General features: G+C 44.9%; 42 protein-coding genes, 10 tRNA genes, 3 rRNA genes and 1 riboswitch (1 of these 56 running past the window's edge). Of the genes, 19 read left to right on the top strand and 36 right to left on the bottom strand.

Annotated features, from left to right (window positions below):
- The 3 genes from AC3CIA_RS00275 to AC3CIA_RS00265 all read right to left on the bottom strand — a co-directional run.
- Positions 1–305, bottom strand: the start of a protein-coding gene (locus AC3CIA_RS00275; protein ID WP_488518314.1) for a S8 family peptidase. It extends 1,885 nt beyond the left edge of the window; the window shows 305 of its 2,190 coding nt (coding positions 1–305); it begins with the start codon at positions 303–305; its stop codon lies off the left edge, out of view.
- Between the two features lie 5 nt (positions 306–310).
- Entirely contained in the window at positions 311–1,384 is a 1,074-nt protein-coding gene (locus AC3CIA_RS00270) for an AAA family ATPase (protein ID WP_371712989.1), read from the bottom strand.
- A 246-nt stretch (positions 1,385–1,630) separates the two neighbouring features.
- On the bottom strand, positions 1,631–2,161 hold the full coding sequence (locus tag AC3CIA_RS00265) for a hypothetical protein (protein ID WP_371712988.1): 531 nt from the start codon (positions 2,159–2,161) through the stop codon (positions 1,631–1,633).
- 103 nt (positions 2,162–2,264) lie between these two features.
- On the opposite strand from AC3CIA_RS00265, the gene AC3CIA_RS00260 reads away from it, so the two are divergent.
- From AC3CIA_RS00260 to AC3CIA_RS00245, 4 genes are all read left to right on the top strand, one after another.
- A complete protein-coding gene (locus tag AC3CIA_RS00260; RefSeq protein WP_371712987.1) occupies positions 2,265–2,582 on the top strand; it encodes a helix-turn-helix domain-containing protein in 318 nt (105 codons plus the stop codon).
- Positions 2,583–2,584: 2 nt separating this feature from the next.
- Complete coding sequence (gene dgt / locus AC3CIA_RS00255) at positions 2,585–4,114, top strand: dGTPase (protein WP_488518313.1); 1,530 nt, start codon at positions 2,585–2,587, stop codon at positions 4,112–4,114.
- On the top strand, positions 4,104–4,790 hold the full coding sequence (locus AC3CIA_RS00250) for a primase 1D-like protein (RefSeq protein WP_371712985.1): 687 nt from the start codon (positions 4,104–4,106) through the stop codon (positions 4,788–4,790). Before dgt ends, AC3CIA_RS00250 begins: the two co-directional genes overlap by 11 nt.
- Before the next feature lie 292 nt (positions 4,791–5,082).
- Entirely contained in the window at positions 5,083–5,334 is a 252-nt protein-coding gene (locus tag AC3CIA_RS00245) for a DUF6482 family protein (protein ID WP_108195543.1), read from the top strand.
- Positions 5,335–5,426: 92 nt separating this feature from the next.
- Here the strand turns inward: AC3CIA_RS00245 and AC3CIA_RS00240 are convergent, their stop codons facing one another.
- The 11 genes from AC3CIA_RS00240 to AC3CIA_RS00190 all read right to left on the bottom strand — a co-directional run bounded on the left by AC3CIA_RS00240 (position 5,427) and on the right by AC3CIA_RS00190 (position 15,436).
- Positions 5,427–6,668, bottom strand: a complete 1,242-nt coding sequence (locus tag AC3CIA_RS00240; RefSeq protein WP_488518312.1) for an NADH:ubiquinone reductase (Na(+)-transporting) subunit B — start codon at positions 6,666–6,668, stop codon at positions 5,427–5,429.
- A 198-nt stretch (positions 6,669–6,866) separates the two neighbouring features.
- On the bottom strand, positions 6,867–7,823 hold the full coding sequence (locus AC3CIA_RS00235; RefSeq protein WP_488518311.1) for an SPOR domain-containing protein: 957 nt from the start codon (positions 7,821–7,823) through the stop codon (positions 6,867–6,869).
- A gap of 187 nt (positions 7,824–8,010) precedes the next feature.
- A complete protein-coding gene (locus AC3CIA_RS00230) occupies positions 8,011–8,949 on the bottom strand; it encodes an ABC transporter permease (RefSeq protein WP_004735541.1) in 939 nt (312 codons plus the stop codon).
- 2 nt (positions 8,950–8,951) lie between these two features.
- On the bottom strand, positions 8,952–9,929 hold the full coding sequence (locus AC3CIA_RS00225) for an ABC transporter permease (RefSeq protein WP_004735540.1): 978 nt from the start codon (positions 9,927–9,929) through the stop codon (positions 8,952–8,954).
- Positions 9,930–10,109: 180 nt separating this feature from the next.
- Positions 10,110–11,663, bottom strand: a complete 1,554-nt coding sequence (locus tag AC3CIA_RS00220; protein WP_054548018.1) for an ABC transporter substrate-binding protein — start codon at positions 11,661–11,663, stop codon at positions 10,110–10,112.
- Between the two features lie 94 nt (positions 11,664–11,757).
- The gene (locus AC3CIA_RS00215) at positions 11,758–13,485 is read right to left on the bottom strand and encodes a dipeptide ABC transporter ATP-binding protein (protein ID WP_004735537.1); all 1,728 of its coding nucleotides are present in this window, start codon (positions 13,483–13,485) and stop codon (positions 11,758–11,760) included.
- A 1,343-nt stretch (positions 13,486–14,828) separates the two neighbouring features.
- Positions 14,829–14,905 (bottom strand) — tRNA-Pro (locus AC3CIA_RS00210).
- Between the two features lie 55 nt (positions 14,906–14,960).
- Positions 14,961–15,036 (bottom strand) — tRNA-His (locus AC3CIA_RS00205).
- Positions 15,037–15,080: 44 nt separating this feature from the next.
- A tRNA-Pro gene (locus AC3CIA_RS00200) sits at positions 15,081–15,157 on the bottom strand.
- A 77-nt stretch (positions 15,158–15,234) separates the two neighbouring features.
- Positions 15,235–15,310: transfer RNA gene (locus AC3CIA_RS00195), tRNA-His, on the bottom strand.
- Between the two features lie 49 nt (positions 15,311–15,359).
- Positions 15,360–15,436 (bottom strand) — tRNA-Arg (locus tag AC3CIA_RS00190).
- Between the two features lie 296 nt (positions 15,437–15,732).
- Here AC3CIA_RS00190 and AC3CIA_RS00185 point away from each other — a divergent pair.
- Positions 15,733–16,146 (top strand): c-type cytochrome, encoded by a 414-nt coding sequence (locus AC3CIA_RS00185; protein ID WP_054548019.1) that lies wholly within the window; start codon positions 15,733–15,735, stop codon positions 16,144–16,146.
- A 95-nt stretch (positions 16,147–16,241) separates the two neighbouring features.
- Here AC3CIA_RS00185 and rep read toward each other — a convergent pair whose 3' ends face one another.
- Complete coding sequence (rep, locus tag AC3CIA_RS00180) at positions 16,242–18,260, bottom strand: DNA helicase Rep (protein ID WP_488518310.1); 2,019 nt, start codon at positions 18,258–18,260, stop codon at positions 16,242–16,244.
- A gap of 180 nt (positions 18,261–18,440) precedes the next feature.
- Between rep and AC3CIA_RS00175 the strand changes: the two genes are divergently transcribed.
- From AC3CIA_RS00175 to ubiK, 4 genes are all read left to right on the top strand, one after another.
- Positions 18,441–19,022, top strand: a complete 582-nt coding sequence (locus AC3CIA_RS00175; RefSeq protein WP_488518863.1) for a TetR/AcrR family transcriptional regulator — start codon at positions 18,441–18,443, stop codon at positions 19,020–19,022.
- Between the two features lie 18 nt (positions 19,023–19,040).
- A complete protein-coding gene (locus tag AC3CIA_RS00170) occupies positions 19,041–20,147 on the top strand; it encodes an efflux RND transporter periplasmic adaptor subunit (RefSeq protein WP_065207387.1) in 1,107 nt (368 codons plus the stop codon).
- Positions 20,148–20,158: 11 nt separating this feature from the next.
- Positions 20,159–23,281, top strand: coding sequence for a multidrug efflux RND transporter permease subunit (locus AC3CIA_RS00165; protein WP_488518309.1), 3,123 nt, complete (start codon positions 20,159–20,161; stop codon positions 23,279–23,281).
- A gap of 119 nt (positions 23,282–23,400) precedes the next feature.
- Entirely contained in the window at positions 23,401–23,652 is a 252-nt protein-coding gene (ubiK, locus tag AC3CIA_RS00160; protein ID WP_102454224.1) for a ubiquinone biosynthesis accessory factor UbiK, read from the top strand.
- A 274-nt stretch (positions 23,653–23,926) separates the two neighbouring features.
- On the opposite strand, the gene ilvC is transcribed toward ubiK, so the two are convergent.
- Positions 23,927–25,411, bottom strand: a complete 1,485-nt coding sequence (gene ilvC / locus AC3CIA_RS00155) for a ketol-acid reductoisomerase (protein WP_054548023.1) — start codon at positions 25,409–25,411, stop codon at positions 23,927–23,929.
- Positions 25,412–25,557: 146 nt separating this feature from the next.
- Between ilvC and ilvY the strand changes: the two genes are divergently transcribed.
- Entirely contained in the window at positions 25,558–26,448 is an 891-nt protein-coding gene (ilvY, locus tag AC3CIA_RS00150) for an HTH-type transcriptional activator IlvY (protein ID WP_488518308.1), read from the top strand.
- 125 nt (positions 26,449–26,573) lie between these two features.
- On the opposite strand, the gene AC3CIA_RS00145 is transcribed toward ilvY, so the two are convergent.
- The 11 genes from AC3CIA_RS00145 to AC3CIA_RS00095 all read right to left on the bottom strand — a co-directional run bounded on the left by AC3CIA_RS00145 (position 26,574) and on the right by AC3CIA_RS00095 (position 35,378).
- Positions 26,574–26,664: transfer RNA gene (locus tag AC3CIA_RS00145), tRNA-Ser, on the bottom strand.
- Positions 26,665–26,735: 71 nt separating this feature from the next.
- A 5S ribosomal RNA gene (gene rrf / locus AC3CIA_RS00140) occupies positions 26,736–26,851 on the bottom strand.
- Positions 26,852–26,948: 97 nt separating this feature from the next.
- Positions 26,949–29,842 (bottom strand): 23S ribosomal RNA (locus AC3CIA_RS00135).
- Positions 29,843–30,156: 314 nt separating this feature from the next.
- Positions 30,157–30,232: transfer RNA gene (locus AC3CIA_RS00130), tRNA-Val, on the bottom strand.
- 32 nt (positions 30,233–30,264) lie between these two features.
- Positions 30,265–30,340 (bottom strand) — tRNA-Ala (locus AC3CIA_RS00125).
- 25 nt (positions 30,341–30,365) lie between these two features.
- Positions 30,366–30,441, bottom strand: a tRNA-Lys gene (locus AC3CIA_RS00120).
- A 2-nt stretch (positions 30,442–30,443) separates the two neighbouring features.
- Positions 30,444–30,519, bottom strand: a tRNA-Glu gene (locus tag AC3CIA_RS00115).
- 123 nt (positions 30,520–30,642) lie between these two features.
- Positions 30,643–32,197: ribosomal RNA gene (locus AC3CIA_RS00110) — 16S ribosomal RNA — on the bottom strand.
- The 16S, 23S and 5S rRNA genes sit together here with 5 tRNA genes alongside, the layout of an rRNA operon.
- A 527-nt stretch (positions 32,198–32,724) precedes the next feature.
- On the bottom strand, positions 32,725–33,252 hold the full coding sequence (gene hemG / locus AC3CIA_RS00105; protein WP_054548333.1) for a menaquinone-dependent protoporphyrinogen IX dehydrogenase: 528 nt from the start codon (positions 33,250–33,252) through the stop codon (positions 32,725–32,727).
- 10 nt (positions 33,253–33,262) lie between these two features.
- The gene (locus AC3CIA_RS00100; protein WP_017077285.1) at positions 33,263–34,720 is read right to left on the bottom strand and encodes a TrkH family potassium uptake protein; all 1,458 of its coding nucleotides are present in this window, start codon (positions 34,718–34,720) and stop codon (positions 33,263–33,265) included.
- A 34-nt stretch (positions 34,721–34,754) separates the two neighbouring features.
- Complete coding sequence (locus AC3CIA_RS00095; RefSeq protein WP_004736669.1) at positions 34,755–35,378, bottom strand: YigZ family protein; 624 nt, start codon at positions 35,376–35,378, stop codon at positions 34,755–34,757.
- Positions 35,379–35,605: 227 nt separating this feature from the next.
- Between AC3CIA_RS00095 and fadB the strand changes: the two genes are divergently transcribed.
- From fadB to acuI, 3 genes are all read left to right on the top strand, one after another.
- A complete protein-coding gene (gene fadB / locus AC3CIA_RS00090) occupies positions 35,606–37,777 on the top strand; it encodes a fatty acid oxidation complex subunit alpha FadB (RefSeq protein WP_488518307.1) in 2,172 nt (723 codons plus the stop codon).
- Positions 37,778–37,803: 26 nt separating this feature from the next.
- The gene (fadA, locus tag AC3CIA_RS00085) at positions 37,804–38,967 is read left to right on the top strand and encodes an acetyl-CoA C-acyltransferase FadA (RefSeq protein WP_016784138.1); all 1,164 of its coding nucleotides are present in this window, start codon (positions 37,804–37,806) and stop codon (positions 38,965–38,967) included.
- A gap of 242 nt (positions 38,968–39,209) precedes the next feature.
- Positions 39,210–40,190 carry an acrylyl-CoA reductase (NADPH) gene (gene acuI / locus AC3CIA_RS00080; RefSeq protein WP_488518306.1) on the top strand — a complete coding sequence of 327 codons (981 nt, stop codon included), beginning with the start codon at positions 39,210–39,212 and terminating at the stop codon, positions 40,188–40,190.
- Positions 40,191–40,325: 135 nt separating this feature from the next.
- On the opposite strand, the gene AC3CIA_RS00075 is transcribed toward acuI, so the two are convergent.
- Both AC3CIA_RS00075 and AC3CIA_RS00070 read right to left on the bottom strand, forming a co-directional pair.
- On the bottom strand, positions 40,326–41,267 hold the full coding sequence (locus AC3CIA_RS00075; protein WP_102552460.1) for a LysR family transcriptional regulator: 942 nt from the start codon (positions 41,265–41,267) through the stop codon (positions 40,326–40,328).
- 155 nt (positions 41,268–41,422) lie between these two features.
- Positions 41,423–41,608, bottom strand: a complete 186-nt coding sequence (locus AC3CIA_RS00070; protein ID WP_017073805.1) for a hypothetical protein — start codon at positions 41,606–41,608, stop codon at positions 41,423–41,425.
- A 149-nt stretch (positions 41,609–41,757) separates the two neighbouring features.
- Here AC3CIA_RS00070 and tusA point away from each other — a divergent pair, with 149 nt between their 5' ends.
- Positions 41,758–42,009, top strand: coding sequence for a sulfurtransferase TusA (gene tusA, locus AC3CIA_RS00065; protein WP_017055492.1), 252 nt, complete (start codon positions 41,758–41,760; stop codon positions 42,007–42,009).
- 84 nt (positions 42,010–42,093) lie between these two features.
- On the opposite strand, the gene AC3CIA_RS00060 is transcribed toward tusA, so the two are convergent.
- Positions 42,094–42,348: a hypothetical protein gene (locus AC3CIA_RS00060; protein ID WP_004736676.1), complete on the bottom strand. Its 255-nt coding sequence runs from the start codon at positions 42,346–42,348 to the stop codon at positions 42,094–42,096.
- A 151-nt stretch (positions 42,349–42,499) separates the two neighbouring features.
- Positions 42,500–43,054, bottom strand: coding sequence for a TMEM165/GDT1 family protein (locus AC3CIA_RS00055; RefSeq protein WP_017073807.1), 555 nt, complete (start codon positions 43,052–43,054; stop codon positions 42,500–42,502).
- 34 nt (positions 43,055–43,088) lie between these two features.
- A riboswitch (yybP-ykoY riboswitch) is annotated at positions 43,089–43,265 on the bottom strand.
- Positions 43,266–43,475: 210 nt separating this feature from the next.
- Between AC3CIA_RS00055 and glyQ the strand changes: the two genes are divergently transcribed.
- The 4 genes from glyQ (at position 43,476) to AC3CIA_RS00035 (ending at position 50,269) form a co-directional block, all read left to right on the top strand.
- Positions 43,476–44,405 (top strand): glycine--tRNA ligase subunit alpha, encoded by a 930-nt coding sequence (gene glyQ / locus AC3CIA_RS00050; protein WP_017073808.1) that lies wholly within the window; start codon positions 43,476–43,478, stop codon positions 44,403–44,405.
- A 2-nt stretch (positions 44,406–44,407) separates the two neighbouring features.
- On the top strand, positions 44,408–46,474 hold the full coding sequence (glyS, locus tag AC3CIA_RS00045) for a glycine--tRNA ligase subunit beta (protein ID WP_488518305.1): 2,067 nt from the start codon (positions 44,408–44,410) through the stop codon (positions 46,472–46,474).
- A gap of 201 nt (positions 46,475–46,675) precedes the next feature.
- Positions 46,676–48,763, top strand: coding sequence for an alpha-amylase (locus AC3CIA_RS00040; protein ID WP_488518304.1), 2,088 nt, complete (start codon positions 46,676–46,678; stop codon positions 48,761–48,763).
- A gap of 255 nt (positions 48,764–49,018) precedes the next feature.
- On the top strand, positions 49,019–50,269 hold the full coding sequence (locus AC3CIA_RS00035) for a valine--pyruvate transaminase (protein WP_017077292.1): 1,251 nt from the start codon (positions 49,019–49,021) through the stop codon (positions 50,267–50,269).
- A gap of 231 nt (positions 50,270–50,500) precedes the next feature.
- On the opposite strand, the gene AC3CIA_RS00030 is transcribed toward AC3CIA_RS00035, so the two are convergent.
- Entirely contained in the window at positions 50,501–50,935 is a 435-nt protein-coding gene (locus AC3CIA_RS00030; protein ID WP_488518303.1) for an Hsp20 family protein, read from the bottom strand.
- A gap of 142 nt (positions 50,936–51,077) precedes the next feature.
- Here AC3CIA_RS00030 and AC3CIA_RS00025 point away from each other — a divergent pair, with 142 nt between their 5' ends.
- On the top strand, positions 51,078–51,200 hold the full coding sequence (locus tag AC3CIA_RS00025; RefSeq protein WP_301339450.1) for a hypothetical protein: 123 nt from the start codon (positions 51,078–51,080) through the stop codon (positions 51,198–51,200).
- A 271-nt stretch (positions 51,201–51,471) separates the two neighbouring features.
- Here AC3CIA_RS00025 and gyrB read toward each other — a convergent pair whose 3' ends face one another.
- The 4 genes from gyrB to dnaA all read right to left on the bottom strand — a co-directional run bounded on the left by gyrB (position 51,472) and on the right by dnaA (position 57,671).
- Positions 51,472–53,889: a DNA topoisomerase (ATP-hydrolyzing) subunit B gene (gene gyrB / locus AC3CIA_RS00020; protein WP_004736684.1), complete on the bottom strand. Its 2,418-nt coding sequence runs from the start codon at positions 53,887–53,889 to the stop codon at positions 51,472–51,474.
- A 17-nt stretch (positions 53,890–53,906) separates the two neighbouring features.
- Entirely contained in the window at positions 53,907–54,986 is a 1,080-nt protein-coding gene (recF, locus tag AC3CIA_RS00015) for a DNA replication/repair protein RecF (protein WP_017080844.1), read from the bottom strand.
- A gap of 81 nt (positions 54,987–55,067) precedes the next feature.
- Complete coding sequence (dnaN, locus tag AC3CIA_RS00010) at positions 55,068–56,168, bottom strand: DNA polymerase III subunit beta (RefSeq protein WP_017073815.1); 1,101 nt, start codon at positions 56,166–56,168, stop codon at positions 55,068–55,070.
- 81 nt (positions 56,169–56,249) lie between these two features.
- Positions 56,250–57,671, bottom strand: coding sequence for a chromosomal replication initiator protein DnaA (gene dnaA, locus AC3CIA_RS00005; RefSeq protein WP_017081729.1), 1,422 nt, complete (start codon positions 57,669–57,671; stop codon positions 56,250–56,252).

Here is a 57,671-nt window from a genome sequence, read left to right as displayed (position 1 = left end):
TTTTTAGGTTTTATACGTAATGATTTTGAACCTACATCCTTGATATCATATCGGTTAAATAACTTTGTCGGATAGTAAGACTTAGCTAAATAAGAAGGGTGCTGAACGAACTTTATTACTACCTCACCATTTGCACACTGTACATCAGGCTTTGAATCAATATCTTCGATTACGCTGGACAGGTCTTTAGCTAACCTATCTCTTGCTTCAGAGAAAGAATATGGGTGTTTTTTATCACCTCCACCAGATCTTACTTCTACTGAGTTAGTAAGAGATTCACCATAGCCAATAATAAAGTTCTTCATTGTTTTTACCCTTCCTCTGAGTCTTCAATCGACTTCTTAACTGTTGGTCTGCTTATGCCGAGCTTGTTTGCGATAGCTCTTTGAGAAAACCCCTGATTGTGAAGCTTTACAGCCATTGACTTCTTCTCTTCAATATTCAGTTCTTCGTAATAAGCTATATTTTCTTCCCCTGCCAAATTCCTCAGTGTCAGAGCAGAAATCACACTTGCCCTTTTTTCCTGAGTTAATTCCCTGTCTATATTACTAAAAGACATTCCTTCAAATTTATCGACATATTCCTGCTTTTTATCTGCAATATCAGGCCAGTACTCTATTAAGTAATCACCAATCATATCTTTAGAAGGCATTGTAAACAATATTTCCATATCAAACCGCCTCCATATTGCTGGATCTAACAATTCACCATGATTAGTAGCAGCAATAAGTAAAGACGTTGAAGGCCATTCATCAATAGTTTGAAGTAGTACTGTTACAAGTCTTTTTAATTCACCCAACTCACGGTCATCATCTCGACGCTTAGCTATGGCGTCAAACTCATCAAGCAACAACACACATGGAAAAGACATTGCGTGCTCCAATACAGCCCTAACATTACTTCCGGTCTTTCCTAAAAAACTACTCATTACAGTAGCTAAATCCAAGATCAACAATGGGAGGCCGAGTTGGTTTGCTAGCCATCTCGCAGACATAGTTTTACCCACACCAGGGGGGCCCTGAAATATCAGAGACTTGGTTGGCTGTAATCCTTCAGATAACAGGGCATCTACATACTTTCTTTCCAGCAATACCTGCTCAAACACATCAGAAACACTATCAGAATATATAGGAGATCTTGATAATGACGCGGGTTCTTCCACCTTGATTAGACTCTGCCTACTATCTGAATCTACCGGTGAAGGCATACGCCGAATGTTTTTGCTACGCAAAGTATCAGAAGCCAACCTCTGGGTTATTTGCTCATAGAGAGAAGCGTTTTCTAAGCGAACCTTTGAAGCCAGCTTCCTAACAATCATTTGCGCTGTGGATTTATCTCCCTTAAGGGCGACATCTACCAAATTTAATATGAACTTATCTTCCATTTTGGCCTACGCTTTTATATTTCATTTCCACAATGGTAAATCAAAACCCAAAAACTTACCACTCAAGATGAAAGAATAACCAATAAAAACGGGGTAATTACCAAGAAAAATAGGCAAGTGGTAATTCAATTAAGCAGGTAGCACCCTAAAGGTCGAGATGCCTCACCTCTTGATAAAAAAGAAGAACTGTCGGTTTTTCCTAGACTTTTACAACGCTTTTTCCAAAAAATTCAACCTACCAAAGCCTTAACATAGTTGACCGTCCTCAGAGAGGGTTTTAAGAACATTCGTTAATCCATTCATCTTTCCAAGCAAGTGTGCTGAACGTTCTTTTGCTTGCTGTAGCAATGGGGATAATCGGCTCTCAAGTTCAGGAAAGCGGCATCTTAATGATTGGTATTCATTAATTTCGCCAAGCACGATCTCCAATTCACCTTTGTATTCGTTGCTCTCTCGAAATAGCACTGAGTAATCCGATGTAACCTCTGTTATCGAAGATTCGCGTTTAGCTTTTCTTCGGGGCAACACTTCAAGATATTTAAATTGTTCGGTTTGAAAGTACCTTTTGTTTCTTCCTTCACCTTCAGTTCGAAGCCACCCCCTTTGTTGATATTGCCATATTTGGCGATAAACCTTCTTCCTAGCCTCATCAAGATTTTTTATGCCATCTGCAATGTTTAATGAAGCGTCCCTAGCTTCTATTACAGAAAAACCATCCATTCTTTTTTCAATCAACAAGTTGTGCATTACTGCACTGATTTTTATAGAACGTTTCATGTACTACTTATACCAACCAAAATACTAAGGATTGCTTAGTATACAGAAATCAGTAAAACTAAGAAAATCTTAGTTAAGTTGAGCTTTAAGATATGAGCCATAAGTGTCATTCCAAAACCCAATCCCATTGCGTCTCAAAGAAGCGCGGAAAAAAGCAAAAATCTCCCAGAAAGCCTTGGGAGTGAGAATCGGTATGGATGAGAGCTCTGCAAGTCCGAGAATGAACCAGTACGAAAAAGGGAAACATACTCCAGATGTTCAAACGCTAAAGTTGATTGCGGATGAGCTTGGTGTGCCATTAAGTTATTTTTTTTGTGAGGATGATGATTCAGCAAAGCTAACAACTTACATAGCTCAACTAACGAAACAACAAAAAGAAGATCTCACAAACCACATCAAAAATAATTACCTAAGAGAATGAGCGTGAAAAATATTGTAAATACTGAAAGACATCGTGAGTCCACCGCTGAGCACGGAACTCTCCTAGCAGCTACTCAAAGTGATCGTGCACGACTAATGTACTCAGCATCATTTCGAAGACTGCAGCAAAAAGCCCAAGTTTTCTCGTTAGAAAGTAACTCCGCGGTACGTTCACGCTTAACTCACTCCCTCGAGGTTTCTCATATAGGCCGTTACATCGTTGCCTGTATCTCAGAAAAAATTGCAGGTGCTAGTAACATTGACCAAGAACAGAAAGATTATTGGAAAGATAATGGTATAGCTCTATCTAACATTGTAGAAACCGCATGTTTAATGCACGACATTGGTAACCCACCGTTTGGACACTTTGGCGAAGCCGCAATCTCAAAATGGGCAGGTTCTAAAGAGGCTGTTGATACGTTATCTGCTTCTTTAGGCACAACATCTCAAGAGAATCAAAGAGCCCTCAATGATTTTAAGTTTTTTGATGGAAATCCACAGGGATTCAGGATCATCACTAAACTTCAAGGTGATGATGGCTTTTATGGTTTAAACCTAACTTACGCTCAACTTGCAGCATTCTTAAAATACACATATAGCCCTGCAACGGTTAACGAGCATAAAGAGAAACCTTTCACTAAAAAAGTGGGGTACTTCGACACTGAAATTGATGTAATAAAAAGTGCTTGGTCTACTCTTGGCATGACACCTAATACAAGGCACCCTCTAGGCTTCTTAATGGAGGCTTCTGATGATATTTCATACTGTATTAGTGATATTGAAGATGGGATAGAAAAAAGTATTATTTCCATAGACCATTTCAAAACCAATGTAATCCAAGGGCTAGAGAAGGTCAGCTTAAAACACGATGAACCTAAGATATGTTCAGACTTGAGCAACATTCTGAGATCCGATAAACAGGCTCCTGTTGGACAGTTTTTAAGTTTCAAAACAAAGCTGTCAAACTACTTAGTAGATAGTGTTGCCCAAAATTTTGTTGATCAATATAACGATCTAATCAATATGGACGTACACAAAGAAATCATATCTAAAGGCACACTAGCATATGACCTGTTAAAAATATTAAAGGTTTATACTGGTGACTACCTGTTTACATCTTCGGAAGCCGAGCGCATGGAGCTATCTGGGTACTCCATAATTTCGGGAATTATTTCTGACTACCAAAAGCTACTGGAGCTTCCCTTAGCGCAATTTAAGTCATTAATTATAAATGACTTCGATGCAATTAAAGAAAATGACCTCCACATCCATAGAAGGCTCTTTAATCGACTCCCAGAAAAACACCTAAACGCATACAAAGCGGCTATTTTTCAGAACTCATTACCAAATATTCTGAAAAATCTTGGTGATGATACAACTCTTAACGACTCTCTAGTTGAGCATTTGGCTCAGTTTGATAAAGTGAAAGAGTGGAATTTACGAACCCACCTAATCATTGATTTTGTCTCAGGAATGACAGACCAGTTTTCAATGGAGTTTTTCCATATGTTGAAGGGGATTAATGTTAAATAATCATGCAGGTAGCAACTTCCACGGAATGAAGCTTAATCGTCACCCTGTAGCTTGGGTATCACAAGTATTAGCTCCTTGGATTAATAGCAATGCTCAGTTGGAAATGAGTAGGTATCAGTATGTCCCTCAGTCGTTTAATGACTATAGATCGACATATAGAGTGCCAGTAGCTCAAATCAATGAAAGATCGCTTCTTGAAATGCTGATGTCTTTAGAACCAGAGACTGAACTCGCTGTGCATTCAAAAGTAATAGTGAACAATGAGCACTACCACATTCCAATGATAGATTTTGGCTCAAAAGGCTCTACGCCATCTGCTTCAGAAGCAATCAAAGAGCTATGTCGATATTGGAATATGGGGTTTAGCCTATACGAAAGTGGCCGCTCATTTCATGGTTATGGAAATCGCCTTCTGACAAATGAACAATGGCTTCAATTCATGGGAAGCCTTTTACTATTAAACAAGCCAAGTGGCTACAAACTCATAGATGAAAGATGGGTTGGTCACCGGATTATGGGAGGCTACTCAGCGTTAAGATGGAGTAAGAACACCTCTCACTACAAACGCTTTCCAGTTCATTGTGGTTTCGTCAATGCCGATAGCTTCCAAATACAGGAAACGGATATCAACTCTATGATCACCCCTCCGCCAAAGCCTATAGGCCCTACCTTTTAGTAGAAATAAGTCTGGAAAATCAGTTTTCCAGACTTCTATTTTCTTCAGAAAAAAAAATAATTCACGTATTTCTGGAAAATGCCTATCACATAGATCATTAAAGGGTTTCCAGATAATTTCCAGAACAGAATATAAACGGTATCGTGGAACGATGAGATAATCAACGCCTTTTGTTGATAACTCTTAAAAAGCAGGCCTTGTGCCTGCTTTTTTTATGCCCCCTCTTGAACCTTACTTCCCAACTCCACGTAACACAGGTACTGACCTATCTAGAACAGCAATGGAGTTTGTGATGAATCTACTAATTGAATCATTTGAAGGCGGGATCTACTTGGCTTACCAAATCGTTGGCGAGCAAAAGCAATTAATTAAAGACGACCACCAGCACCCAATGAAGTTTTTGAGTGTTAACCAAGCACGCGACCACTTTAGCGACCAAGACGTGGCGTCGGCAATGCTGGTTCACAACAGTGCCTACGACGAGATGTGTGGTGAGCATTGTGGCCACACCCAACCGTTCGAGATTGATTTGAAGTGGAGTTAAATCAACTTCAAATCAATCGCGATAAAAATTAAAAGGCTTACATCAATGTAAGCCTTTCTTATGGGAATCACTTTCCCTCTTATTCATTTAAATCAACGCAATGTCCGCTTCTGTCTGCGTTTGATGTTTTGCTCTTTCACAATAAAATCGAACAGTGGGGCGAAGAGGTTGGCGAACAAGATAGCCAGCATGATGCCCTCTGGATAAGCAGGGTTGAGCACGCGAATACCAACCGTCATCACACCGATAAGAATCCCGTAAGCCCATTTACTCTGATTGGTAAAAGCGGCAGAAACTGGGTCGGTCGCCATAAAGAAAGTACCAAAGGCAACGCCACCCAACACAAAGTGCCAGTAGAACGGCATAGAAAACATCGAGTTGGTTTCGGATCCGATCCAATTCATCAAACTAGAGGTCGCCACAAGGCCAATAATCACACCCGCAACAATGCGCCAAGAGGCTATCTTCATGGCAATCAGAATCAGACCCGTCAACATGATAAGCAGTGACGACACCTCACCCATCGAGCCCGGTATATTACCGATAAACGCATCCATCCAGGTGATCGCCTCGCCAGTCATATTATTGATAAGCGAAGTACTACCACCCTCATACCATTGACTCAGTGGTGTCGCGCCTGAATAGCCGTCAGCGGCAACCCACACAAGTCCACCCGACATGTTGGCTGGATAAGCGAAGTAGAGGAAAGCCCGTCCAGCTAACGCAGGATTAAGGAAATTTCGTCCTGTACCACCGAACAGCTCTTTGGCGACAACGATACCAAAAGTGATACCTAATGCGGCTTGCCAGAGCGGAATGGTTGGCGGGAGGATTAGTGCAAACAGCACCGAGCTGACAAAGAAGCCTTCATTAACTTCGTGCTTGCGAACGACTGCAAACAAGACCTCCCAGAAGCCACCCACAACAAACACTGTGGCATAAACAGGTAGAAAATAGAGTGCACCAAGCAACATCTGACTTGCCCAGCCACTTGCTATCAATGACTGTGCATCACCAAATGCCCATGACAAGCGCCAGCTGCTTTCAATAACAGAGGTAAGTTCATTCAATTGATAACTGGATGTTAGCGCCGAAACACTCTGATGCCCGACGTTGTACATTCCCCAGAACATGGCTGGGAAGGTCGCTAACCACACTAGAATCATAATACGCTTGAGATCGATGCTGTCTCGAACATGGGTCAAGCCTTGGTTTACGTTGCCGGGCGTATAAAATATGGTCGCAAAAGCCTCATACACAGGGTAAAGCTTTTCGTACTTCCCTCCAGCTTCAAAGCGTGGAGCCACGTCTTCTAATCGTTTTTTTAAACTCATAATCTCAATCACCTTATTGCTTGAGTTATGGTTTTCTACGCATCAATTGCTCTATTTGAACAGTTTCTAGCGATTTTTAGTCAAATTCGTATAAAGAAAGAGTGCCCAGAAGTCGAACCGATGTTGAAAAAGGAAGGTGTATAAACAACAAAGCCCCAGCAATGGCTGAGGCTTATTTGGTATTACAACGGGTCTTCGCTACTTCACACACATCACATTAAGCAGTGAAGAACCTTTCAATTGATTTACGTTACCATTGGTAAACAGACCTTTCTTATCTGCGCCCCAATAAGGTAAATGCATTGGCCAGTTCTGTTTTTCCATAACCTTTGAGCTCAAGATGCTCTGCCACTGCTTTTCACTCATCAGCTTCATGTTGACCTGACTACACACCAATTCAGCGCTATCGAAATCTAGGCGGCTCCAAGGCTTACCTTGCTCCATATAGAACTGTTGTTGATGGTCTAGAAGGTAAGGAATCGCATATTGGCTACCCGCAACATTGGCTGTCACACGAATTTCGATTTCCAAATCGTTATCTGAATTCGCGTTACCGCTTGGTAGCGCCTGAATAGCTGCAGCACTCGTTACCGCTGCCGCTTGCTTAGCTGCCACAGGTTTCGGAGCAGGTTTTGGTTTTACAGGAGCCTTAGGCTTAACCATTTTTGGCTCTGCCGCTTTTGCAACGATAGGCTGTGATGAGGTTTTCGACTTATCGACCATGCGAATAAAGGCTTCACCATAGCCGGGAACCTTGCGCACCTGAGCTAAGTCTTTTCTCGCATCAGAGAAGGTAGAATAAGGTCCGATTAAGCAACGATAGTCTCCGCCTTCAGGCTTCATCCAAACGTTAGTTGAGATCTTCTCATATAGGGGCTTTGCTCGGTTCAGTGACAAAGGCTTATTCAGCAGGCCACATTGAACCCAAAACAGCTCGTTATCAGAATGACGTTTAGGCGCCTTACTCCCCCAAACACCCTTGCCGATCGGACATGATTGCTCTAGCTGTGGTAATTGGTTAGTGCTTGCCTGAGTTGCATCACATAGAACCGACTCTGCACTCACTTGGCTCGAGACCAAAAGGGATGCAGCGATAAGCCCCATACGATAATTTCTCATCACAGCACGACATACAGCATTCATTGTCAATTTCATAACCACCACTTAAACCCTTACGGGTTAATTATTACCGAATCAATGTCGATAAAACATGAATTCCATTTTAAGTATTATTGACACTATCAATGATACTAAGTTCCAGATCCATTAAGCAAAAAAAGAGCCGTAATTGCTTACGGCTCTTAATTTAGTGACTTTTTTATCTAAAAATCAATCAGAGCTATCACCCTTTATAAATTTTAGGGTTAAACACGTCACGTAACCAGTCGCCTAATAGGTTAATAACTAGAACCAATGTTACCAAAAGCACACCTGGGAATGCTGTGATCCACCATGCTCCTGAGAAAATGTAGTTAAAACCTGTACTGATCAGAGCACCCAGTGACGGTTGGTCTACCGGAAGACCTAAACCTAGGAAAGAAAGTGCCGCTTCTGACATGATGGCATTTGCCACCTGTACCGTAGAGATAACCAAAATTGGAGATAAACAGTTAGGCAGAATATGACGGAACATGATGCGAGGCGCTCTAAAGCCCATCACACGTGCCGCTTCTACGTATTCTTTCTTCTTCTCAGCCAATACCGATGCGCGAATTGTACGAGCATACTGCGGCCATTCAGCAATACCGATGATCACCACCAGCATAACAACGGCATATTGCGCATAGAAGTCACTGCCGAAGCTAGCCTTAAAGATAGCCGAGACAATGATCGCAACCATCATGGTTGAGAACGAAAGCTGAACATCAGCGAAACGCATCAAGAAGCTATCAATACGGCCACCGAAATAACCCGCAGACAAGCCAATGATGATACCAAGCGTCAGTTGTAGGCCTACCGCTAAGAAACCAATGGTCAGTGATAAGCGCGAACCGTAAAGCATGGTAGATAAAATATCGCGGCCTTGCTCATCCGTTCCGAGCAAGAAACGTTCTTCACCGTCTTCCATCCATGATGGTGGCAGCTCTGAATCCATGATATCAATCGATGTCACGTCGTACGGGTCTGTTGGCGCTAGAATAGGTGCTGCTAGTGCCATCACTAAGAAGATTGAGAAAATGGCGAAACTCACCATGGCCACTTTGTCGCGTAAGAAGTAATACACAATGTCTGATTGCTTAAAACGTTCCCAGCGAGACGGCACTGTCGATGTCTGTTCCATGATTATGCTCCTTTCCCTGTGATGTTAACGGTTGGGTTGATAACACCGTAAAGCAAATCAACAATCGTGTTAGTCACTACGAAAATAAGACCAACAAAAATAACGTATGCGGTAATCAGCGGTGTATCTACACGGTTGATCGCTTCTAAAAATAAGAAACCTGTGCCGGGCCACTGGAAAACCGTTTCAGTAAGAATAGTGTATGCCACCATAGTACCAATCTGAACACCACCAACAGTAAGAACCGGTAGCATGGTGTTTTTCAATGCGTGTTGGTAATAGATTTTGTTTAGCGCTAGGCCTTTCGCTTTACCAAACTTAATGTATTCAGAACTTAGAACTTCTAGCATTTCAGAACGAACTAGACGAATAAACAGAGGCAGCATGATAGATGCCAGTGCAATGCTCGGCAATACCAAGTGTGCAAGGCCATCAAGCGTTAAGAAGCCAGACTCCCAACCAAACCAGTTTGCAGTATCACCACGTCCAAATGACGGTAGCCAACCTAGCTCAATAGAGAACACATACATCAGCATGATTGCAGTTAAGAAAACAGGTACCGAGATGCCGATACTACTACCCGCCATGACCAATTTAGTGAAGAAACTTTTTGGGTGTATTGCAGAATAAACGCCTAATGGAATCGACAGACAAACAATAATCAGAGAAGCACCGAACACAAGTTCAAGCGTCGCGACCAATTTGTCTAAAATTACGTCCACAGCAGGGCGTTTAAAGAAATATGAAGTACCAAGATCACCTTGTAGGGCTGCGCCTATAAAGCGAGTATATTTTGTAACGAAGGGATCATTTAAGCCGAGTTCATCGCGTAGCGCTTGACGCTCCGCCTCTGAAACAGATTGACCGACTAACTCACGTAACGGGTCGCCCAGGTTATCCTGAATGGCAAACGCCACCAAACTGATCACAAACATCACTATCAGTGCCTGAAACAGGCGCTTGACCAGAAACGTAACCATTCCTTGCCCCTTATCTATCCATGACTGTCTAATCGAAATCCGCGACTAGACAACAAAAAATTCAGTCTTAAAAAAGGTATTTAGCCAGACTGAAGGAAGACCAAATACCGAAACTTAAATCTATATCTTAATAATATTGAGAGCCTGAAAGCTTCAGGCTCTCGATTCTAGCAAGCTAGATTATTTTACAACTAGGTCGCCGAAGTAAGGCATAACCATTGGGTTTACTACGTCTGCTGCACCTACGTTAGATTTCGCGCCCCACGCTTCACTTTGCCAGTGTAGAGGTACGAATACTGCGTCGTTGTAAAGTGTTGCTTCAACGCCTTTCAGCATCTTAGAACGCTTAACAGGGTCAGTTTCAGTGTTAGAAGCTTCTACAATCGCATCCATTTCTGGGTTTGAGTAACCAGAACAGTTGTATTGACCACGGCCAGTCTCTTCGTTACGAGTCATCGTTAGGAACTCGTTGAAGTTAGCTGAATCTTCTGTATCTGAGTGCCAGCCGATCATCATCATGTCTGCTGAACATAGGTCAAACTCAGGCCAGTACTGTGCTTTAGGCATCGTCTTAAGATCAACTTTGATACCAATCTTAGACAGCATTGCCGCAGACGCTTGCGCTACTTTCGCATCGTTCACGTAACGGTTGTTAGGCGCTGCCATAGTTAGTGTAAAGCCATCTTCGTAGCCCGCTTCTTTCATCAGCTCTTTCGCTTTTTTCAGATCGTAACGAGGAACTAGATCTTCGTTGTGACCCGCGTAGCCTGTTGGGCTTTGCTGACCAGCAGCTGTCGCGAAACCTTTCATGATTTTCTTAACAATACCTTCATTGTTAATCGCATGAACGATTGCTTGACGAACGCGCACATCTTTCAGTGCTTCGTTGCTGTTTTGGTTCATTTGGAACGTAATGATACGAGTACCAGGTAGCGTTACTAGATCGATGTTCTTAGCGTTTTTAACACGCTTGTGATCATTTGGTGCTACTGGGTGAATCATATCCACGTCACCAGAAAGAAGTGCTGCTACACGCGTTGCATCTTCTTTGATTGGCACAAGTGTTAGCTTGTCTACGTTACCTTCAGTTTCTGTGTCCCAGTAATCGTTGAAACGCTCGAACGTTACTTTAACGCCTTGCTCACGTTGAGTTACGATGAATGGGCCAGTACCTGAAACGTTAGTCGAAGCGAACGAGTTACCGTGCTTAACTAGCTCAGATTTATCATTACCTTCCGCTGTTTGACCAGAGTAAAACTTGCTGTCCATTGGGAAGATGTAAGTTGCTGTTTGTAGTACTAGTGGGTAAGCCGCTTTTGATACTAGCTCAACTGTGTAGTCATCCACTTTTACCATTTTTTCGTATGGCGTGAAGATAGACTTAAAGTCTGGAGAAGCTTGTAGACGTTCAAAAGTCCACACAACATCATCAGCAGTCAGTTCGTTACCAGAGTGGAATTTCACACCTTTACGTAGGTTAAAACGGAAAGTCGTATCATCAACACGCTCCCAGCTAGATGCTAGGCGGCCTTCAAAATCCATCTCTTGAGTGAAACGTACTAGAGGGTCAAACACCATGTGAGACATTTGCAGTGTGCCACCAGACAGCTGCTCGTGCGGGTCAAGTGATACCGGGTCAGCTGCGTAGCCAACGGTAATATCTGCTGCTGCTGCACTAAAGCTTAGGCCAGCTGCCATTAAAGCTACTGCTAATTTGCTTTTCATGGTTTTCATTGCATAACTCCTTCATGCGGGAATCCAGATCCCTAGTTGTTGTATTTGCGTCTGTTTATTGTTTTTAGCAAGCCAAATTCCAGCCTGCTGATTTTTATATCGCGGCTTTTGCCACTGCTTTTTCTTCTCTTAAACCCGTAAATTCAGGCATTAAAGAAATTAGGTGTTTGCTGTATTCATGCTGAGGCGATTGGAACAACTGCTCTGTTGGCGCTACTTCCAATAGCTCTCCCATTTGCATCACACCAACACGATCACACATTTGACGAATAACTGGTAAATCGTGACTGATGAACAGCATGGTTAGGTTGAGCTCGTCTTGTAAGTCTTTTAATAGGTTAAGAATCTGAGCCTGTACCGACACATCCAACGCCGACGTAGGTTCATCACAAATCAGAAGACGTGGGCGAGTTGCCAAGGCGCGAGCGATAGAAATACGCTGACGTTGGCCACCTGAGAATTCGTGTGGGTATTTAACTCCAGCCATCTTGCCTAAACCAACGTGCTCTAGCAGGTCGTGAACGATCTGACGAGTTTCATTCTCGTTGCGCGTAAGCTTATGGAATCGGATCGGTTCAGCAATGATGTCGAAGATCTTCATTCGAGGGTTCATTGATGTGTATGGGTTTTGGAACACCATCTGCATTTGGCGACGCATTGGGCGACGCTCTTTCTCAGACTTAAGCCCAGTAAGGTCAATACCTTCAAAGGTCACTTTGCCTGAGTTGGGTGCGTACAAGCCAGCAATCACACGAGCAATCGTTGATTTACCCGAACCAGATTCACCCACAAGACCAAAAGTTTCACCTTCGTGTACTTCAAAACTCACGTTGTTTGACGCCTGAACGTACTCACGACGACTCTCAAAGAAAGAATCCTTGGTGGTAAAGCGTAAGTTGACGTTTTCAACATTCAACAACGGGCCAGTGTAATCACGGTGATCTTGGCTTTGACCTAACCAGTGGTTTTTCACATCAAGTGGTTCCATCTCGTGCGCTTCTTCGATGTAGCTCACAAGAGGGAAACGATCGAGTTTACGATCTGAACGCGGAACCGCTGAGATAAGACTGTGCGTGTAAGGGTGTTCAGGAGTACCAAGGACTTTCGCCGTCGGGCCAAACTCAACTAAATCACCACGATACATAACCGCTACGCGATCGGTAACGTTAGATACGACACCCATGTCGTGCGTAACCAACATACAACCTACGTTCTTCTTAATACATAGGTCGCGAATTAAACCCAAAATCTGGTCTTGGATAGACACATCCAGTGCGGTTGTTGGTTCATCTGCGATGATTAAGTCAGGTTCACCTGCCAATGCGATCGCGATAACAACACGCTGACGCATACCGCCAGAGAATTGGTGTGGGTACTGCTTTAAACGGTTTTCTGGTTGCGGAATACCAACTTGGTTCATCAAGTCTAATGAGCGTTGGTAAGCTTCTTGATCCGAAACCTTCATGTTGGCATGAATCGTTTCTTTTAACTGCTGCTCTACTGTGAATAGAGGGTTAAGAGAAGTCATTGGGTCTTGGAAGATAAAACCAATCTTTGAGCCGCGAACAGAACGCATCTGTTCAGGAGATAGGCCAGAGACTTTTTCGCCATCCAAAAATACCTCGCCGCTAGCAATGCGACCAGGAGGGCTCAGTAGATCGATCACAGCATTGCCTACTGTTGATTTACCGGCACCAGACTCCCCTACAACGCCAACAATCTCACCACGTTCAATGTTGAACGAAAGCGATTTTACTGCTGCGTGAACTCCATGACGAGATGGGTATTCGATACGAAGATTTTTTACTTCTAAAAGTGACATTACCAGACCTCTACTGCTTTGGCAGCTCTCTGCCCTGTCTGCAAAATTGAATCCATTCTTACCAGAATATTGTTCTGATATTTTATACGGTTGACAATTTGGCAAATAATTCACAGAAAAGCAACAAAAATAGGATAAAAAGTCGACATTAAACGCTTAACAAGCAAAAGCACCACATAACTATTCACCCAGAGAGCATATAGTAATAAAAATCAACATTCTATTGTCGATAATAAATACTCACAAATCCCTTACTACCACTTACTTGTAGAGTTAAACCTATGGTTAAAAGCAGATCTCACTACCAGTCACTAAAAACAAATAATTATTCCAAAAAACAATTAACACTATAGAAACAAACGCTAATTTTTATCATTTAAGCAAACAAAACAACCAGATGAAGGCATATTGGCCATATATATTACCCCTCACATCATTTCAGCGAATACCAACCAGTGAAACGAAAGACTTACTAAAATGGAGACGATTTTGAGCGACTTGATGTAAAGAAAACTGTCAAATACAGACCTTAGGGAACATATTTAGCGTCAAATTTCACTTTTCATAGAAATCTTTAGACCAAACCTATTAATTTGTCGAATGATTGGCGGTGAATTTTATATAAAATTAGATATCGATCAGCTCATTTAATAAAGCAGACACCTCTAGAAAGGCGCGATAATCTAGAAAAAAGGCAAGAGATCGCCTTATATAGAATATGGATTTTACCAAGGCTACATCAAGCAAGGCGTTGAAATATTTAGGCTCTCAGTATTCAAAATCAAGAATAACTGAAACGACAGATGTCAAAAATCCCAACCTTTCGACTGAAATCTCTATTGTGGTAAATAAAGAGAGATTCGGCGCGGAAGCGCTTCCTGCGGCCTGACGAACCACCGAGCTGGCGATCTATCAGCTTGGCGGCAAGTCCACGGCCTTCTGGTCCCAAATTAAATAAATCCCAGATGCAAAAAAGCCCCAGTATTTCGACTGAGGCTTCTTAATGTAGTCGGTGAAGAGAGATTCTTTGAACATCAGACGAACCCCACTAGGGTTCCAGCCTAGTGATCTACAGATGAAAAAAAGCTCATCATTTCTGATGAGCTTTCTTAAAGGTGGTCGGTAAAGAAGGATTTGATGCGACTGGGCTTCCAGCCCCCGAATACACCATTATCTTTTCTCCAGATAGAAAAAAAGCTCATCATTTCTGATGAGCTTTCTTAAGGTGGTCGGTGAAGAGGGATTTGATCGGACTGGCGATCCAGCCCACGACCCTCTGGTCTCAAATTATCTAAATTCCAGGCGTAAAAAAGCCCCGTCATTTCTGACGAGGCTTCTTAAGGTGGTCGGTGAAGAGGGATTCGAACCCCCGACCCTCTGGTCCCAAACCAGATGCGCTACCAAGCTGCGCTATTCACCGAGACGTTTTGTTTGATTTCTCAAACTGGGAACTTCAAAGAAGCTACCAAAATTAATGGGGTGGCTAACGAGATTCGAACTCGCGACCACCGGAATCACAATCCAGGGCTCTACCAACTGAGCTATAGCCACCACTAATTTTTTATATAACCGCTTAAAAGCGATTATTGAAATAGTGGTCGGTGAAGAGGGATTCGAACCCCCGACCCTCTGGTCCCAAACCAGATGCGCTACCAAGCTGCGCTATTCACCGACTAATTTTGTATCGATTCTTGGGAAGAATGAATCAACACTGGAAGCCGAAGCTACCGATATTTTGTAAAGAAAGAATGGGGTGGCTAACGAGATTCGAACTCGCGACCACCGGAATCACAATCCAGGGCTCTACCAACTGAGCTATAGCCACCATTATTTCTTTTTTGCCAATTTCTCACTTACCGAAGTAAGAGACCGGATGGCGCGCCTGAAAGGATTCGAACCTTCGGCCTTTGGCTCCGGAGGCCAACGCTCTATCCAGCTGAGCTACAGGCGCATGCCCTGTCGGCGGAGTGGAATAATACGTATATCACCCAATGCCGTCTAGTACTTTTTTAACTTTTTTTTCTGTTTGGTCTCTTTTTCGACAGTTAATATGTGATAAACCCCTTATTTGAGTACTACAACCCGCCACAGCTTATAAGTTGTTGTTTATTGCAACAACTTATCGGGATATAATCACCCATTATTTACATTGGTTTAACAGTTGCTCTTTGCTGGTTAAGCCAAAACACCCTCCAACACTATAAATTGGTAAGCACGTACTTACCTTGGGAATGTAAAGTGAGTTTAATGGATATGTCTCGTCGAATTTTAAGCGTTGTCATCGCAGTTTTAACCTTTTCAACTGGCGCAATGGCTTCAGGCCTTAGCGAAGCAGAGCAAGATGCAATTGCTGAACGCATCAAACCAGTTGGTCAAGTTTACCTAGTCGGCAGCGAACCAGTAGCCGCAGAACCAACAGGCCCTCGTGATGGCGCAACAGTTTACGGTACCTTTTGTATCGCTTGTCACGCATCTGGCGTAAGTGGCGCACCTAAAACAGGTGATGCTGGTGATTGGGGACCTCGTATTGCTCAAGGTCGCGATATCCTAGCTAACCACGCAATCAACGGCTTTAATGCAATGCCAGCGAAAGGTTCATGTATGGACTGCTCAGACGACGAAATCAAAGATGCTATCGAGCACATGATTGCTGGTCTGTAATTTACCGATCTGTAATTAAAAATACCCAATTCAAAAAAGGTGACCCTATGGTCACCTTTTTATTTGTCTCTATTTAATGCTTTCAGAACCAGACGCTACTTTTTGTTGAACATCGCACGAATATTAGCAATGTGTGCCTGTCCTTTTTCCATTCTTTCTTCAGCGGATTGTGGTTTCTTAACGCTTTCCCACTCCACATCATCATGCGGCAACTCGTCAAGGAAGCGGCTTTGTGTTGGCTTAATCAATTCACCGTACTGACGACGTTCACGACACTTAGTAAAAGTCAGCTCTTTCTGCGCTCGCGTAATCCCTACGTACATAAGACGACGCTCTTCTTCTACATTACCTTCATCAACACTGGTTTGGTGTGGCAAGATGCCCTCTTCGGCCCCCATCAAGAATACATACGGAAACTCTAGGCCTTTCGAAGCGTGCAATGTCATTAGTTGAACTTGGTCTGCATCGTCATTATCTTCCCCGCGCTCCATCATGTCGCGTAAAGTTAAACGTTGAACAACCTCTCGTAGCGTCTTCTCTTCTTTATCATAGTTGTCACCTTCGAGGTCAGCCACAATCCAGCTATAAAGATCAGATACGTTCTTCATTCGCATTTCAGCGGCTTTCGGGCTTGGAGAGGTTTCGTAGAGCCAATCTTCGTAATTAATGTCACGAACCAAAGAACGAACCGCCTCAACTGTATTACCACGTTCAGCATTATCCGAGATACGAACAATCCAATCGCTGAAACGACGCAGGTTTTCCAAACCACGGCCCGTCAGCGTTTGCTCTAAACCCATTTCGAAGCTGGCTTCAAACAGACTTTTACCGCGCATGTTGGCGTAGCTGCCTAATTTTTCAAGCGTAACAGGGCCGATCTCACGACGCGGCGTATTCACAATACGCAGGAAGGCGTTGTCATCATCAGGGTTCACCAACACACGTAGGTAAGCCATGATGTCTTTAATCTCAGCTCTAGCGAAGAAAGATGTACCGCCAGAGATCTTGTAAGGTACACGGTTCTGCATCAGGGCTTTTTCAATCAAGCGCGACTGGTGATTACCTCGGTAAAGCACTGCGTAATCTTTGTATTCTGTGCGATTCAAAAACTTGTGGGCGATGATCTCGCCGGTAATACGCTCAGCTTCATGCTCTTCATTCTTAGCATTCAATACCTTGAGTTTTTCACCGTCCGGAATTTCAGAGAACAGTGACTTCTCATAGACGTGAGGGTTATTAGCGATCAAGATATTCGCCGCACGTAATATTCGACTGGTTGAGCGATAGTTTTGCTCGAGTTTGATCAAGCGAAGATTCGGATAGTCCTCACCCAGCAACACCAAGTTTTGCGGTTTTGCACCACGCCATGAATAGATAGATTGGTCATCGTCACCTACTACCGTTAAGCGACCACGTTCTCCCACTAATAAACGAACCAACTCATATTGGCTGGTGTTGGTATCTTGATACTCATCGACCAGTAAATAGCGAATGCGAGACTGCCAGCGCTCACGGACTTCTTGATTGGTTTTCAGTAACAATACCGGCATCGCAATCAGATCATCAAAATCGAGCGCGTTGTATGCCTTCATCTGTTTCTGATACATCTCAAAACAGAATGCAAAAAGCTGTTCTTGTTCGCCTTGAGCTCTTACTTTCGCTTGATCTGGCGTCAGCATGTCATTCTTCCAATTTGAGATTGTACTCATCAAAGAACGCAGCAGATCCTTATCACCATCGATCTGTGTTTCGGTTAGTTCTTTAAGTAGAGCTAACTGATCTTGGTCATCAAACAGCGAGAAGCCCGCTTTAAGGCCCAGAGCTTTGTACTCGCGGCGAATGATAGTTAGCCCCATGGTATGAAACGTAGAAACGATCAACCCTTTCGATTCATTTTTCCCTAAGCTCTGCCCTACACGCTCTTTCATCTCACGTGCCGCTTTATTGGTAAAGGTTACCGCTGCAATATTACGAGCCTTGTAGCCACACTCTTGAACCAAGTAAGCAATCTTGTTGGTGATAACACGTGTTTTACCCGATCCAGCGCCCGCTAATACTAAGCAGGGGCCAGAAACATACTTCACGGCTTCATCTTGTCTTGGGTTCAGTCTCATTTGATTCTCAATTTGGTCTAGAGGGGCGAATTCAATTGCGCGCCTATAATAATGCTGCAATAGCACGAATGCTACGTTCTCTTATACAAGATTTTTACGGCGTTTGTGTAAAACTTTGTTGCACATGTGTATGGTTCTTGGGCTATAATGAATGAACGTTCATTCATTGGTGATGGCATAATGACAACTCATGTACCTCAGGATAAACGCCAACAAATACTTTCTGCCGCTGAAAAGCTCATTGCAGAGGTCGGTTTTCAAGGCCTTTCAATGCAAAAATTAGCAAAAGAAGCAGGAGTGGCTGCAGGCACTATCTACCGCTACTTCGACGATAAAGACCACTTGATCGATGATGTTCGAGTGCTCGTGACTCAACGGGTAGCAGATGCTGTTCAAGAAGGGGTTAATGATTCGGATCCAATTAAGCAACGCTATCGTACTATGTGGTTAAACATATGGAACTTAGCAGGAACGAACTTAGCCGCGATAAAAAACCGGGTTCAGTATGACTCTCTACCCATCAAAAATAGCCTAAACTTCAGGGAACTAGAACGTGAAATGTTTGCCCAAGTTGAGCTGTTATTTAATGAAGGTAAAGAGCAAGGACTGTTTAAACCACTTAATAACGAAGTATTAGGTGGCTTGAGCTTAGCGGCTAGCGTATCTCTAGCGCGAAAGCATTCTTTAGGATTTTACCAACTCGACGAGGCAGAACTAGAATCTGCAATAGAAGCCAGTTGGGATGCAATAATTAAACACTAGATCGGAGTTTTGACCATAATGAAAAAGTGGACTTTCTTCATGTTACTCATCGCTGTACTTCTTTTCGGCAGCGTTATTGGGTTCAACATGTTCAAACAACAAAAAATTGCTGAGTATATGGCCAACCGCCCTGAACCAGAGTTTCCAGTAACGGTTACTGAAGTTCAGCCGATCGACTGGGTTCCAGTAATTGAAGCTATCGGCTTCATCGAACCTAACCAAGGTGTCACGCTAGCAAATGAAACCAGCGGTGTTATTGACCAAATCTCTTTTGGTTCTGGTACTGATGTTAAAAATGACCAACTTCTTGTTCGCCTTGATTCTGGCGTAGAAAAGGCAAATCTAAAGAGTTCTGAAGCTCGCCTGCCTGCGGCAAAAGCAAAATACAAACGCTACCAAGGCCTGTATAAGAAAGGTTCTATTTCAAAAGAAGCATACGATGAAGCAGAAGCAAACTACTACTCTCTATCTGCTGATATTGAAAGCCTAAAAGCATCTATCGAACGCCGTGAAATTCGTGCTCCTTTCGATGGCAAAGTGGGTATTCGTAACGTGTACCTAGGTCAATACCTGCAATCAGGTACAGATATCGTTCGTTTAGAAGATACCAGCGTGATGCGCCTACGCTTTACGGTATCTCAAACAGATATCTCTCGTATCAATGTTGGTCAGGCTATCGACATCTTTGTTGATGCTTACCCAGAGAAACCGTTTGAAGGCTCTATCAGTGCCATTGAACCAGCTGTAAGTATCCAAAGTGGTCTTATTCAAGTTCAAGCGGATATTCCAAACAATGATGGCCAACTTCGTAGCGGCATGTTCGCTCGCGCTAACATCATTCTACCTAAGCTAGAGAACCAAGTAACCTTGCCTCAAACAGCGATTACTTTCACTCTATATGGTGACAATGTTTACATCCTGACGGAAGAAGACGGCGTTCAACGTGTTGCTCAACATGTTGTAAAAGTAGGTGAGCGTACCGCAGAGATCGCACACATCCTTGAAGGCGTTAAAGCCGGTGATACAGTTGTAACTTCTGGCCAAGTACGTCTAAGTAACGGTGCCAAAGTTAAGGTTGTTGAAAGTGATGCAATCACTCCACCATCTGAAACACCTAAGCTGTAACTGGAGGCACAATGCGCTTTACTGATGTTTTTATTAAACGTCCAGTTCTAGCGGTATCCATCAGCTTTTTGATTGCTCTGCTTGGCTTACAAGCAATCTTCAAAATGCAGGTGCGTGAATACCCTGAAATGACGAATACCGTCGTAACCGTAACCACGAGTTACTACGGTGCAAGTGCCGATCTTATCCAAGGCTTTATCACCCAGCCCCTCGAACAGGCTGTGGCTCAAGCGGATAATATCGACTATATGACTTCTTCTTCTGTACTTGGTAGTTCTACGATTACCGTAAACATGAAGCTGAACACCGACCCGAATGCGGCGTTGTCAGACATACTGGCCAAGACAAACTCGGTACGGTCTCAGCTTCCTAAAGAAGCCGAAGATCCAACCGTAACTATGTCTACGGGTTCAACGACAGCGGTACTCTACATTGGCTTTACCAGTGACGAGTTGGTGTCGAGCCAAATTACTGATTATCTAGAGCGTGTAATCAACCCGCAGCTATTTACGGTAAATGGTGTATCCAAAGTTGACCTATATGGTGGTATGAAATACGCACTGCGCGTATGGCTAGACCCATCAAAAATGGCGGCGGTTAGCCTAACTGCATCTGATGTGATGACGGTACTGAACGCTAACAACTACCAATCAGCGACAGGTCAAGCGACCGGTGAGTTCGTGCTTTACAACGGCAGTGCAGATACTCAGGTATCAAACACTGAAGAATTAGAAAACCTAGTAGTGAAGAGCGGTGAAGGTGAGATCATTCGCCTATCCGACATCGCTAAGGTTTCTCTAGAGAAAAGCCACGACATTTACCGCGCAAGTGCTAATGGTCAAGAAGCGGTTGTTGCAGCTATTAACGCGGCACCAAGTGCTAACCCAATCAACATCGCTGCAGATGTACTTGAGCTTCTTCCTCAATTAGAGAAGAACCTACCAAGCAATATCTCTATGAACGTAATGTACGATTCAACCATTGCGATTAACGAATCAATTCAAGAGGTTATTAAAACCATTCTTGAAGCAGCATTAATCGTATTGATCGTAATTACCTTGTTCTTAGGTTCATTCCGAGCGGTACTGATCCCTATCGTTACTATCCCACTGTCTTTGATTGGTGTGGCAATGGTGATGCAGGCAATGGGCTTCTCTTGGAACCTGATGACGCTATTGGCTATGGTACTCGCCATCGGCCTGGTAGTAGATGATGCAATCGTAGTACTAGAGAACGTCGACCGGCATATCAAGCTCGGGGAATCACCTTTCCGAGCAGCAATTATCGGTACTCGTGAAATTGCGATCCCTGTTATTGCAATGACATTAACGCTAGGCGCGGTATACGCTCCAATCGCGATGATGGGTGGTATCACAGGCTCGCTATTTAAAGAGTTTGCGTTAACCCTAGCCGGTTCAGTTTTTGTTTCGGGTATCGTGGCACTAACGCTATCGCCAATGATGTGTTCAAAAATGCTAAAAGCTCACGCTGAGCCGAGTAAGTTTGAGCAGAAAGTTCATAGCGTGCTGGATGGCATGACTAACCGTTACGAGCGTATGCTTGGTGCGGTAATGCAGCATCGTCCAGTCTTCATTGGCTTCGCTATCATCGTATTTGCAAGTTTGCCACTGTTATTCAAGTTCATCCCTAGTGAGTTAGCGCCTTCAGAAGATAAAGGTGTAATCATGTTGATGGGTACAGCACCGTCGAATGCGAACTTAGACTTCATGCAAAACACCATGAACGACGTAAACAAGATTCTGTCTGATCAGCCAGAAGTAGCTTACGCGCAGGTATTTACAGGTGTGCCTAATGCAAACCAAGCATTTGGTATCGCATCTATGGTGCCTTGGAGCGAACGTGAAGCAAGCCAATCAGACGTAGCAAACCGCGTTGGTAATTTGGTGAAAGACGTTCCAGGAATGGCAGTAACTGCATTCCAAATGCCAGAACTACCAGGTGCCGGTTCAGGTCTTCCAATTCAGTTTGTCATTACAACGCCAAACAGCTTTGAAAGCTTGTTCCAAATCACCACAGACATTCTGGCTGATGTCTCTTCAAATCCACTGTTCGTGTATTCAGATCTCGACCTGAACTACGACTCAGCAACCATGAAGATCAACATTGACAAGGATAAAGCGGGCGCATACGGCGTGACCATGCAAGATATCGGTATCACACTCGGTACCATGATGTCAGATGGCTACGTAAACCGTATCGACTTGAATGGCCGTTCTTACGAGGTCATTCCTCAAGTTGAACGTAAATTCCGTTTGAACCCAGAGTCGATGAATAACTACTACGTACGAGCTGCGGACGGTAATGCTGTACCACTAGGAAGTTTGATCACGATTGATGTTGTGGCAGAGCCTCGCTCTCTTCCTCACTTCAACCAATTGAACTCTGCGACGATTGGTGCGGTACCTGCTCCAGGCGCTGCAATGGGTGATGCAATTGCATGGTTTGAAGACACGGCGGCGAATAAGCTTCCAAGTGGCTACAACCACGATTACATGGGTGAAGCACGCCAATACGTAACTGAAGGTAGCGCACTTTACGCGACCTTTGGTCTAGCACTGGCTATCATCTTCTTGGTACTGGCGATTCAATTCGAATCCCTGAAAGATCCATTAGTTATCATGGTATCTGTACCACTGGCGATCTGTGGTGCCCTAATCGCTCTGGCTTGGGGCGCGGCAACGATGAACATCTACTCGCAAGTAGGTTTGATCACCTTGGTCGGCCTAATTACCAAGCACGGTATCTTGATCTGTGAAGTTGCAAAAGAAGAACAGTTGCATCATCACAAGACTCGTATCGAAGCGGTAATGGAAGCTGCAAAGGTTCGTCTTCGTCCAATCCTGATGACAACAGCTGCTATGATCGCGGGTCTAATCCCACTGATGTACGCAAGCGGTGCGGGTGCAGCTCAGCGCTTTAGTATTGGTATCGTAATCGTTGCTGGTCTAGCGATTGGTACTATCTTCACGCTATTTGTACTGCCAGTGATTTACAGCTACTTGGCTGAAAAACACAAACCTCTACCTGTATTTGTTGAAGACAAAGACCTAGAAAAGCTAGCTCGCGTCGATGAAGCAAAAGCAGCGCACAGAGAATTAGCTGATAATAAGTAATCACTAAGTCGTAATAACAATAAAAAGGCTACTTCGGTGGCCTTTTTTTGTACGCCATAGGCGACATCTCAAGTGTGATTAAATAGAATAGTGATAAATATTCAGGAGTTTTAATTGATATGTTTGATCCAAAAAAACTAGAGCAGATTGCTAAGCAGATCCACGATTCTATGCCTCAACCAGTAAAAGAGCTTGGTTCAGACGTAGATCAAAAAGTTCGTCAGGTTATCCAAGGCCAACTGAACAAGCTAGACGTTGTAAGCCGTGAAGAATTTGATGTTCAAACACAAGTACTACTGCGCACTCGCCAAAAGCTGACTGAAATGGAACAAAAGCTAACGAACTTAGAAGCAAAGATTGCCGACAAGTAAGCGTAAAGCAAGAAAACTGAAAGGGTTGGTGTGAAAACACCAACCCTTTTGTATTTCTGAAGATCAATCAAGAACTAAAAGTCGACGAAGATTGATCAAACAATGTTCATTTGATTGATTTTTAAGACTTTGTTACTAAAAGCAAAAAGGCTTGGTCAACGGCGACCAAGCCTTTTTATTAGATGTTGTGTTGCTTATTTATAACTCCGACCTGTAAAGAGTTGGTGATACTGCTTCGCTTTTTCTGCAAATTTATCAGTATCTAAGCGACTAATTAACCGCCTACAGCGATACGCTTCATGTCGCTCATGTAGCTACGTAGCTCTTCACCAATGTACTCTACAGGGTGGTTACGGATAGCTTCGTTTACTTCAATTAGCTTCGCGTTATCTACTTGGTTAGATGTTTCACCTAGACCGCGACCGATTACGTCAGTTGCAACTGAAGGCATGAACTGCTCGCGTAGTAGTGGTGTTGCTACGTTTGCGAATAGGTAGTTACCGTACTCAGCTGTATCAGAGATTACAACGTTCATTTCGTAAAGACGCTTACGAGCAACTGTGTTTGCGATTAGTGGAAGCTCATGTAGAGACTCGTAGTAAGCAGACTCATCGATGATGCCAGATGCTGTCATAGCTTCGAATGCTAGCTCAACACCAGCACGAACCATAGCAACCATTAGGATACCGTTATCGAAGTACTCTTGCTCTGAGATTTCTACGTCAGAAGTTGGGTAGTTTTCGAATGCAGTTTCACCTGTCTCTTCACGCCAGCCTAGTAGGTTCACGTCATCGTTCGCCCAGTCAGCCATCATAGTGCTAGAGAAGTGGCCAGAGATGATGTCATCCATGTGCTTGTTGTAAAGCGGACGCATTAGATCTTTTAGCTCTTCAGAAAGCTCAAACGCTTTAACTTTAGCTGGGTTAGATAGACGGTCCATCATATGAGTTACGCCACCGAACTTAAGTGCTTCAGTGATCGTTTCCCAACCATATTGTAGAAGTTTACCTGCATAACCTGGTTCAATACCGTCAGCAATCATCTTCTCGTAAGATACGATAGAACCCGCTTGAAGCATGCCACAAAGAATAGTTTGCTCACCCATAAGATCAGATTTAACTTCAGCTACGAAAGAAGACTCTAGGCAACCTGCACGGTGACCGCCAGTACCAGCAGCCCAAGCTTTAGCGATATCCCAACCTTCGCCTTTAGGGTCATTTTCTGGGTGAACAGCGATCAGTGTTGGTACACCGAAGCCACGCTTGTACTCTTCACGTACTTCAGAACCAGGACACTTAGGCGCAACCATAACAACCGTAAGGTCAGAACGTAATTGCATGCCTTCTTCAACAACGTTAAAGCCATGAGAATAACCAAGAGCAGCGCCTTGCTTCATTAGAGGCATTACTGTTTCAACAACGTTTGTATGTTGCTTGTCTGGAGTAAGGTTGATAACTAGATCTGCTTGAGGGATTAGCGTTTCGTAACTACCCACAACAAAGCCGTTTTCATCAGCGTTTTTGAATGATTGACGCTTTTCATCAATTGCCGCTTGGCGTAGAGCGTAAGATACGTCTAAGCCAGAATCACGCATGTTCAGACCTTGGTTTAGGCCTTGAGCACCACAACCAACAATTACGATTTTCTTACCTTCAAGATATTCAGCTTCTGTCGTGAATTCTTCACGATCCATGAAGCGGCAACGACCTAATTGGTCTAGTTGTTCACGAAGGTTTAATGTATTGAAATAGTTAGCCATTCTAGGGCACTCCTTTAAAAATAAGTCCGTAAGGTCGATATCTCTCTATCGAATGACTTCATACTAAAACAGACACTCCGTTGCTGAAAGTGATATATTCACAATTAGTTATTGCAATAAATGCAACATGGAAACGATCGCAAAACATGAACATAAAATCTCTACAATTATTTATACATTTATGTGATAGCAAGAGTTTCAGCAAAACCGCTGCTGCTATGCACGTCAGTCCTTCAGCACTTAGTCGTCAGGTACAAAAGCTTGAAGAAGAAACGGGGCAAGAATTGCTTATTAGAGATAACCGCAGTGTTGATCTCACTCCAGCAGGAAAGCACCTATTGCCAGTAGCATTAAGCATCGTTGGAGAGTGGCAGCAATACAATCTTCACCTGAAAGGTGGTGAGCAAGAACTTAAAGGTGAGATTCGCATATTTTGCTCGGTAACGGCTAGCTACAGCCACCTACCCGAGCTCATAACCGAATTCAGAGCTATTCATCCGTACATTGAATTTAAGCTCTCTACAGGCGATCCGGCTCAATCCATCGACAAGATTTTAAATGATGAAGCAGATATTGCTATCTCAGCGAAGCCAGACATTCTTCCCTCAAGATTAGAATTCGAAACCATCAGCGATATACCACTGTCAGTCATCATCCCATCCGGTGTGAGTAGTTTTAGCCAGCAGCTGCAATCAGATAAACCAAACTGGAATGAAGTACCTTTTATCATCCCAGAAGCAGGTACTGCACGAGAACGTGCGAACGCGTGGTTCAAAAAGATGAAGATAAAGCCCAACATTTACGCTCAGGTATCAGGTCATGAAGCGATCGTAAGTATGGTTGCTCTTGGTTGTGGGGTTGGTATCGCGCCAGACGTTGTAATCAACAACAGCCCTGTGAGAGATAAAGTCGACCGCTTAAAAATAGAGCCAATCAAGCCGTTTGAATTGGGAGTGTGCTGTAAGCGATCGCAGTTAGAAAATCCGTTAATTAGAGCATTTTGGCAGGTAGCTGAAGATAAATACCTCCAAGACTAGTTATCTATAAGTGATAACAAGCCGGTGTGGAGTTACAGATAAAGAGCACGTTAGTGCTCTTTTTTGTTTTTCTAAACGACAAATATGAAAAAAGCCCGCTGATTTCTCAGCGGGCTTTTCAATGGTGGTGGAGGGATAGGGATTTGAACCCTAGAACCGCTATTAACGGTTGCCGGTTTTCAAGACCGGTGCTTTCGACCACTCAGCCATCCCTCCAACAAATTGTCATCAACAGATTAGTACACTGTAGATGTTGTTACATGTATACACAGGTAACGATATTTAAAGCCTGGCGATGTCCTACTCTCACATGGGGAAACCCCACACTACCATCGGCGCTATTGTGTTTCACTTCTGAGTTCGGCATGGAATCAGGTGGGTCCACAATGCTATGGTCGCCAAGCAAATTTTAAAATTCGGAAAACTGATTTAAAAGTCTATCTCTTCAAACGCATTCAAGGTCTGGTACATCTGAGTCCACAAAACCCCTTGGGTGTTGTATGGTTAAGCCTCACGGGCAATTAGTACAGGTTAGCTCAATGCCTCGCAGCACTTACACACCCTGCCTATCAACGTCGTAGTCTACGACAACCCTTTAGGACACTTATAGTGCCAGGGAAAACTCATCTCAAGGCTCGCTTCCCGCTTAGATGCTTTCAGCGGTTATCGATTCCGAACTTAGCTACCGGGCAATGCCATTGGCATGACAACCCGAACACCAGAGGTTCGTCCACTCCGGTCCTCTCGTACTAGGAGCAGCCCCTTTCAATTTTCCAACGCCCACGGCAGATAGGGACCGAACTGTCTCACGACGTTCTAAACCCAGCTCGCGTACCACTTTAAATGGCGAACAGCCATACCCTTGGGACCGACTTCAGCCCCAGGATGTGATGAGCCGACATCGAGGTGCCAAACACCGCCGTCGATATGAACTCTTGGGCGGTATCAGCCTGTTATCCCCGGAGTACCTTTTATCCGTTGAGCGATGGCCCTTCCATTCAGAACCACCGGATCACTATGACCTGCTTTCGCACCTGCTCGAATTGTCATTCTCGCAGTCAAGCGGGCTTATGCCATTGCACTAACCACACGATGTCCAACCGTGTTTAGCCCACCTTCGTGCTCCTCCGTTACTCTTTGGGAGGAGACCGCCCCAGTCAAACTACCCACCAGGCACTGTCCGTAATCCCGATTCAGGGACCAACGTTAGAACATCAAAACTACAAGGGTGGTATTTCAAGGACGACTCCATCACATCTAGCGACGCAATTTCATAGTCTCCCACCTATCCTACACATGTAGGTTCAATGTTCAGTGCCAAGCTGTAGTAAAGGTTCACGGGGTCTTTCCGTCTAGCCGCGGGTACACTGCATCTTCACAGCGATTTCAATTTCACTGAGTCTCGGGTGGAGACAGCGTGGCCATCATTACGCCATTCGTGCAGGTCGGAACTTACCCGACAAGGAATTTCGCTACCTTAGGACCGTTATAGTTACGGCCGCCGTTTACCGGGGCTTCGATCAAGAGCTTCGACCGAAGTCTAACCCCATCAATTAACCTTCCGGCACCGGGCAGGCGTCACACCGTATACGTCATCTTACGATTTTGCACAGTGCTGTGTTTTTAATAAACAGTTGCAGCCACCTGGTATCTGCGACTCTCGTCTGCTCCATCCGCAAGGGACTTCACTGATAAGAGCGTACCTTCTCCCGAAGTTACGGTACCATTTTGCCTAGTTCCTTCACCCGAGTTCTCTCAAGCGCCTTGGTATTCTCTACCCGACCACCTGTGTCGGTTTGGGGTACGATTCCTTACAATCTGAAGCTTAGAGGCTTTTCCTGGAAGCATGGCATCAATGACTTCACTACCGTAGTAGCTCGACATCGTATCTCAGCGTTAATGAAAGTCCGGATTTACCTAAACTTTCCGCCTACATACTTGAACCTGGACAACCGTCGCCAGGCCCACCTAGCCTTCTCCGTCCCCCCATCGCAATTGTAAGAAGTACGGGAATATTAACCCGTTTCCCATCGACTACGCCTTTCGGCCTCGCCTTAGGAGTCGACTTACCCTGCCCCGATTAACGTTGGACAGGAACCCTTGGTCTTCCGGCGAGGGAGTTTTTCACTCCCTTTATCGTTACTCATGTCAGCATTCGCACTTCTGATACCTCCAGCATGCCTTACAGCACACCTTCAACGGCTTACAGAACGCTCCCCTACCCCACATACCCTAAGGTACGTAGCCGCAGCTTCGGTGTATAGCTTAGCCCCGTTACATCTTCCGCGCAGGCCGACTCGACCAGTGAGCTATTACGCTTTCTTTAAATGATGGCTGCTTCTAAGCCAACATCCTGGCTGTCTGAGCCTTCCCACATCGTTTCCCACTTAGCTATACTTTGGGACCTTAGCTGGCGGTCTGGGTTGTTTCCCTCTCCACGACGGACGTTAGCACCCGCCGTGTGTCTCCCGGATAGTACTTACTGGTATTCGGAGTTTGCAAAGGGTTGGTAAGTCGGGATGACCCCCTAGCCTTAACAGTGCTCTACCCCCAGTAGTATTCGTCCGAGGCGCTACCTAAATAGCTTTCGGGGAGAACCAGCTATCTCCAGGTTTGATTGGCCTTTCACCCCTAGCCACAAGTCATCCGCTAATTTTTCAACATTAGTCGGTTCGGTCCTCCAGTTGATGTTACTCAACCTTCAACCTGCCCATGGCTAGATCACCTGGTTTCGGGTCTAATCCTAGCAACTGTACGCCCAGTTAAGACTCGGTTTCCCTACGGCTCCCCTAAACGGTTAACCTTGCTACTAAAATTAAGTCGCTGACCCATTATACAAAAGGTACGCAGTCACACCACGAAGGTGCTCCTACTGCTTGTACGTACACGGTTTCAGGTTCTATTTCACTCCCCTCACAGGGGTTCTTTTCGCCTTTCCCTCACGGTACTGGTTCACTATCGGTCAGTCAGTAGTATTTAGCCTTGGAGGATGGTCCCCCCATATTCAGACAGGATATCACGTGTCCCGCCCTACTCGTTTTCACTGATTATGAGATGTCGACTACGGGGCTATCACCCTTTACTGCGGCACTTTCCAGAGCCTTCGTCTGTCTCATTAAAAGCTTAAGGGCTAATCCAATTTCGCTCGCCGCTACTTTCGGAATCTCGGTTGATTTCTCTTCCTCGGGGTACTTAGATGTTTCAGTTCCCCCGGTTTGCCTCCTGTTGCTATGTATTCACAACAGGATACTTGCTTATGCAAGTGGGTTTCCCCATTCAGGAATCCCAGACTCAAAAGGTTATTACTACCTAATCTGGGCTTATCGCAAGTTATTACGCCTTTCATCGCCTCTGACTGCCAAGGCATCCACCGTGTACGCTTAGTCACTTAACCATACAACCCGAAAGGGTCTTAGTGTATGGCAACTAACCAAGGTTTTTGGTTGTCATCAAGAAGGGTTAATTCTGAATGACTGTTTGCCGGACTCAATTATGAATCAATGTAAACATTGATTCGAATACAAGACACTTGAATGTATTTGTTGTGTTTATCTAATGAAAGATAAACATTGAGAACTTTTAAATTTGATTGAATTACTCGTAAGTAATCAATCAGTCAGCTTTCCAAATTGTTAAAGAGCAAGAGTTTTTCAAGTTTTAAACTTTCAAAACCATTTTTAAATACTCTCTTACGAGAATGCTTAAAGATGGTGGGCGATACCGGGCTCGAACCAGTGACCCCCTGCTTGTAAGGCAGGTGCTCTCCCAACTGAGCTAATCGCCCATGATAGTTTTAATTCCTTCATGGAGAAAGAATGGTGGAGCTATGCGGGATCGAACCGCAGACCTCCTGCGTGCAAGGCAGGCGCTCTCCCAGCTGAGCTATAGCCCCATATTTTTATTTCCTTGGGAGGAAATGGTGGGTCGTGCAGGATTCGAACCTGCGACCAATTGATTAAAAGTCAACTGCTCTACCAACTGAGCTAACGACCCAATGGTATCCCGTAGGGGAGTCGAACCCCTGTTACCGCCGTGAAAGGGCGGTGTCCTAGGCCTCTAGACGAACGGGACACTGCTAATTTATCTCAACTTTAAAAGTAGAAACAAACTTCGAAGAACCTTGGGGGTTCTTCTTCTCTTTGCTTTTCTAAACCTAATCAATCTGTGTGGACACTCATCGTAAGTATCTTCGTATAAGGAGGTGATCCAGCCCCAGGTTCCCCTAGGGCTACCTTGTTACGACTTCACCCCAGTCATGAACCACAAAGTGGTGAGCGTCCTCCCCGAAAGGTTAAACTACCCACTTCTTTTGCAGCCCACTCCCATGGTGTGACGGGCGGTGTGTACAAGGCCCGGGAACGTATTCACCGTGACATTCTGATTCACGATTACTAGCGATTCCGACTTCATGGAGTCGAGTTGCAGACTCCAATCCGGACTACGACGCACTTTTTGGGATTCGCTCACTATCGCTAGCTTGCTGCCCTCTGTATGCGCCATTGTAGCACGTGTGTAGCCCTACTCGTAAGGGCCATGATGACTTGACGTCGTCCCCACCTTCCTCCGGTTTATCACCGGCAGTCTCCCTGGAGTTCCCGACATTACTCGCTGGCAAACAAGGATAAGGGTTGCGCTCGTTGCGGGACTTAACCCAACATTTCACAACACGAGCTGACGACAGCCATGCAGCACCTGTCTCAGAGTTCCCGAAGGCACACCTGCGTCTCCGCTGGCTTCTCTGGATGTCAAGAGTAGGTAAGGTTCTTCGCGTTGCATCGAATTAAACCACATGCTCCACCGCTTGTGCGGGCCCCCGTCAATTCATTTGAGTTTTAATCTTGCGACCGTACTCCCCAGGCGGTCTACTTAACGCGTTAGCTCCGAAAGCCACGGCTCAAGGCCACAACCTCCAAGTAGACATCGTTTACGGCGTGGACTACCAGGGTATCTAATCCTGTTTGCTCCCCACGCTTTCGCATCTGAGTGTCAGTGTCTGTCCAGGGGGCCGCCTTCGCCACTGGTATTCCTTCAGATCTCTACGCATTTCACCGCTACACCTGAAATTCTACCCCCCTCTACAGCACTCTAGTTCACCAGTTTCAAATGCAGTTCCGAGGTTGAGCCCCGGGCTTTCACATCTGACTTAATGAACCACCTGCATGCGCTTTACGCCCAGTAATTCCGATTAACGCTCGCACCCTCCGTATTACCGCGGCTGCTGGCACGGAGTTAGCCGGTGCTTCTTCTGTTGCTAACGTCAAGATATGCAGCTATTAACTACACACCCTTCCTCACAACTGAAAGTACTTTACAACCCGAAGGCCTTCTTCATACACGCGGCATGGCTGCATCAGGCTTTCGCCCATTGTGCAATATTCCCCACTGCTGCCTCCCGTAGGAGTCTGGACCGTGTCTCAGTTCCAGTGTGGCTGATCATCCTCTCAGACCAGCTAGGGATCGTCGCCTTGGTGAGCCATTACCTCACCAACTAGCTAATCCCACCTAGGCATATCTTGACGCGAGAGGCCCGAAGGTCCCCCTCTTTGGCCCGTAGGCATTATGCGGTATTAGCCATCGTTTCCAATGGTTATCCCCCACATCAAGGCAATTTCCTAGGCATTACTCACCCGTCCGCCGCTCGACGCCCATTAACGCACCCGAAGGATTGTTAGTGTCGTTTCCGCTCGACTTGCATGTGTTAGGCCTGCCGCCAGCGTTCAATCTGAGCCATGATCAAACTCTTCAATTTAAGATTTTGTGACTCAACGAATACTGACTTCAAAACTACTATGTAATTTTAAAGCTATTACCATTCCAACAGAATGGTAATGAATTGACTGTGCCGAATAATTTCTTTCTACAAGAGAAAGTCGTTAAACGTATTGGTCACTCAGTTCATTGAAATCAATTTTGTTACCGAAGTAACTGCTATTACCTAAGTAATAACGTTTTGATATTCATCAACGAGTGCCCACACAGATTGATAGGTTTAAATTGTTAAAGAGCTTTTCCTTTTTGAGCTTCGCTCAAATCGGACGGCCATTTTAGCGATTTAAGTTTTAGTGTCAACCACTATTTTCAAAACTTTTTTCAAGCGCTTAGCTTGGCTAATTTGACCTGCTGATTCGTTTTGGTTTCTTACGAAGCCTTCCCGTTTCAACGAGGTCGCATTATAGAGATTTCGATCACACTGGCAAGCCCTTTTTAAAGTTTTTCTCGTTTTTTTATTCGTTCGATTAAAAAGAGCACAAAACGCCTCAAAAGTAGGCTTTTCTCTTACATCTCTTGCAGTTTCTTAGAGAATAAAGAAACTTTTTCCCAGTTTGTGTACTCGACTTCCTTGGTTGTATCCGTTTCGCCACCTGTCATATTCATAATGAAGCGAATCATGGTTTTATCGAACCAGTTATAACGTGGGTAATAGAGGGCACCAGCGAATACACCGATTAGAGTCGGCTGCCATGGTGACTTAAGAAGAAACTTCTTAATATAGGCACTACCTTCAGGGGTGTCTTTGCCTTGGTCTTCTTTACGAGCCGTTAAGTTAACGCAGAAGAAGGCAACCTTATTGGATTGCAACTGAGCAAGGTTGGCATCAATGAACTGATATAGCTTCTTATTAAGATGGCCATAACGAATAGATGCACCAATCAACACTCTGTCGTATTGAGCAAAGTCGACATTACTAATAGTGTGCAGATCTTGAAGCTCACATTCGAACTCATTCATTTCTTCTTTTATATAGTTCAAGATCTTCTTGGTTTGCCCTTCACGGCTTGAATACAAAAATAGAGCTTTTGCCACAATGTTGTCCTTAGCTACGCCAAAACGTAGGGGTCAATAAAATTAATAAGGTGAATATCTCTAAACGACCAAACAGCATAGATACGATCAACACCCATTTAGCCTTATCATTCACATCGCCGAAGTGCATTGCCACTTCACCTAAGCCCGGGCCAAGGTTATTCAATGTTGCCGCTACGGCAGAGAAAGCACTTAGCTCATCCATCCCAGTAGCAATAAGAGCCAACATACAAACCACAAAAACCAATGCGTATGCAGAGAAGAAGCCCCAAACCGCATCAACAACACGTTGTGGTAACGCAGAACCGCCAACCTTGATGGTATAGACAGCACGCGGGTGAACAAGACGCTTCATTTCACGAGCACCTTGCAGAGTAAGCAATAATATTCGAATGACTTTCATACCACCGCCCGTTGAACCTGCACAGCCACCTATAAAAGAAGAGAACAGAAGCAGCACAGGTAAGAATAACGGCCACTCAGAGAAACCTGTGGTGGTGAAGCCTGCGGTTGTTGATATAGATACCGTTTGGAACAAGGCTTGATCAAAAGCATCGTAATACGAGTCATAAGAGTGGTGATTAAGCAGTAATAAGAAACAAACTAAGAACAAGACTGCTTGAATAAAGATAAAGGCGCGGAATTCAGGATCTTTCCAATAATACTTAGGATGCACACCACCCGAAGCAAATGCAGCAAAGTGAAGCGAATAGTTACACGCAGAGATAAGAAGGAACACGACCGTAATCATGTTGATAGCCGGACTGTTGAAATAACCCATACTCGCATCGTGAGTCGAGAAGCCACCAATCGCAATAGTAGAGAAGCTATGACTGATAGCATCAAAGAAGCTCATACCTGCAAGCCAAAACGCCACCGCACAAGCAATCGTTAGACTCAGATAGATGTACCAAAGCGCTTTTGCCGTTTCAGCAATACGCGGAGTCATCTTACTGTCTTTTACAGGGCCCGGGATTTCTGCACGATATAGCTGCATACCACCGATGCCCAGAACCGGAAGGATGGCTACCGCCAGTACGATGATACCCATACCACCAAACCATTGCAGGAACTGGCGGTAAAACAGAATCGCCTTAGGCAGATCATCGAGGCCAACAATAACGGTCGCGCCCGTGGTTGTTAATGCAGAGAAGGATTCGAAGAAAGCATCGGTTACCGACACATTGGGGTTATCGGCGATCAAAAACGGCAGCGCACCAGCACTACCGATTACCGTCCAGAATAAAACAACAATCAAGAAGCCATCACGCGCTTTCAATTCATGCTTATAACGTCGGTTTGGAAACCAGCAGGTTGCTCCGCAGAATAAGAGAACAAAAAAGGTCGTCACAAATGGCACACCCGCACCATCTCGATAGATCAGAGCGACGAGCGCAGGTGCGAGCATTGATACACTAAAAAGTGCTAATAATAATCCGACGATTCGAATAATTGAGCGAAATTGCATGAGCTATTGAACGAAGCGAAATGCTTCACACTTCCTAGTTGTCTTTGACTTTCGTTACCAGTGCCTTAGCACCGCTTTTATTGATCATGGTTTGGGTAAACGAATCTACCTGAAGGAGCTCTATTTCAATAATAAGCTCAACTTGAACACCATAATCCGCTTGGACTTCAACAGCCTGATGCTGAGCCATGATGGATTGTGCAATCGGCACAAAGCCATAGTCTAACTCTAGCCGTAATTTTGTGGTTATTTTTTTCTCGATAGTTTGAAGCAGCTTGAGAGCTTGTTGTACTCCACCACCATAAGCCTTAACTAAACCACCAGTACCGAGCTTGATTCCGCCTGAATAGCGAGTGACTACAGCCGTTAACTCGCCAACACCCGAACCAGACAGTTGCGCCAAGATAGGCTTTCCAGCAGTACCCGAGGGTTCGCCATCATCACTAAAGCCCCACTTCATCGAGTCTTCAGGTCGTCCTGCAGCAAAGCCCCAACAGTTATGTCGCGCTGAAGAATGCTCTTTTTTTACCTGTTCAACGAACTGCTTAGCAGCTTCTACACTTGGAGTATGAGCAAGATGAGTAATAAAAACGCTCTTTTTTATCTCTTCTTCAAATAAAGCCGACGCTGACGGTATTAAATAGGGCTGTTCATTCATATCGTTAACTTAATTATTAAGAGCGGCGAAGTGTATCACGCGTGAATAATAAGGGTTAGAGGATCTGTGCTGTCGCACAATGTTAAACAATTGTTTAAAAAATGTATTGAAATTAATCAAACAGAGGTACAGACTAGAACAACTGGTCTTACCAGGTGCTCTACAATAATAGAAAGATAACAAGATTCTCTCAAACAATCGTGGATTGTATGTCATGGAGATAGACAATGATTTACCAAGCTAACACCCTACAGGTAAAGGAATTACAAGATGGTATTGCGGAATTAAACTTCTGTGCACCGGCATCTGTAAACAAACTCGACCTTGCAACTTTAGAATCACTAGATAAAGCGTTAGATGCTCTTAATGCTCACGCAGGATTACGTGGTTTAATCTTAACTTCAAACAAAGACGCGTTCATTGTGGGCGCAGACATCACTGAATTTCTTGGCCTATTTGCTAAGCCAGAAGCAGAACTTGATGAATGGTTAAGATTCGCTAATTCAATCTTCAGCAAGCTCGAAGACCTTCCTGTCCCAACTCTTTCAATGATGCGTGGCCATGCCCTTGGCGGCGGCTGTGAATGTGTACTCGCTACCGATTTCCGTATCGGTGACAAGACCACCAGCATAGGTCTACCAGAAACCAAACTTGGCATCATGCCTGGTTTTGGTGGTTGTGTGCGCCTACCTCGTGTTATCGGTGCTGACAGCGCGATGGAAATTATCACTCAAGGCAAAGCATGCCGTGCAGATGAAGCGCTTAAAGTTGGCTTGTTAGATGCGATTGTTGAAACAGACCAACTACTAGAATCAGCGATCAACACGGTTTCTTTGGCAGCCAATGAGAAACTTGATTGGCAGCTACGCCGCAAACAAAAAACGTCAGCGCTTTCACTAAGCAAACTAGAAGCGATGATGAGCTTTACCATGGCTAAGAGCTTAGTGGCTCAAAAAGCAGGGCCTCACTACCCAGCTCCGATTACTTCTGTGATTGCTATTGAAGAAGCAGCACGTAGCGATCGCGATGCGGCATTAGACATCGAACGTAAACACTTCGTTAAACTAGCGAAATCAGAAGAAGCAAAAGCTCTTGTTGGCTTATTCCTTAATGACCAATACATTAAAGGCTTAGCAAAACAGGCTGGTAAATCTGCAAATAAAGCAACTGAGCGTGCTGCCGTACTCGGTGCTGGCATCATGGGTGGCGGTATTGCTTACCAATCTGCGCTGAAAGGCGTGCCAGTGATGATGAAAGACATCGCACAGGCGTCTCTTGATCTTGGTATGAACGAAGCATCTAAGCTATTGAATAAACGTTTATCACGCGGTCGCCTAGATGGATTCAAGATGGCAGGTATTCTGTCTTCTATTACTCCAAGCTTGCATTATGCTGGTGTTGAACAATCTGATGTGATTGTGGAAGCGGTTGTAGAAAACCCGAAAGTAAAAGCAGCAGTACTGAGTGAAGTTGAAGGCCTAGTTGGTGAAGACACGGTTCTAACATCAAATACCTCAACGATTCCGATCAACCTGTTGGCGAAATCTTTAAAGCGCCCAGAAAACTTCTGTGGCATGCACTTCTTTAACCCAGTACACCGCATGCCTTTGGTTGAGATCATCCGTGGCGAGCATACTTCAGAAGAAACCATTAATCGCGTAGTTGCCTACGCAGCCAAAATGGGTAAATCCCCAATCGTTGTTAATGACTGCCCTGGCTTCTTCGTAAACCGTGTACTTTTCCCTTACTTTGGCGGTTTCAGCATGTTGCTACGCGACGGTGCTGACTTCACTAAAATAGATAAAGTCATGGAACGTAAGTTCGGTTGGCCAATGGGCCCTGCGTACCTGCTCGACGTTGTTGGTTTAGACACAGCACACCATGCACAAGCAGTAATGGCGCAAGGTTTCCCTGAGCGTATGGGTAAAGAAGGCCGTGATGCGATTGACGCGCTTTACATCGCTGAAAAATACGGTCAGAAGAACGGTAGTGGTTTCTACACATACAGCGTAGACAAACGCGGTCGTCCTAAAAAGACCTTCTCAGAAGACATTCTTCCTATCCTGGCTGATGTATGCCAACAGCCACAAGACTTTGATGACCAGACCATTATCCAGCGTGTGATGATTCCAATGATCAACGAAGTGGTGCTTTGTTTAGAAGAAGGCATCATTGCTACACCGCAAGAAGCGGATATGGCACTGGTTTACGGTTTAGGCTTCCCTCCATTCAGAGGCGGCGTATTCCGCTACTTAGACAGTGTGGGTATTGGTAACTTCGTTGAAATGGCGAAGAACTACCAAGACTTAGGTGCAATGTACCAAGTTCCTCAACTATTGCTTGATATGGCAGCGAAAGGCGAAAGCTTTTACGACGGTCAACAAGCCAGTTCTCTGTAACCCACTCTTGGAAAAGGAATAGCAAAATGAATAATGTAGTTGTTGTTGATTGCCTTCGCACCCCAATGGGACGTTCCAAAGGTGGAGCTTTCCGTCACACTCGTGCTGAAGATTTGTCAGCACATTTGATGAAAGGCATTTTAGAGCGCAACCCAGAAGTAAACCCTGTCGAAATTGAAGACATTTACTGGGGTTGTGTACAACAAACGCTAGAGCAAGGCTTCAACGTCGCACGTAACGCTGCTTTGCTTGCTGGTCTCCCGATTGAGATTGGTGCGGTAACGGTCAACCGTTTATGTGGCTCATCTATGCAAGCTCTGCATGATGCAACCCGCTCTATCATGGTTGGCGATGCTGAAATCTGCCTGATCGGTGGTGTAGAACACATGGGCCACGTGCCAATGAACCACGGTGTTGATTTCCACCCAGGCATGTCTAAGCACGTAGCAAAAGCAGCAGGAATGATGGGCCTAACGGCTGAGATGCTTGGTAAAATGCACGGTATTAGCCGTGAAGATCAAGATGCATTCGCAGCACGCTCACACGCTAGAGCTCAAGCGGCAACGGTTGAAGGTCGTTTCAAGAATGAAATCCTACCAACAGAAGCTCACGCGGCAGACGGTTCACTGTTCACTCTGGATTATGATGAAGTAATTCGCCCTGAAACTACTGTAGAAGGCCTGTCTCAGCTTCGCCCAGTATTCGATCCAGCAAATGGTACGGTAACAGCAGGTACTTCATCAGCACTGTCTGATGGCGCTTCTGCAATGTTGATCATGAGTGAAGAAAAAGCCAACGCGCTTGGCCTTAAGATTCGTGCTCGCGTGAAGTCTATGGCTATTGCAGGTTGCGACCCTTCTATCATGGGTTACGGCCCAGTACCAGCAACCAAGAAAGCACTGAAACGTGCAGGCTTAACGATTGAAGATATGGGTGTTATTGAGTTGAATGAAGCATTCGCTGCTCAATCTCTTCCATGTGCGAAAGATCTAGGTCTACTGGATGTGGTTGACGAGAAAGTAAACCTTAACGGTGGTGCCATTGCACTGGGTCACCCACTAGGCTGTTCTGGCTCTCGTATCTCAACAACCCTGATTAACCTAATGGAAGCACAAGACGTGAAATACGGCTTAGCAACCATGTGTATTGGTTTAGGCCAAGGTATTGCAACGGTATTTGAACGCCCATAGCGCTCGTTGATTGTAATACTTGTAGGGTAATATTTTGTGCAGCTATATTTATATAGCTGCACTTTTTATTGTTCGGCGTCCAATAATGTATCGATTCGTTCAGCGAACTTAGCAAGAGAAAAAGCGCCACCCACATCTATGCACAAAATGCATAGACTCAATGTTGATGTTTCATTATTTTTTCTTCGGTGATTCAACTAAAGTTACTTCAGTTTCCTAATATTCCTCCCACGGAGCAGATCATGTTTAAAGCACTTGTACTAAACCAAGAAGACAAAAAAACTATCGCGTCAGTTTCTCAAATTGATGAGTCTCAATTACCAGAAGGTAACGTGAAGGTTGATGTAAGTTACTCTTCTTTGAACTACAAAGATGGTTTGGCGATTACAGGTAAAGGACGCATTGTTCGTAACTTTCCTATGGTTCCTGGTATCGACCTTTCTGGTGTGGTTTCACAATCTGAAGACCCACGCTACAAAGCGGGCGACGAAGTTGTTCTAACTGGCTGGGGTGTTGGTGAAGGCCACTGGGGCGGCATGGCGGAGAAAGCAAGCCTAAACGGTGATTGGTTAGTGCCAATGCCATCAGGTCTAGACGCTAAAAAAGTAATGGCTATTGGTACAGCAGGCTTTACAGCAATGCTTTGTGTTCAAGCTATTGTAGATGCTGGCATCAAACCAGAAGACGGTGAAATCCTAGTAACAGGTGCAAGTGGCGGCGTAGGCAGCGTGTCTATCACTCTACTAAACCAACTGGGCTACAAAGTCGCAGCTGTGACTGGTCGTGCTTCTGCAAATGGCGAGCTATTAAAATCACTAGGCGCAACACGTATTGTAGAGCGTGCTGAACTAGAAGAACCGGCGAAGCCACTTGAGAAACAACTGTGGGCTGGTGCTATCGATACTGTAGGTAGCAAAGTACTTGCAAAAGTATTGGCGCAAATTGATTACAACGGTGCGGTTGCAATGTGTGGTCTAGCAGGCGGTTTTGACTTACCAACCACGGTAATGCCATTCATTCTACGTAACGTTCGCCTACAAGGTGTGGACTCGGTAATGTGCCCTCGTGAAAAACGTATTAAAGCGTGGGAACAACTAGCGGAATTGCTACCTGAATCTTTCTACGCGCAAGCAAGCAAAGAAGTGTCTTTAGACGGTGCAATTCAAGCAGCAGAAGACATCACTAACGGTCAAATCACTGGTCGCGTAGTCATTAAACTATAGATTCTCAAACATAAAGTTATCAAACCTTAAGCAACAGCTTTAGATTTGGATAACCCAAAATAACAAAGGGCTGATAGTAATCAGCCCTTTTGTGTTTTTGTCATTAGGATCGAGTAAACCAAAGCTAGACCTCAGTTAACCTAAGCCAACATCCGCAATACGCTTTTGAATCAATTCGCCACACTCCTCTTTTACCACTCTTCTTAACCATTGTTGCGAAGCTGAAGAATCGCAACGTGAGTGCCAAATCAATGAGTAATCAAACGGCATAAACTCGAATGGCAGCGGTTTAACGACTAAGTCATAACGCTCAGCCACCAAGTAAGCCAAATCAGCAGGCACAGTGATCACCAACGGCATTCTATCGACAATCGCCAATGCCGCTTCAAGGTGATAAGCACGCAGCACCATTTTGCGAGGCTGTTGATTAGCTAAAGCGTTATCGAGTAAAGCCTTAACACCATCACTGATCGCAATCATCGCGTGAGGTAAAGAAACATAATCTTCAAGACTTAACGATCGATCGGCTAAAGGGTGATTTTTAGATAACAAACACGACACACCGACCGGCCCCAATACTTCTTGATGAAGTGGTGCGATGCTGCCACTCGGGCGACAAATAGCCATATCGACACGTTCGGTGCTGAGTTGCTTAAACAAATGCTCATGCTGCAGCGGCGCAAATTCCAAAGAAATATTAGGCGCTTGCTCGTAAATCTTAGGTAACGCATACGGCAAGATGGTTTGCATCGCGTAGTCGGTGGTTGCGATCAGAAAACGCTCACTGCAATAGTAAGGGTCAAAATCACTCGGGCTAAGCAGTTGGCGGAATGACTCTAAAGGTTGATCAATACGTTGACTGATTTCGAGTGCTTTCTTGGTGGGAATAAGATGCTGACCTTGGCGTGTAAACAGAGGGTCATTTAGTAACTCTCGAAGTCGTCCCAATACACGGCTGGTTGCTGATTGGCTTAAGTTAAGCCGAATCGCAGCCTGACTAACACTGCCTTCTTCAATCAATACCTTTAAGGCGACCAATAAATTAAGGTCTCTACGATAGATGTCTTCTAATTCCACGCCACTTACCTAGCTGTATACAATTGTCATTGATCACTACGTTGTTTATAGCATGCTTTAGATAAAAAAAATCCCGCAATTACGCGGGGAAGCCCAAGAAAATTTGGGGATAGTGTCGGAATGTTGTCGTATCGGAATTCGCTGTTGTATTCGGGTTAGTGTTCTTGCTCTTCGGCTATGCCTTGCCAACGGCGCATCTCTACCCAAATACCAATAATCGTTGCTATTATGCCAAATATTGGCATCAGTGAGGTCTCTGTCGATGAGCGTAGTACTAACGCACAAAAAGAAATAAAACAGAGAACTGAATAAATTGTTAATCTATCTAATCCTGTCAACATCGCCACTCCTTAGCTAGTTGCCTTTGTTTCAAGTTGTTATCAACTTGTTAATTAAGTTATAGGAAATGACTCCACTTGCCAAGCACTTATTGCATATTTTTTCTGCAGACGTATTATTCACTCGTTAGATAGATATAGAGATACAAACCATGACATTCAAACCTGAACTGGCAACCCATACTTTAGAAGCTGAAGGCCTGCGTTGCCCAGAACCAGTAATGATGGTCAGGAAGACAATTAGAAACATGCAGGATGGCGATGTGTTACTGGTAAAAGCTGACGACCCTTCGACAACTCGTGATATTCCGAGCTTTTGTCGTTTTATGGATCATCAGTTAGTCGGCCAAGCGACTGAAGCTTTGCCTTACCAATATTTGATAAGAAAAGGGTTGGAGGCATAACGCCTCACCTAAATATCAAGCATCAAAAAAGCCGCTCGTACCTTATGTTCTTAAACAGAACTCAGAGTACGAGCGGCTTTTTGTTTATTCGTTTCTAGACTTGTTTTGCAGATGCTCAAGCTGATGCTGAATTTCTCGGATATCTTTGCGCATAGGAATAATATGCGCGACCCGAATCCAGGCTTCTACTGCAAGCCCGGTCATGATCATCGAACCAGCCACCATTGGTAGCCACATATCCGTCAACACCATACCTAATAGTGTAAGTGCAAGACCAAAGGTAAACAGATAACTTTGGCTTTGTGGAGTAATACCCATATAACGCGTCAACATAATCATGCCCTCGTGTTTTTAACTCACAAGATTAAAATATCATGACAAGTATGACAGTTATATGTCCATTCGCTCGATAAACCCCACAATACTGTAAGAGTATGACCTACAACACATTACTCTACTGGATGAATATAATAAGACTCAATACCGCCGCTTAATAGAAAGCCGCTGCGATAGCCAAACCTACGAATAACAAGGCGGTGATCTTGCGAATCAGATCAAGAGGCATCTTATCTGCCGATAACTTACCAATGATCACCACTGGCACATTCGCCAGCAACATACCAATGGTAGTACCCAGAATCACCCACGTTAATGCATCAGAATATTGAGCCCCTAGAATGGAGGTCGCAATCTGAGTCTTATCGCCAATCTCAGCAATAAAGAAAGCAATAAAACTGGCGACAAACGGACCACGGTTAGAGATGGCTTCATCATCGTCCAGTTTATCCGGAATAAGAATCCAGCCCGCCATAGCGATAAAACTGACCACCAGCACCCATTTCAACACTTCAGGAGATAAGTAATCCGCGACCACAACACCGAGCCATGCAGCAAGGGCATGATTGGCAATAGTGGCAAAGAAGATAGCGGCAATAATCGGTATCGGTTTTCGATATCGACTGGCTAATAAAAGGGATAACAACTGAGTCTTATCACCGATCTCGGCTAAGGCGACAGTTGTAATTGAAATTGCTAAAACGCTCACGACATGCTCATTTGGGACGGAGATTATTATATTTAACCAAAGACAAACCTCGCGCCCCATCCCGGTTCACGATGCTTGTCTAAGGTCTTGCTAAGCGCCACCAAAGGTGGTGGTTGCCTCGAACGCCATGATGATTTTGCATCAATTATGTTGACGGACGAACTCATTCAATAGGATATGAATAAGTAAGCTACTCCCCAAAGACCGCGAGATTTTAATCACCCACGCTTTCAAACACAAGTGTCAAAGTTATCAAAATATCCACTTGTGCCGAAAAACAAACATTAAAGGCAAAAAAATCCAATAAACGACATTTTAGACCACTAATTAAACAAGATTACCCCTACTCGCTTTACCAATATCTCGGTATACTCAGAGGTTATTTTTCTCATTCATTTAAAAGAATCGCGCGAACCTGACTATGCAAAAATACGATATCAAAACCTTCCAGGGAATGATCCTCGCGCTGCAGGATTACTGGGCACAAAACGGTTGTACCATTGTTCAACCACTAGATATGGAAGTAGGTGCTGGCACCTCTCACCCAATGACATGTCTACGTGCACTTGGCCCAGAGCCAATGTCTACGGCATACGTTCAACCTTCTCGTCGTCCGACCGATGGTCGTTACGGTGAAAACCCGAACCGCCTGCAGCACTACTATCAATTCCAAGTAGCTCTAAAACCTTCTCCAGATAACATCCAGGAGTTGTACTTAGGCTCTCTTGAAGTTCTTGGTGTCGACCCGCTTGTTCACGATATTCGCTTCGTAGAAGACAACTGGGAAAACCCAACGCTAGGCGCATGGGGTCTGGGTTGGGAAGTATGGCTAAACGGTATGGAAGTGACTCAATTCACTTACTTCCAACAAGTTGGCGGCCTTGAGTGTAAGCCTGTAACTGGCGAGATCACTTACGGTATCGAGCGTCTAGCAATGTACATCCAAGAAGTAGACTCAGTTTACGACCTTGTATGGAACGTAGCACCAGACGGTTCTAACGTGACTTACGGTGACATCTTCCACCAAAACGAAGTTGAGCAATCAACGTACAACTTCGAGCACGCAGACGTAGATTTCCTATTCACTTTCTTTGACCAGTGCGAAAAAGAGTGTAAAGAGCTACTTGAGCTTGAGAAGCCACTGCCGCTTCCAGCTTACGAGCGCATTCTAAAAGCAGGTCACGCATTCAACATCCTTGATGCGCGCAAAGCTATCTCTGTAACAGAGCGCCAACGTTACATCCTTCGCATCCGCAACCTGACTAAAGCTGTTGCAGAAGCGTACTACGCGTCACGTGAAGCGCTTGGCTTCCCAATGTGCCGTTCTGTAGAAAAAAAGGAAGGTAAATAATCATGGCGAAGAATTTTCTAATTGAACTGGGTACGGAAGAGCTTCCACCAACAGCACTTCGTTCTCTAGCAGAAGCCTTTGCTTCTAACTTTGAAGCGGGTCTTAAAACGGCTGAGCTTTCTCACGAAGGCATCAAGTGGTACGCAGCACCTCGTCGCCTAGCACTTAAAGTAACAGCATTGGCTGAAGGCCAAGCAGACAAAGTGGTTGAGAAGCGCGGTCCTGCAATTTCTGTCGCATTCGATGCTGAAGGCAACGCGACTAAAGCTGCACAAGGTTGGGCTCGTGGTAACGGTATTACCGTTGAGCAAGCTGACCGCCTGAAAACAGACAAAGGCGAGTGGCTTCTTTTCAAACAAGAAGTAGCTGGCAAACCTGTTCAAGAATTGGTGATCGACATTGCTGCGAAAGCACTGGCTGGCCTACCAATTCCTAAAGCAATGCGCTGGGGTAACTCAGACATTCAATTTATCCGTCCAGTGAAAACACTGACAGTACTACTAGGTGATGAGCTTGTTGAAGGCAAAATCCTAGGCGTAGCTTCTGCTCGTACTATCCGTGGCCACCGTTTCATGGGCGAACAAGAGTTCACAATCGACTCTGCTGACCAATACCCTGCGATCTTAGAAGAGCGCGGTAAAGTAATGGCAGATTACGATGCGCGTAAAGCGATCATTCTTGCTGATGCTAAAAAAGCAGCAGATGCGGTTGGCGGTATTGCTGACCTAGAAGATGATCTTGTTGAAGAAGTTACCTCTTTGGTTGAATGGCCAGTGGTGCTTACTGCTAAGTTTGAGCAAGAGTTCCTAAAAGTGCCTTCTGAAGCTTTGGTTTACACCATGAAAGGCGATCAGAAGTACTTCCCTGTATACGATTCAGAGAAAAACCTACTACCGAACTTTATCTTCGTTTCGAACATCGAGTCTAAAGAGCCTCGTCACGTTATCGAAGGTAACGAGAAAGTGGTACGTCCACGTCTTGCTGATGCTGAGTTCTTCTTCAACACCGACCGTAAGCGTCCGCTTATCGACCGTCTTGCTGAACTAGACCAAGCTATCTTCCAGAAGCAATTGGGGACGATCAAAGACAAAACAGACCGCATCACAGAACTTGCTGGCTACATTGCTGAGCAAATCGATGCTGACGTTGAAAAGTCTAAGCGTGCTGGCCTACTGGCTAAATGTGACCTAATGACATCGATGGTATTCGAATTTACGGATACTCAAGGTGTAATGGGCATGCACTACGCAACGCACGATGGTGAAGACGAGCAAGTAGCACTCGCACTTTACGAGCAGTACATGCCTCGTTTCGCGGGTGACACACTACCAAGCACTGGCATCTCTTCTGCGGTTGCAATGGCAGACAAGCTAGACACTATCGTAGGTATCTTCGGTATTGGCCAAGCACCAAAAGGTTCTGACCCATTCGCGCTACGTCGTGCATCACTAGGTGTGCTACGTATCATCGTTGAAAACGGCTACAACCTAGACCTAACCGATCTAATCGGTAAAGCGAAAGAGCTACTAGGTGACAAGCTGACCAACGACAACGTAGAAACTGACGTTATCGACTTCATGCTAGGTCGTTTCCGCGCATGGTACCAAGATGCTGGTTTCAGCGTTGATATCATCCAAGCGGTATTAGCACGTCGCCCAACCAAGCCAGCTGACTTTGACCAACGTGTTAAAGCGGTTTCTCACTTCCGTGAACTGGAAGCAGCAGAAGCACTAGCTGCAGCGAACAAGCGTGTAGGTAACATCCTTGCGAAATTCGATGGCGAACTACCAGCAGAAATCGACCTAACGCTTCTTCAAGAAGACGCAGAGAAAGCACTGGCTGAAAACGTTGAAGTAATGACGGAAGCACTAGAGCCAGCATTCGCAACAGGTAACTACCAAGAAGCCCTAAGCAAGCTTGCTGACCTACGTGAACCCGTTGATGCATTCTTCGATAACGTAATGGTTATGGCTGATGACGAAGCGCTTAAGAAAAACCGTCTAACGCTACTGAACAACCTACGTAACCTGTTCCTACAGATTGCTGACATCTCTCTACTGCAAAAATAAGCACGAGTGAGACAGTTACTCTAGACATACTCTGAGTAACTAACGGTAAACACCCAAAGGGAAGCGAAAGCTTCCCTTTTTGTTTTTGTGAACCAAGCATTTGTTTGTAGAGGTGTTATTGATTAACTGAATGAATCAGCACTCAGACTGTAGAGGGCATTGTTTGCTATAAATAATCTGTTTATTCAGGGGAAGGGAACAATGAAAAAAACAGTACTCGCGCTTTCAATACTCGCACTCAGCGCATGCAGCCAAACCAGTGACAACAATCTACTGCTGACGATTGATAACGACACCATCGTATTTGAATCGACAGGTAAAGGCACCGTGATCGCAGAACAAGAGCTCGCTAAAGGTAGCTATACCTTCTCTATCAGCGACGCTCAAAATACCTGTGGCACCAACTTTGCGCTGGCTGAAGTGAGTCGCATCAAATTCAATAAACCCCTTCGCCTAGACGATTGCGCCGATAAATCTGAAATAGAGATTAAGGTCTTTCGTGCTAACACCTACCAGTTTACGCTCAACCCACAAACCAATGAGCTGACGGTTCAGATAAAGCCAAAGCAGCAACAAGTACAAAGCTTTGCTTGTCCGGTTCCTAGTGACCAGCCAACCACCATCGATGTTACTCAAACCTTTGATGATGGCACTCTAGTTAGAGATGCCCTTTCTGGCATCGAAGCTACCGTCAGTAACGGCAATGTCATCATGCAGCCTGCAGAAAGCAGCCAAGGTGTTCTACTGCTAGAGAAAGTAGAACCAGAAACCAAAGCTGATTTTAGCTGGGACAACGCCACGGTTTACTTCGTGATGACCGATCGCTTCCACAACGGTAACCCTGACAACGATAATAGCTATGGTCGCAGCCAAGATGAACAAGATGAAATCGGCACCTTCCACGGTGGTGACTTAGCCGGGTTAACTGAAAAACTCGACTACATAGAATCGCTCGGTGCTAATGCTATCTGGATTACCTCTCCACTAGAGCAGATCCACGGCTGGGTTGGCGGCGGTGATCGCGGTGACTTCAAACATTACGGCTACCATGGCTACTACCATCAAGACTGGACTAAGCTCGATGACAACATGGGTACCGAAGACGAGCTGAAAACCTTCATCGATACTGCGCACAGCAAAGGCATTCGTGTTGTTTGGGACGTGGTGATGAACCACACTGGCTACGCCACGCTTGCCGACATGCAAGAGTTCGACTTCGGCAAACTCAACCTCACGGATGAACAAGCTAAACAAACACTTGGCGAAAACTGGACAGATTGGCAACCCGCTAAAGGTCAGAACTGGCACTACTTCAACAACTACATCTCATACAGCGATAAAGAAGCATGGGAAAAGTGGTGGGGCAAAGCTTGGCTTCGCAGCGATATCGGTGCCTATGACTCCCCAGGTTACAATAACCTCACCATGTCTTTGGCGCACCTGCCCGACTTTAAAACCGAATCAACAGAGACCACCGGGCTGCCTAACTTCTATCGCAACAAGTCCACCAGCGCTACAGATGAACTCCAAACCCCTCGTGAACATCTCATCACTTGGTTGTCTGACTGGGTACGTGAATATGGCGTTGATGGTTTTAGGGTCGATACCGCCAAGCACGTTGAGTTAGATGCGTGGGCAGAGCTTAAAGAGAGCACTAACCAAGCGCTTGCAGAATGGAAACAAAACAACCCAGACAAAGCGTTGGATGACCTACCATTCTGGATGACGGGTGAAGTATGGGCACACAGCGTGGTGAAATCAGACTATTTCGCTAACGGGTTTGATTCGATCATCAACTTTGAATTCCAGAGTGATATCGCACCCAAAGCACTTAAGTGTCTATCCGATCTCGATGCTGACTACCTGCGCTACGCAGACAAGATCAACAGTGACAGCGAGTTCAACGTGTTGAGTTACCTTTCATCTCACGACACCTCGTTATTCTGGACACAACACGGCAGTGACTTTGCAAAACAAACCAAAGCTGCAAACGCGTTGATGCTGGCTCCCGGAGCAGTGCAGATCTATTACGGTGATGAAATCGCTCGTGATTTCGGCCCAACAGGCTCCGACCCAATGCAAGGCACTCGCTCTGACATGCCTTGGGATCAAATCACAGGTGAACGAGCAGAGTTGCTGGAACACTGGCAAGCGCTTGGCCAATTCCGCCAACGCCACCCAGCGGTAGCCCAAGGTAAGCATATCCCCCGTAACAGCAAGGGCTACTATGCGTTCGAACGCCAATACCAAGATGACAAGGTATTAGTCGTTTATACTGGCTCAAAGTAAGCGCTGATTGAAATAACCCACAGGAATTAAAAGGAGAAGCTTAGGCTTCTCCTTTTTTGATCACGAAACACTCGTTCAATAAGAAAGCAGACACTCATTAGTTAAACTTTATAGAAGTTTTTTTCACGTTAGAGCATTTGGCGCTATGCGTCGCAAAAACATTGCGGTATGTTCAAGGAACACACTGATGGTAGACATAAGGTCTGCCTTAATGACACATAACAAGCAATCACAATGAATTAGGTAAAATAAGTAATGCAGTTCTCTAAGTTTGGTGAAAAGTTTAATCGATACTCTGGAATCACTCGTTTAATGGATGATTTGAATGATGGCCTGCGCACTCCTGGCGCAATCATGCTCGGTGGTGGTAACCCAGCCGCTATCCCAGCCATGCTCGATTACTTTAACCAAGCCAGTGCCGACATGCTCGCCAGTGGAGAACTCATTGCCGCCCTCGCCAACTACGATGGTCCGCAAGGCAAAGACAGCTTCATTAAATCGTTAGCGGCGATGCTGAAAGATACTTATGGTTGGGACATCAGCGAGAAGAACATCAGCCTGACCAACGGCAGTCAAAGTGGCTTCTTTTACCTATTCAATCTTTTAGCAGGCCAACAGCCAGACGGATCACACAAGAAAATCTTGCTACCGATCGCGCCTGAATATATCGGCTACGGCGATGCTGGCATTGATGACGATATTTTTATCTCTTACCACCCAGAGATCGAACTGCTAGAAAACCGCCAGTTTAAATACCACGTTGATTTTGAGAAGCTCAAGGTTGATGACTCGGTTGCCGCTATCTGTGCTTCTCGCCCAACCAACCCAACCGGTAACGTGCTGACCGACGAAGAAGTACGTAAACTGGATAAGCTAGCGCGTGAAAACAACATCCCGCTACTGATCGATAATGCCTATGGCTTGCCGTTTCCAAACATCATCTTTGAAGATGTCGAACCATTCTGGAATGAAAATACCATTCTGTGCATGAGCTTATCTAAGCTTGGTTTGCCTGGTGTGCGCTGCGGTATCGTGATTGCGAGCGAAGAAGTAACACAAGCTCTGACCAACATGAATGGCATTATCAGCCTAGCACCGAATAGTGTTGGTCCTGCGATTGCTAACCACATGATTGAAAAAGGCGATTTACTGCGCTTAAGCAGCGAGGTAATCAAACCTTTCTATAAAGATAAATCTCTACGTGCAGTTGAGCTCTTACAAGAAGCAATCGATGACCCTCGCTTCCGTATCCACAAGCCTGAAGGCGCGATTTTCTTATGGCTATGGTTTGATGAACTGCCGATTACCACCATGGAGCTGTACGATCGCCTCAAAGCTCGTGGCGTATTGATTGTTCCGGGTGAATACTTCTTTATCGGCCAAGAAGACGAATGGGATCATGCCCATCAATGTCTACGCATGAACTACGTGCAAGATGATGAGGCGATGCAGAAAGGCATTTCAATCATTGCTGAAGAAGTGAAAAAGGCTTACTCAGAACAGTAATAAAACCTTTTAGGTTACTGTAGGCCAAATACAATAAAGAGCACCGACCTTCTTCAAGGTACTGGTGCTCTTTCACTTTTACTTCCCGATAGTTTTTGTCACTTGAATACCCTAAATAATTGGGGGTTCAGCTAGGCGACTAGAAAATTCAACCCGATGAGCATAGGGAACCTATGTGATTAGGGGGAATTTACGACGTCAACAACGCTGTAGCTTCAAGTATGACGGGTATTAGCCTTCGATTAGACCATTACCATTAATAGCAATCTTACGTGGTTGCATCGCTTCTGGGATTTCGCGCTCTAGGTCGATGTGAAGAAGACCATTTTCCATACTAGCACCTACCACTTTTACGTAGTCTGCCAGTTGGAATTTACGCTCGAAATCACGCTCTGCGATACCTTGGTATACGAAGGTTTTCTCTGCTTCTGCTTTGCGCTCACCTTTAACAATTAGCGTATTCTCTTTCTGAGTAAGATCTAATTGGTCATCAGCAAAACCAGCAACGGCCATAGTAATACGGTAGTTGTTCTCGTCTTTTTGCTCGATGTTGTAAGGAGGGTAACCGCCAGAAGTATTTTTCGACGTGTTCGATTCCATCATGTTGAATAGACGATCGAAGCCGATTGCGTTGCGGTAAAGTGGAGTGAAATCTACAGTTCTCATAATGCTATCCTTTTAGTAAGCAATAGTCTTAGCCGTGAATTTTACTGAGATCGAACCTGTGTGTGACCCAGTAAACAGCTAAGGGATTCAGTTCGCATTCCTCGGGTTTCACCTCTATTGGCGACAACGCTGGGACATGGCAATGAATCAATTTTTAAATTGTGTGCTGCCAAAGTTATCCTCTATTGAGCGATTCTTCGTTAGCGGTAATGAAGGTTCTGTTTCTTCTCTTGTAGAGCAAGACAGTCATCCTCTTCACAACTAGATATGTGGATTGAGCAAAATAGTTTCAAGGGATTATTTTCAATTATTTTTCCAATCTACTATTTTTCAATACCTTACAGACACAAAAAAGCACCACCAATAGGCAGTGCTTTCATAATTTTATGAACTTCATCAATACAACGAAGACATCAATTTAATTGCTTCGAGGCTAAGTTAGTTCGCATTAGTTCAAGCGAGGCGCACGCAGCATACAAGTGTATGTGAGTACGCCGAACGCAGAAATCATGCGAAATAACGACGCATCGCAGTGATTAAACGTCTAGGTTTGCTACTTTAAGTGCATTCTCTTCGATGAAGTTACGACGCGGTTCTACTTGGTCGCCCATCAACGTTGTAAACAACAGATCAGCACCAACAGCATCTTCAATCGTTACTTGCATCATACGACGAGTTTCAGGATCCATTGTCGTTTCCCAAAGCTGATCAGGGTTCATCTCACCTAGACCTTTGTATCGTTGTAGGCTCAGGCCACGACGAGACTCTTTCACTAACCAGTTCAGAGCTTCAACAAAGCTAGAAACCGCTTGAGTACGCTCACCACGCTTGATGTAAGCGCCTTCTTCAATCAAGCCGTCAAGCGCTTCAGAAAGGTCTGCTAGCTTACCAAACTCTTTCGAGTTGATAAGGTCAATGCTGAGTACATGTTCGTGAGTAACACCGTGTGTACGCACTACAATCTTAGGAACGCTTAAACCTAGCTCTTCGTGTTTTTCAACTTCAAGAGAATATTGGCTCGCACCCGCTTCTTTGCCGTTTAGCTGCTCTACAAGCTGCTTACCCCAAGCTTCAACTGCCGCTTCATCATGACACTGCTCAGCGGTTAGGCGAGGTACATAAATCAATTCGTGAATCAGTGCTCGTGGGTAACGACGGCTCATACGATCAACCAGCTTAATACCTGCATTGTATTGATGAACAAGCTTCTCTAAGCCTTCACCAGTAAACGCAGGTGCTTCAGGGTTTACGTGCAATTCTGCATTGTCTAAAGCCAAAGATACTTGATACTGGTTCATCGCATCTTCATCTTTGATGTACTGCTCTTGCTTACCCTTCTTCACTTTGTAAAGCGGTGGCTGAGCAATGTAGATGTAACCACGTTCAATCAGTTCAGGCATTTGACGGTAGAAGAACGTCAGTAGCAGAGTACGGATGTGAGAACCATCGACATCGGCATCGGTCATGATGATGATGTTGTGGTAGCGCAGTTTATCTGGGTTGTATTCGTCACGACCAATACCACAACCAAGTGCTGTGATTAGCGTTGCGACTTCTTGAGAAGACAGCATTTTATCGAAACGTGCCTTCTCTACATTAAGGATTTTACCTTTAAGCGGTAGGATTGCTTGGTTCTTACGGTTACGCCCCTGCTTAGCTGATCCGCCAGCAGAGTCTCCTTCCACAATATATAGTTCAGACAGTGCAGGATCTTTTTCCTGACAGTCAGCGAGTTTACCTGGAAGACCCGCTAAATCTAATGCGCCTTTACGACGTGTCATCTCACGAGCTTTACGCGCCGCATCACGAGCACGTGCTGCATCGATAATTTTAGAACAAACGATTTTCGCTTCACCTGGGTTCTCAATTAGGAACTCAGACAGTTTCTCCCCCATCGTAGACTCAACCGCAGACTTCACTTCTGAAGAAACCAGCTTGTCTTTAGTTTGGCTTGAGAACTTAGGATCTGGCACTTTCACCGAAACAATCGCTGTCAAACCTTCACGAGCATCATCACCTGATGTTGAAGTCTTCGCTTTCTTCGAGAAGCCTTCTTTGTCCATGAAGCTGTTCAATGTACGTGTTAGAGCACCACGGAAACCCGCTAAGTGAGCACCACCATCACGTTGAGGGATGTTGTTGGTGAAACAATAAATGTTTTCTTGGTAACCGTCATTCCATTGCATAGCAACTTCAACGGTAATACCGTCTTCACGCTCATGATCGAAATGGAATATTTTCTGGATAATCGGTGTTTTGTTGGTGTTTAAGTGCTCAACAAACGCTTGGATACCGCCTTCGTATTCGAAGTGATCCATTTTGTCTTCTTCGCGCTTATCAATTAGCTTAATTGATACACCTGAGTTCAAGAATGATAGCTCGCGTAGACGCTTAGCTAAAATATCATAATGGAACTCGATGTTATTGAAGGTTTCTTCACTCGGCCAGAAACGAATCTCTGTACCTGTTTTGTCCGTGTCACCTACAACCGCTAGTGGCGCTTGAGGCTCACCGTGGCAGTATGTTTGAGTGTGGATTTTGCCACCGCGATGGATAGTAAGAGTAACTTGCTTAGAAAGTGCGTTAACTACTGAAACACCAACACCGTGCAGACCACCAGATACTTTGTACGAGTTATCATCGAACTTACCACCAGCGTGAAGAACCGTCATGATTACTTCTGCTGCTGATACTTTTTCTTCTGGGTGCAATTCAGTTGGAATACCACGGCCATCATCGCTTACTGACACAGAACTATCTTCATGGATAGTTACGATGATGTCATTACAGTGACCAGCGAGTGCTTCATCAATAGAGTTATCTACCACCTCAAAAACCATGTGGTGCAGACCGGTACCATCATCCGTGTCGCCAATGTACATTCCAGGACGCTTACGTACCGCATCCAGACCCTTCAGTACTTTAATACTCGATGAATCGTAATTATCTGACATAGTTACTCTCTGACTAATTATCCTTGCTCTATTTTGCCATGTTCCACATGAAACATCCTGCTATTTTCGTCATGCATATCTGCAATCTGATCAGCGGTAATAGAGCTTACAAAAACTTGAGCCTGGGTCGCCTTTAAACACTCAGCAAGACGTGCTCGGCGTTGGCTATCTAATTCGGAAGCAAAGTCATCTATCAAGTAGATGCACTGCTTACCTGTCATTTGAGTGAGGTGTTGCCCTTGTGCTACTCGTAGCGCGCACACCATCAACTTCAATTGACCTCGTGACAAGACATCTTCCACTGGAGTGCCGTTCACTTTTATCTTTAGATCCGCTTTGTTTGGCCCACTAAAGGTGTAACCAAGCTGCTGATCCCTTTCAAAATTCTTTTCTAATATCTCGGCGTACGGGGTGTCTTTATCCCAGCCTCGATAGTAGTTAATCTTTATCTCAAACTCAGGTAAGAAGGTTGCACAGATTTCTTCGGCGACTTCTTTAAGCTGTTCAACGTAAGTGGCACGCCACTGGCTGATGCTTTCAGCTAAACGAGCCAATTCTTGATCCCAATAGCTCAGTTCTCGATAGTTCGTCGCCGTTTTCAATAATGCATTACGCTGTTTATTGAGGCGCTTTACCCTGCCCCAAGCATCATAAAAACCCGACTCACTGTGGAAGACTCCCCAATCAATGAATGCGCGGCGATGCTTAGGTCCATCGGTTAGTAAATCAAACCCTTCGGGGTGAATCAACTGCAAAGGTAAGACTTGAGCTAACTGAGCCAATTTTTGCCCAGTTTGACCGCTTATTTTAACCTCTGTGGTGCCATCGCGCTGCTTATTAATGCCAATTGGCAGCTCAAATTGATCCGAGGTCATAAAACGGCCATGGACAAACAGTTCGCTACACTCATTTTGAATGATACGACCGGTTAAGGAGCTTTTGAACGAGCGACCATGTCCGAGCAGATACACTGCTTCAAGGACGCTGGTTTTGCCGCTTCCGTTAGCCCCTATAAGAAAGTTAAAGCCTGATGACGGTTGAATGTCACAGGCTTCAATATTTCTAAACTGCTTTACGATTAAGCGCGATAAAGGCATAACGTCTTCATATTAATCTTCAATCACGGCTCGATAGACAAACGTTGTTGATAAGCAAACATAATGTATAAATAAACACAGTTACAAACGAATCGGCATAACAACGTACATCGCGCTGTCATCTTGTGCGTTTTCAATCAATGCACTCGCATTCGCGTCTGACATTGAGATTCGAACCTGTTCACAACGCAGTGTGTTCAATACATCCAATACGTAGCTTACGTTGAAGCCAATCTCTAGTGCGTCACCGTCGAAGGTTACGTCTAGCACTTCTTCCGCTTCTTCTTGTTCTGGGTTGTTCGCTGTAATACGCATCTCGGTATCTACAAGATTAACGCGAACACCACGGAATTTTTCATTCGACAGAATCGCAGCACGAGAAAACGCTGAACGTAACTCATCGCAGCCGGCTTCTAATGTCTTAGTGGTATTTTGTGGCATTACGCGGCGATAATCAGGGAAACGACCATCAACCAGCTTAGAAGTGAAGACATAGTTGTTCACTTCAGCGCGCACGTTAGAGTTACCAATCTGCAGCGTTACTGGCTGTTCAGGAGCATCCAGTAGCTTCACCAGTTCTTGCACACCTTTACGAGGAACAATGATCTGTTTCTGAGCAAAATCGGCACCCAGTTGCGCTTGAGATACCGCCATACGGTGACCATCAGTTGCAACACTACGTAAGATAGAACCTTCAATCTCAAACAACATACCGTTGAGGTAGTAACGAACGTCTTGGTTCGCCATTGAGAATTGTGTTTTCTCGATAAGACCGCGCAATTCAGCTTGTGTCACTGACACTTCAACTTCACTGCTCCAATCTTCAATATTTGGAAAATCTGCCGCAGGTAATGTTGCCAATGAGAAACGGCTACGACCAGAACGAACCTGAACACGGTCACCATCCAATACCACAGTGATCACTGAGCTATCTGGCAAACCGCGACAGATATCTAGGAACTTACGTGAAGGTACGGTAATGCTGCCCGCTTCGAAATCACCTTCAAGCGTTACACGGCTGATCAGTTCAACTTCTAGATCCGTCGCTGTCATCGACAACACGTTATCTTCTACTTTAATCAGTAGGTTTCCTAGAATTGGAAGCGTTGGCCTACCACCTAGCGCGCCAGATACTTGTTGCAATGGCTTAATCAGGTGACTACGTTCAATGGTAAATTTCATATCTTGCTCTTACGGTCTAAATGGCACTGCGTAATAGTACGTGGCCAAGATTCTGCTTATTAAGGTTAAGAATACTGTGTATTAAGAAGAAAGGGTACGAATCAAGTTCGAATAATCTTCTTTAATGTCGTGGCTCTCTTCACGCAGCTGAGCAATCTTACGACAAGCGTGCAGCACGGTCGTGTGGTCACGGCCACCGAATGCATCACCAATCTCAGGCAAGCTGTGGTTAGTCAACTCCTTAGCCAGTGCCATCGCCAATTGGCGTGGACGAGCAACGGAACGAGAACGACGTTTAGATAATAGATCAGCAACTTTGATTTTGTAGTATTCAGCGACTGTCTTTTGAATGTTATCAATGGTGACCAGTTTTTCTTGCAGGGCAAGTAAGTCACGCAGTGCTTCACGCACGAAATCGATCGTGATCGGACGGCCAGTGAAGTTTGCATTCGCAATAACACGGTTCAATGCGCCTTCTAGCTCACGAACGTTAGAGCGTAAACGCTTCGCAATAAAGAACGCCACTTCATCCGCAAGATGAATTTGGTGGTCTTCTGCTTTCTTCATCAAGATCGCCACACGAGTCTCAAGCTCAGGTGGCTCAATCGCAACCGTCAAACCCCAACCGAAGCGGGATTTAAGACGATCCTCTACCCCGTTGATCTCTTTTGGATAACGGTCAGACGTTAGGATGATCTGTTGATTGCCTTCAAGCAGCGCATTAAAGGTATGAAAGAACTCTTCTTGAGAACGCTCTTTATTAGCAAAGAATTGGATATCATCGATAAGCAATGCATCAACACTACGGTAGTAGCGCTTAAATTCTTCAATCGCATTGTTTTGGAGCGCTTTCACCATGTCTTGAACAAAGCGCTCTGAGTGCATGTAAACCACTTTAGCATTCGGCTTATTATCAACAATGGCGTTACCCACCGCATGCAACAAGTGCGTTTTACCTAAACCAGTACCGCCATACAAAAACAACGGGTTGTAAGCGGTTCCTGGGTTATCAGAAACCTGACGTGCCGCAGCCAAACCCAGTTGGTTCGACTTACCTTCAACAAAGTTATTGAACTTATGTTTTGGGTTCACGTTTGAACGGTGATTAAGATCAACCGCTACAGGTTCTTCATCACGCCAGATATTGTGTACTGGTTTACGTGCTTGTAGCTGCGCAGGTGCAGACGACTCAGCAGCTACATCAGCAGCAGTACGAGTACGAGCAGGGGCGATAGCCTCAGACCTTGGAGCAATGACTCGTTTACTTCCAATCTCAAAATGAAGATGCGGGATATCATTACCACAATATTCTTGTAGCAAACGGTTAATGCTATTTAGGTACTTATCGCGCACCCAATCGAGTACAAATCGGTTTGGTGCAAATAGAGTTAGAGTATTACCATTGAGCTCCGCTTGTAACGGACGTACCCACATACTGAATTCTGTAGCTGGTAACTCTTCTTGAAGCTGTTGCAAGCATTGCAACCAAAGCGAAGATGACAC

The sequence above is a fragment of the Vibrio sp. QJM3NY_27 genome (genome assembly GCF_057785955.1).
The sequence above is the reverse complement of the archived record's forward strand: the minus strand, read 5'-3'. Positions and strand labels throughout refer to the sequence as shown.

Coding starts and splice junctions, on each gene's coding strand:
- acuI (WP_488518306.1), top strand. CDS start 39,210: ATGTTTAAAGCACTTGTACTAAACCAAGAAGACAAAAAAACTATCGCG.
- AC3CIA_RS00100 (WP_017077285.1), bottom strand. CDS start 34,720: ATGCAATTTCGCTCAATTATTCGAATCGTCGGATTATTATTAGCACTT.
- AC3CIA_RS00245 (WP_108195543.1), top strand. CDS start 5,083: ATGAATCTACTAATTGAATCATTTGAAGGCGGGATCTACTTGGCTTAC.
- rep (WP_488518310.1), bottom strand. CDS start 18,260: ATGAGACTGAACCCAAGACAAGATGAAGCCGTGAAGTATGTTTCTGGC.
- AC3CIA_RS00230 (WP_004735541.1), bottom strand. CDS start 8,949: ATGGAACAGACATCGACAGTGCCGTCTCGCTGGGAACGTTTTAAGCAA.
- AC3CIA_RS00035 (WP_017077292.1), top strand. CDS start 49,019: ATGCAGTTCTCTAAGTTTGGTGAAAAGTTTAATCGATACTCTGGAATC.
- AC3CIA_RS00265 (WP_371712988.1), bottom strand. CDS start 2,161: ATGAAACGTTCTATAAAAATCAGTGCAGTAATGCACAACTTGTTGATT.
- AC3CIA_RS00250 (WP_371712985.1), top strand. CDS start 4,104: ATGTTAAATAATCATGCAGGTAGCAACTTCCACGGAATGAAGCTTAAT.
- recF (WP_017080844.1), bottom strand. CDS start 54,986: ATGCCTTTATCGCGCTTAATCGTAAAGCAGTTTAGAAATATTGAAGCC.
- fadB (WP_488518307.1), top strand. CDS start 35,606: ATGATTTACCAAGCTAACACCCTACAGGTAAAGGAATTACAAGATGGT.
- dnaN (WP_017073815.1), bottom strand. CDS start 56,168: ATGAAATTTACCATTGAACGTAGTCACCTGATTAAGCCATTGCAACAA.
- AC3CIA_RS00040 (WP_488518304.1), top strand. CDS start 46,676: ATGAAAAAAACAGTACTCGCGCTTTCAATACTCGCACTCAGCGCATGC.
- AC3CIA_RS00185 (WP_054548019.1), top strand. CDS start 15,733: ATGGATATGTCTCGTCGAATTTTAAGCGTTGTCATCGCAGTTTTAACC.
- AC3CIA_RS00215 (WP_004735537.1), bottom strand. CDS start 13,485: ATGTCACTTTTAGAAGTAAAAAATCTTCGTATCGAATACCCATCTCGT.
- ilvY (WP_488518308.1), top strand. CDS start 25,558: ATGAACATAAAATCTCTACAATTATTTATACATTTATGTGATAGCAAG.
- AC3CIA_RS00270 (WP_371712989.1), bottom strand. CDS start 1,384: ATGGAAGATAAGTTCATATTAAATTTGGTAGATGTCGCCCTTAAGGGA.
- AC3CIA_RS00235 (WP_488518311.1), bottom strand. CDS start 7,823: ATGAAATTGACAATGAATGCTGTATGTCGTGCTGTGATGAGAAATTAT.
- tusA (WP_017055492.1), top strand. CDS start 41,758: ATGACATTCAAACCTGAACTGGCAACCCATACTTTAGAAGCTGAAGGC.
- AC3CIA_RS00165 (WP_488518309.1), top strand. CDS start 20,159: ATGCGCTTTACTGATGTTTTTATTAAACGTCCAGTTCTAGCGGTATCC.
- AC3CIA_RS00220 (WP_054548018.1), bottom strand. CDS start 11,663: ATGAAAACCATGAAAAGCAAATTAGCAGTAGCTTTAATGGCAGCTGGC.
- gyrB (WP_004736684.1), bottom strand. CDS start 53,889: ATGTCAGATAATTACGATTCATCGAGTATTAAAGTACTGAAGGGTCTG.
- ubiK (WP_102454224.1), top strand. CDS start 23,401: ATGTTTGATCCAAAAAAACTAGAGCAGATTGCTAAGCAGATCCACGAT.
- AC3CIA_RS00025 (WP_301339450.1), top strand. CDS start 51,078: ATGAATCAATTTTTAAATTGTGTGCTGCCAAAGTTATCCTCTATTGAG.
- AC3CIA_RS00170 (WP_065207387.1), top strand. CDS start 19,041: ATGAAAAAGTGGACTTTCTTCATGTTACTCATCGCTGTACTTCTTTTC.
- AC3CIA_RS00225 (WP_004735540.1), bottom strand. CDS start 9,929: ATGGTTACGTTTCTGGTCAAGCGCCTGTTTCAGGCACTGATAGTGATG.
- AC3CIA_RS00095 (WP_004736669.1), bottom strand. CDS start 35,378: ATGAATGAACAGCCCTATTTAATACCGTCAGCGTCGGCTTTATTTGAA.
- glyQ (WP_017073808.1), top strand. CDS start 43,476: ATGCAAAAATACGATATCAAAACCTTCCAGGGAATGATCCTCGCGCTG.
- fadA (WP_016784138.1), top strand. CDS start 37,804: ATGAATAATGTAGTTGTTGTTGATTGCCTTCGCACCCCAATGGGACGT.
- AC3CIA_RS00240 (WP_488518312.1), bottom strand. CDS start 6,668: ATGAGTTTAAAAAAACGATTAGAAGACGTGGCTCCACGCTTTGAAGCT.
- AC3CIA_RS00030 (WP_488518303.1), bottom strand. CDS start 50,935: ATGAGAACTGTAGATTTCACTCCACTTTACCGCAACGCAATCGGCTTC.
- AC3CIA_RS00175 (WP_488518863.1), top strand. CDS start 18,441: ATGACAACTCATGTACCTCAGGATAAACGCCAACAAATACTTTCTGCC.
- ilvC (WP_054548023.1), bottom strand. CDS start 25,411: ATGGCTAACTATTTCAATACATTAAACCTTCGTGAACAACTAGACCAA.
- AC3CIA_RS00060 (WP_004736676.1), bottom strand. CDS start 42,348: ATGATTATGTTGACGCGTTATATGGGTATTACTCCACAAAGCCAAAGT.
- AC3CIA_RS00070 (WP_017073805.1), bottom strand. CDS start 41,608: ATGTTGACAGGATTAGATAGATTAACAATTTATTCAGTTCTCTGTTTT.
- glyS (WP_488518305.1), top strand. CDS start 44,408: ATGGCGAAGAATTTTCTAATTGAACTGGGTACGGAAGAGCTTCCACCA.